General features: G+C 73.0%; 48 protein-coding genes, 1 tRNA gene and 1 pseudogene (2 of these 50 cut by a window edge). 26 read left to right on the top strand and 24 right to left on the bottom strand.

Annotated elements, in window-relative coordinates; genetic code table 11:
- The 4 genes from rfbB to ACFYTE_RS03430 form a co-directional block, all read right to left on the bottom strand.
- A protein-coding gene (gene rfbB, locus ACFYTE_RS03445; RefSeq protein WP_388704293.1) for a dTDP-glucose 4,6-dehydratase crosses the window boundary here: on the bottom strand, positions 1-636 show its 5' portion. 351 nt of this gene lie to the left of the window's left edge; 636 of the gene's 987 nt are visible here — the first part of the coding sequence; its start codon is at positions 634-636; its stop codon lies off the left edge, out of view.
- Positions 633-1,700 (bottom strand): glucose-1-phosphate thymidylyltransferase, encoded by a 1,068-nt coding sequence (locus tag ACFYTE_RS03440; RefSeq protein WP_388704290.1) that lies wholly within the window; start codon positions 1,698-1,700, stop codon positions 633-635. Before ACFYTE_RS03440 ends, rfbB begins: the two co-directional genes overlap by 4 nt.
- Positions 1,701-1,823: 123 nt before the next feature.
- Positions 1,824-2,396 (bottom strand): dTDP-4-dehydrorhamnose 3,5-epimerase family protein, encoded by a 573-nt coding sequence (locus ACFYTE_RS03435; protein WP_388704287.1) that lies wholly within the window; start codon positions 2,394-2,396, stop codon positions 1,824-1,826.
- Between the two features lie 47 nt (positions 2,397-2,443).
- Positions 2,444-3,730 (bottom strand): activator-dependent family glycosyltransferase, encoded by a 1,287-nt coding sequence (locus tag ACFYTE_RS03430; RefSeq protein WP_388704284.1) that lies wholly within the window; start codon positions 3,728-3,730, stop codon positions 2,444-2,446.
- A gap of 500 nt (positions 3,731-4,230) precedes the next feature.
- On the opposite strand from ACFYTE_RS03430, the gene ACFYTE_RS03425 reads away from it, so the two are divergent.
- The 7 genes from ACFYTE_RS03425 (at position 4,231) to ACFYTE_RS03395 (ending at position 13,741) form a co-directional block, all read left to right on the top strand.
- Complete coding sequence (locus ACFYTE_RS03425) at positions 4,231-5,418, top strand: sensor histidine kinase (protein WP_388704281.1); 1,188 nt, start codon at positions 4,231-4,233, stop codon at positions 5,416-5,418.
- An 80-nt stretch (positions 5,419-5,498) separates the two neighbouring features.
- The gene (locus ACFYTE_RS03420) at positions 5,499-6,107 is read left to right on the top strand and encodes a response regulator transcription factor (RefSeq protein WP_351737581.1); all 609 of its coding nucleotides are present in this window, start codon (positions 5,499-5,501) and stop codon (positions 6,105-6,107) included.
- Positions 6,108-6,579: 472 nt separating this feature from the next.
- Positions 6,580-8,427 carry a 2-oxoacid:acceptor oxidoreductase subunit alpha gene (locus tag ACFYTE_RS03415; RefSeq protein WP_388705152.1) on the top strand — a complete coding sequence of 616 codons (1,848 nt, stop codon included), beginning with the start codon at positions 6,580-6,582 and terminating at the stop codon, positions 8,425-8,427.
- Positions 8,417-9,472: a 2-oxoacid:ferredoxin oxidoreductase subunit beta gene (locus ACFYTE_RS03410; RefSeq protein WP_388704277.1), complete on the top strand. Its 1,056-nt coding sequence runs from the start codon at positions 8,417-8,419 to the stop codon at positions 9,470-9,472. Before ACFYTE_RS03415 ends, ACFYTE_RS03410 begins: the two co-directional genes overlap by 11 nt.
- Positions 9,469-9,795, top strand: coding sequence for a ferredoxin (fdxA, locus tag ACFYTE_RS03405; protein WP_388704274.1), 327 nt, complete (start codon positions 9,469-9,471; stop codon positions 9,793-9,795). Before ACFYTE_RS03410 ends, fdxA begins: the two co-directional genes overlap by 4 nt.
- Before the next feature lie 146 nt (positions 9,796-9,941).
- On the top strand, positions 9,942-10,949 hold the full coding sequence (locus ACFYTE_RS03400; protein ID WP_388704271.1) for an AfsA-related hotdog domain-containing protein: 1,008 nt from the start codon (positions 9,942-9,944) through the stop codon (positions 10,947-10,949).
- Positions 10,950-10,957: 8 nt separating this feature from the next.
- Complete coding sequence (locus ACFYTE_RS03395; protein ID WP_388704268.1) at positions 10,958-13,741, top strand: BTAD domain-containing putative transcriptional regulator; 2,784 nt, start codon at positions 10,958-10,960, stop codon at positions 13,739-13,741.
- A 25-nt stretch (positions 13,742-13,766) separates the two neighbouring features.
- On the opposite strand, the gene ACFYTE_RS03390 is transcribed toward ACFYTE_RS03395, so the two are convergent.
- From ACFYTE_RS03390 to ACFYTE_RS03345, 10 genes are all read right to left on the bottom strand, one after another.
- A complete protein-coding gene (locus ACFYTE_RS03390) occupies positions 13,767-14,642 on the bottom strand; it encodes a 4'-phosphopantetheinyl transferase family protein (protein ID WP_388704266.1) in 876 nt (291 codons plus the stop codon).
- Positions 14,548-15,408 carry a 2-oxo acid dehydrogenase subunit E2 gene (locus tag ACFYTE_RS03385; RefSeq protein ID WP_388704264.1) on the bottom strand — a complete coding sequence of 287 codons (861 nt, stop codon included), beginning with the start codon at positions 15,406-15,408 and terminating at the stop codon, positions 14,548-14,550. Before ACFYTE_RS03385 ends, ACFYTE_RS03390 begins: the two co-directional genes overlap by 95 nt.
- The gene (locus ACFYTE_RS03380) at positions 15,405-15,671 is read right to left on the bottom strand and encodes an acyl carrier protein (RefSeq protein WP_388704261.1); all 267 of its coding nucleotides are present in this window, start codon (positions 15,669-15,671) and stop codon (positions 15,405-15,407) included. Before ACFYTE_RS03380 ends, ACFYTE_RS03385 begins: the two co-directional genes overlap by 4 nt.
- Positions 15,668-16,699 carry a 3-oxoacyl-ACP synthase III family protein gene (locus ACFYTE_RS03375; protein ID WP_388704258.1) on the bottom strand — a complete coding sequence of 344 codons (1,032 nt, stop codon included), beginning with the start codon at positions 16,697-16,699 and terminating at the stop codon, positions 15,668-15,670. The genes ACFYTE_RS03380 and ACFYTE_RS03375 overlap by 4 nt, the downstream gene beginning before the upstream one ends.
- Positions 16,696-19,749 (bottom strand): type I polyketide synthase, encoded by a 3,054-nt coding sequence (locus ACFYTE_RS03370; protein WP_388704255.1) that lies wholly within the window; start codon positions 19,747-19,749, stop codon positions 16,696-16,698. The genes ACFYTE_RS03375 and ACFYTE_RS03370 overlap by 4 nt, the downstream gene beginning before the upstream one ends.
- Positions 19,749-20,033 carry an acyl carrier protein gene (locus ACFYTE_RS03365; protein WP_388704254.1) on the bottom strand — a complete coding sequence of 95 codons (285 nt, stop codon included), beginning with the start codon at positions 20,031-20,033 and terminating at the stop codon, positions 19,749-19,751. The genes ACFYTE_RS03370 and ACFYTE_RS03365 overlap by 1 nt, the downstream gene beginning before the upstream one ends.
- Positions 20,034-20,135: 102 nt before the next feature.
- Positions 20,136-21,926, bottom strand: a complete 1,791-nt coding sequence (locus ACFYTE_RS03360; protein ID WP_388704252.1) for an acyl-CoA dehydrogenase — start codon at positions 21,924-21,926, stop codon at positions 20,136-20,138.
- On the bottom strand, positions 21,920-23,851 hold the full coding sequence (locus ACFYTE_RS03355; RefSeq protein WP_388704250.1) for an acyl-CoA dehydrogenase family protein: 1,932 nt from the start codon (positions 23,849-23,851) through the stop codon (positions 21,920-21,922). The genes ACFYTE_RS03360 and ACFYTE_RS03355 overlap by 7 nt, the downstream gene beginning before the upstream one ends.
- 1 nt (position 23,852) lies before the next feature.
- The gene (locus tag ACFYTE_RS03350) at positions 23,853-25,661 is read right to left on the bottom strand and encodes a fatty acyl-AMP ligase (protein ID WP_388704248.1); all 1,809 of its coding nucleotides are present in this window, start codon (positions 25,659-25,661) and stop codon (positions 23,853-23,855) included.
- Positions 25,662-25,767: 106 nt separating this feature from the next.
- Positions 25,768-27,702 carry an HAD-IIIC family phosphatase gene (locus ACFYTE_RS03345; protein ID WP_388704247.1) on the bottom strand — a complete coding sequence of 645 codons (1,935 nt, stop codon included), beginning with the start codon at positions 27,700-27,702 and terminating at the stop codon, positions 25,768-25,770.
- A gap of 184 nt (positions 27,703-27,886) precedes the next feature.
- Here ACFYTE_RS03345 and ACFYTE_RS03340 point away from each other — a divergent pair, with 184 nt between their 5' ends.
- Entirely contained in the window at positions 27,887-29,149 is a 1,263-nt protein-coding gene (locus tag ACFYTE_RS03340) for an FAD-dependent oxidoreductase (RefSeq protein ID WP_388704244.1), read from the top strand.
- Positions 29,150-29,541: 392 nt separating this feature from the next.
- Here the strand turns inward: ACFYTE_RS03340 and ACFYTE_RS03335 are convergent, their stop codons facing one another.
- The 4 genes from ACFYTE_RS03335 to ACFYTE_RS03320 form a co-directional block, all read right to left on the bottom strand.
- Complete coding sequence (locus ACFYTE_RS03335; RefSeq protein ID WP_388704241.1) at positions 29,542-30,777, bottom strand: cytochrome P450; 1,236 nt, start codon at positions 30,775-30,777, stop codon at positions 29,542-29,544.
- A 151-nt stretch (positions 30,778-30,928) separates the two neighbouring features.
- Entirely contained in the window at positions 30,929-31,342 is a 414-nt protein-coding gene (locus ACFYTE_RS03330) for a DUF4260 family protein (protein WP_388704238.1), read from the bottom strand.
- Positions 31,343-31,572: 230 nt separating this feature from the next.
- Positions 31,573-32,346, bottom strand: coding sequence for a thioesterase II family protein (locus tag ACFYTE_RS03325; protein ID WP_388704236.1), 774 nt, complete (start codon positions 32,344-32,346; stop codon positions 31,573-31,575).
- A gap of 107 nt (positions 32,347-32,453) precedes the next feature.
- The gene (locus ACFYTE_RS03320; protein ID WP_388704233.1) at positions 32,454-33,254 is read right to left on the bottom strand and encodes a BTAD domain-containing putative transcriptional regulator; all 801 of its coding nucleotides are present in this window, start codon (positions 33,252-33,254) and stop codon (positions 32,454-32,456) included.
- A 229-nt stretch (positions 33,255-33,483) separates the two neighbouring features.
- On the opposite strand from ACFYTE_RS03320, the gene ACFYTE_RS03315 reads away from it, so the two are divergent.
- The gene (locus ACFYTE_RS03315) at positions 33,484-33,771 is read left to right on the top strand and encodes a hypothetical protein (protein WP_388704231.1); all 288 of its coding nucleotides are present in this window, start codon (positions 33,484-33,486) and stop codon (positions 33,769-33,771) included.
- 262 nt (positions 33,772-34,033) lie between these two features.
- Here the strand turns inward: ACFYTE_RS03315 and ACFYTE_RS03310 are convergent.
- Both ACFYTE_RS03310 and ACFYTE_RS03305 read right to left on the bottom strand, forming a co-directional pair.
- Positions 34,034-34,252: pseudogene (locus ACFYTE_RS03310) on the bottom strand (Lrp/AsnC family transcriptional regulator); the annotation flags it as partial.
- A gap of 306 nt (positions 34,253-34,558) precedes the next feature.
- Positions 34,559-34,632: transfer RNA gene (locus ACFYTE_RS03305), tRNA-Pro, on the bottom strand.
- A 113-nt stretch (positions 34,633-34,745) separates the two neighbouring features.
- On the opposite strand from ACFYTE_RS03305, the gene ACFYTE_RS03300 reads away from it, so the two are divergent.
- On the top strand, positions 34,746-35,279 hold the full coding sequence (locus ACFYTE_RS03300) for a DUF309 domain-containing protein (RefSeq protein ID WP_388704229.1): 534 nt from the start codon (positions 34,746-34,748) through the stop codon (positions 35,277-35,279).
- 184 nt (positions 35,280-35,463) lie between these two features.
- Positions 35,464-36,237 (top strand): precorrin-6A synthase (deacetylating), encoded by a 774-nt coding sequence (gene cobF / locus ACFYTE_RS03295; RefSeq protein ID WP_388704227.1) that lies wholly within the window; start codon positions 35,464-35,466, stop codon positions 36,235-36,237.
- 36 nt (positions 36,238-36,273) lie between these two features.
- Here the strand turns inward: cobF and ACFYTE_RS03290 are convergent, their stop codons facing one another.
- Positions 36,274-37,032, bottom strand: a complete 759-nt coding sequence (locus tag ACFYTE_RS03290; protein WP_388704225.1) for a cobalt-precorrin-6A reductase — start codon at positions 37,030-37,032, stop codon at positions 36,274-36,276.
- Positions 37,033-37,257: 225 nt separating this feature from the next.
- Here ACFYTE_RS03290 and ACFYTE_RS03285 point away from each other — a divergent pair, with 225 nt between their 5' ends.
- Positions 37,258-38,100, top strand: coding sequence for an HAD-IIA family hydrolase (locus ACFYTE_RS03285; protein ID WP_388704222.1), 843 nt, complete (start codon positions 37,258-37,260; stop codon positions 38,098-38,100).
- A gap of 9 nt (positions 38,101-38,109) precedes the next feature.
- Here the strand turns inward: ACFYTE_RS03285 and ACFYTE_RS03280 are convergent, their stop codons facing one another.
- Positions 38,110-38,883 carry a sulfite exporter TauE/SafE family protein gene (locus ACFYTE_RS03280; protein WP_388705149.1) on the bottom strand — a complete coding sequence of 258 codons (774 nt, stop codon included), beginning with the start codon at positions 38,881-38,883 and terminating at the stop codon, positions 38,110-38,112.
- A gap of 276 nt (positions 38,884-39,159) precedes the next feature.
- Between ACFYTE_RS03280 and ACFYTE_RS03275 the strand changes: the two genes are divergently transcribed.
- The 5 genes from ACFYTE_RS03275 to ACFYTE_RS03255 all read left to right on the top strand — a co-directional run bounded on the left by ACFYTE_RS03275 (position 39,160) and on the right by ACFYTE_RS03255 (position 44,041).
- A complete protein-coding gene (locus tag ACFYTE_RS03275; RefSeq protein WP_388704220.1) occupies positions 39,160-39,969 on the top strand; it encodes an alpha/beta hydrolase in 810 nt (269 codons plus the stop codon).
- Between the two features lie 100 nt (positions 39,970-40,069).
- The gene (locus ACFYTE_RS03270; protein ID WP_388704219.1) at positions 40,070-40,882 is read left to right on the top strand and encodes an SAM-dependent methyltransferase; all 813 of its coding nucleotides are present in this window, start codon (positions 40,070-40,072) and stop codon (positions 40,880-40,882) included.
- A gap of 38 nt (positions 40,883-40,920) precedes the next feature.
- Positions 40,921-42,324, top strand: a complete 1,404-nt coding sequence (locus tag ACFYTE_RS03265) for a glutamine synthetase (RefSeq protein WP_388704217.1) — start codon at positions 40,921-40,923, stop codon at positions 42,322-42,324.
- Between the two features lie 2 nt (positions 42,325-42,326).
- Complete coding sequence (locus tag ACFYTE_RS03260) at positions 42,327-43,472, top strand: amidohydrolase family protein (RefSeq protein ID WP_388704214.1); 1,146 nt, start codon at positions 42,327-42,329, stop codon at positions 43,470-43,472.
- A 41-nt stretch (positions 43,473-43,513) separates the two neighbouring features.
- Positions 43,514-44,041, top strand: coding sequence for an NUDIX hydrolase family protein (locus ACFYTE_RS03255; protein WP_388705146.1), 528 nt, complete (start codon positions 43,514-43,516; stop codon positions 44,039-44,041).
- Positions 44,042-44,073: 32 nt separating this feature from the next.
- Here the strand turns inward: ACFYTE_RS03255 and ACFYTE_RS03250 are convergent, their stop codons facing one another.
- Positions 44,074-45,888 (bottom strand): ABC transporter ATP-binding protein, encoded by a 1,815-nt coding sequence (locus ACFYTE_RS03250; protein ID WP_388704211.1) that lies wholly within the window; start codon positions 45,886-45,888, stop codon positions 44,074-44,076.
- A 188-nt stretch (positions 45,889-46,076) separates the two neighbouring features.
- Positions 46,077-47,189, bottom strand: coding sequence for a transaldolase family protein (locus ACFYTE_RS03245; protein WP_388704209.1), 1,113 nt, complete (start codon positions 47,187-47,189; stop codon positions 46,077-46,079).
- A 264-nt stretch (positions 47,190-47,453) separates the two neighbouring features.
- On the opposite strand from ACFYTE_RS03245, the gene asnB reads away from it, so the two are divergent.
- The 9 genes from asnB to ACFYTE_RS03200 form a co-directional block, all read left to right on the top strand.
- Entirely contained in the window at positions 47,454-49,307 is a 1,854-nt protein-coding gene (gene asnB, locus ACFYTE_RS03240) for an asparagine synthase (glutamine-hydrolyzing) (protein ID WP_388704205.1), read from the top strand.
- A 4-nt stretch (positions 49,308-49,311) separates the two neighbouring features.
- Positions 49,312-50,004, top strand: a complete 693-nt coding sequence (locus ACFYTE_RS03235) for a DsbA family protein (protein ID WP_388704203.1) — start codon at positions 49,312-49,314, stop codon at positions 50,002-50,004.
- 144 nt (positions 50,005-50,148) lie between these two features.
- Positions 50,149-51,411, top strand: coding sequence for a multidrug effflux MFS transporter (locus tag ACFYTE_RS03230; RefSeq protein ID WP_388704202.1), 1,263 nt, complete (start codon positions 50,149-50,151; stop codon positions 51,409-51,411).
- Positions 51,412-51,619: 208 nt separating this feature from the next.
- Positions 51,620-52,792, top strand: coding sequence for a 3-deoxy-7-phosphoheptulonate synthase (locus ACFYTE_RS03225; RefSeq protein WP_388704199.1), 1,173 nt, complete (start codon positions 51,620-51,622; stop codon positions 52,790-52,792).
- A gap of 25 nt (positions 52,793-52,817) precedes the next feature.
- A complete protein-coding gene (locus ACFYTE_RS03220) occupies positions 52,818-53,627 on the top strand; it encodes a 2,3-dihydro-2,3-dihydroxybenzoate dehydrogenase (protein ID WP_388704197.1) in 810 nt (269 codons plus the stop codon).
- On the top strand, positions 53,624-54,301 hold the full coding sequence (locus ACFYTE_RS03215; protein WP_388704194.1) for an isochorismatase family protein: 678 nt from the start codon (positions 53,624-53,626) through the stop codon (positions 54,299-54,301). The genes ACFYTE_RS03220 and ACFYTE_RS03215 overlap by 4 nt, the downstream gene beginning before the upstream one ends.
- Positions 54,298-56,172 carry an anthranilate synthase family protein gene (locus tag ACFYTE_RS03210; RefSeq protein ID WP_388704191.1) on the top strand — a complete coding sequence of 625 codons (1,875 nt, stop codon included), beginning with the start codon at positions 54,298-54,300 and terminating at the stop codon, positions 56,170-56,172. The genes ACFYTE_RS03215 and ACFYTE_RS03210 overlap by 4 nt, the downstream gene beginning before the upstream one ends.
- Positions 56,169-56,516, top strand: a complete 348-nt coding sequence (locus tag ACFYTE_RS03205) for a YdhR family protein (protein WP_388704188.1) — start codon at positions 56,169-56,171, stop codon at positions 56,514-56,516. Before ACFYTE_RS03210 ends, ACFYTE_RS03205 begins: the two co-directional genes overlap by 4 nt.
- Positions 56,513-57,033 carry the start of a 3-hydroxybenzoate 6-monooxygenase gene (locus tag ACFYTE_RS03200; RefSeq protein ID WP_388704185.1) on the top strand. It continues 670 nt past the right edge of the window, so only the first 521 of its 1,191 coding nucleotides appear in the window; it begins with the start codon at positions 56,513-56,515; the stop codon falls past the right edge of the window. The genes ACFYTE_RS03205 and ACFYTE_RS03200 overlap by 4 nt, the downstream gene beginning before the upstream one ends.

The following is a 57,033-nucleotide window of genomic DNA, read 5'->3' as shown; positions in this document are numbered from 1 at the left end:
GATGTTGCGTCCGTCGCCGTACAGCGGCACCTGCCGCCCCTCCAGGAGGTTGGTGACGAACAGCGGGATGAGTTTCTCCGGGTGCTGGTGGGGCCCGTAGTTGTTGGAGCAGCGGGTGAGGGAGAGGTTCACCCCGTGGGTGCGCCAGTAGGTGCGGGCGACCAGGTCGGAGCATGCCTTGGAGGCCGCGTAGGGGGTGTTGGGCAGCAGCGGCCGGTCCTCGCTCCAGGAGCCCTCGGCGATCGAGCCGTACACCTCGTCGGTGGAGACGTGCACGACCCGTTCGACGCCGCTGTCCAGCACGGCGTCGAGGAGCGTCTGGGTGCCCAGCACGTTGGTGCGGAAGAACTCTCCGGCGCCCTCAAGCGAGCGGTCCACGTGGGACTCCGCGGCGAAGTGCACCACGGCGTCGTGTCCGGGCAGCAGTTCGCGCAGCAGGCCCGGGTCGCAGACATCGCCCCGGACGAACTCAAGGCGCGGGTGCGAGGCCGGCAGGTTGGCGCGGTTGCCGGCGTAGGTGAGCTTGTCCAGGGCGGTGACCTGGGCGCCTTCCCAGCCCGCGTAGGTGTCCGCGAGGAGGTTGCGGACGAAGTTGGAGCCGATGAAACCGGCCGCGCCGGTGATGAGGATCCTCATGCCGCGACTTCCACTCGGGTGTGGTCTCCGACGACCAGGCGGTAACCGTCCGTGCTCTGCTCGCTGGTGCCGACGCAGGCGGAGCGGCCGATGACGGAACTGCGCAGGCCCTGGACGCCGGTGACCGACGCCCCGTCCAGGGCGATGGAGTACTCCAGGCGGCTTCCGCTGACGGTGCAGCCACGCCCGATGGAGGTGTGCGGGCCGATGTGGCTGTCCTCCACGACCGTGCCGACGCCGATGATCGCCGGTCCCTCGACGCGGGAGCGCACGATGCGCGCGCCCTCCTCCACGACGACCGGCCCCGCCAGCACGCTGGCGTCGTCGACCGCGCCGGCCATGTGGGGCCGCAGGCTCTCCAGGATGTGCCGGTTGCACTCCAGGACGTCCTCGACGTTCCCGGTGTCCTTCCAGTAGCCCTCGTACTGGCCGGCCCGTACGTCCGCGCCGGCCGACACCAGCCACTGGACGGCGTCGGTGATCTCCAGCTCGCCGCGGGCGCTGGGCTCGATGGCCCGCACCGCCTCGTGGATGGCGGCGGTGAAGAAGTACACGCCCATCAGGGCCAGGTCGCTGCGCGGCTGCTGCGGCTTCTCCACCAGGCGCAGCACCTCGCCGCCCGCCCCGAGTTCGGCCACGCCGAAGGCGCGCGGGTCCGGGACCTTGTACACCACGACATGGGCGGCCGGGCGGTGCGCGGCGAACTCCTCGGCGATGCCGGCGATGCCCTCGGGCAGCATGTTGTCGCCGAGGTACATCACGAAGTCGTCGTCGCCGAGGAAGTCGCGGGCGATGGCGACGGTGTGGGCGAGGCCGAGCGGTGCGTCCTGCTGGATGTAGGTCAGCCGGGCCCCGAACCGCGATCCGTCCCCGAGTGCCTGGCGGATCTCGGGGCCGCGGTCGCCGACGATGACCCCGATCTCGGTCACGCCCAGGTCGAGGATGTTCCTCAGGACGTATTCCAGGACGGGTGTGTTGGCGATGGGGATGAGCTGTTTGGGCATCGAGTAGCTGAAGGGCCGTAGGCGGGTGCCCGATCCGCCGGACAGCACCAGAGCCTTCATGGCAGGTCCTCTCGATTCATGTGGTGGTGCCTCTTCGGTCTGGTGCGCGTCTCGCGGCCGCTCGGCCGTGCACCTGTGGTCCCGGTGCGCCGGCGGCCGGCAGGACAAGGGGGCGATGCCGCGTCAGGCGGCGTGGTGGCCGGACAGCGTGCCCGCTGCCAGGGCCTCGGCCAGCGTGGGTGCCTTCGCGTCCTTGTCGGAGAGCAGCGGTGTCCCCGCGCAGTTCCAGGGCAGGTCCAGGTCGGGGTCGAGCGGGTTGATGTCGATCTGGGTGCCGGGGACGTAGGTGCTGGAGACGACGTAGCAGATGCAGGCGTCGTCGGTGAGCGCGAGGAAGCCGTGGCCGACGCCCTCCGGGACGTACACGGACCGGCCCGAGGCGGCGTCGAGTTCGTTCACCTGGTGCCGGCCGAAGGCGGGCGAGCCGACCCTGAGGTCGACGACGATGTCCCGCAGCGCGCCCCGGACGCAGGTGACGAACTTGGCCTGCCCCGGGGGGATGGTCACGCTGTGGATGCCGCGCAGGGTGTGCCGCCTGGACACCGAGTAGTTGATCTGCCGGGGCCGGAAGACGATTCCCGCGGACCGCTCCAGTTCGTCGGACCGCATCGACTCGTAGAACACGCCCCGGTCGTCGGATATCTGGTCCGGCTCGATCAGGAACGTGCCGGGGATGGTGGTTTCCTCGATGCGCACGGCTCGCTCGCCTTCCCGTCCTGGATTCGACTCGTGCGGTGCGGGCCTCAGCCGCGGTGTTCCGCGGTCAGCCGCTCCAGGACCGGGACCACGTCCTTGGGTGCCGGGGCGGCCAGCATGTCGTCGTACAGACCGCGGGCCCCGAGCCGGAAGGACGGCTCCTCAAGGAGCCGGACGAGGTCCTTGTGCAGGTCGGCGACGTCGATCGCCGCGGGTTCTGCGGCCAGTCCCGCGCCGCGGCGCACGACGTAGCGCGCGGTGACCATCTCGTCCCACATCGGCAGCGGCACGACGAGCTGGGGCACCTGGAAGGCCACGGCCGCGGCGAACGTTCCGCCGCCGCCGTGGTGGATGATCGCCGAGCTGGTGGGCAGCAGCTGGTTGAGCGGTACGTACTCGATGGCGCGGACGTTGTCCGGGAGGGTGCCCACGGCGCTGAGCTGCTCGCCGTTGAGTGTCGCGACGAGTTCCAGGTCCAGGCCGGACACGGAGTCGAAGAACTCCCGCATCGGGAAACCGCTGTGCTGACCGGCGAGCAGCCGCCGGCTCACCCCGAGGGTGAGCACCGCGCGGGGCCGCTCGGGCCGGGAGTGCAGCCACGGGGGCAGCGTGGCGGCCCCGTTGTAGGGGACCCGGCGGACCGGGACGTACGTCAGGTCCAGCGGGGTGCGCATCCGGGACTGGGTGAGGTCCAGGGTCCACTGCCCGACCAGTGTCTCCTCGGTGAAGTCGAGGCCGTAGCGCTGCAGCGCCGGGCCCAGCCACCGCATCCACGGGTCCTCGGTCAGCTCCGAGGACGGATCGGCCAGCTCCTGCCGCGTCCTGGCACGGATCAGGCCGATGTTGTCCATGCCGAACAGCAGCCGCGCGTGGGCGGCGCCGCAGGCGCGTGCGGCCACGGCCCCGGTCGGCGCCAGCGGGTCCCACAGCACCAGGTCCGGGCGCCAGTTGCGGGCGAACTCCACCAGGTCGTCGAGGACCGGCCGCCGCCCGCCCTCGGCCGGCTCGGGCGGGTAGTACGCGTGGAACATGCCCGCGAGGACGGCCCTGGTGGTGCGCCAGGCGTTCTCGTCGTCGGGGTCGAGGGCCAGGGTGGGCCGGTCGGGTCCCGCGGCGGCGATGAGCGGCGCCAGCGAGGCGGTGAGTTCCTCCTTGTCGCCCAGCGACACGGCGGTGAGGCCGGCCGCGGTGATGTTCGGGATCACCTTCGGGTCGACCACGCCCTCGGGGCTCGCCAGGACGACCTCGTGGCCGGCACTCTGCAACGCCCAGGCCAGCGGGATGGCCGGATACAGGTGTGCCGATGTCGGAAAGATGGTGAATAGAACGCGCATCGCTGACCTCTCCGAGACTGCCGGCCCGACGCCGACGCATGCTGTTCGCTCGAATCCTGCGAGGGCGCTCTAAAGAGCCGCTTGTGCACGGCGCGCGGCACGCGACCGCCGGGTGCCGGGCCGCACGCGGTTCGTCCCGGCGGGAGCGGACACGGCCCGGCACCCGGTGACCGAAATACTTCTTTCCGGATGCCGGAGTTCCGGATGTGCTTGCGTTCGGGCCGCTTTTTCGACTACTCGTACTCTTAGCGGGAAGCGACGGGTTCGCCCGCACGGGAGGGCACGGAAAAGGTGAATCCGTTTCAACTCTTCGCCATAAGGCCGTTGGTTCCGCAAAATTGAGCTGGTAAGACCCTGATTGCTGCACAGTCTTTACGACGGTGACTTATCATCCCCCGCAGGCAGGATGGCGCACATAGTTGCGAGAGGCCGTGCAGATGATGGACAGTCACGACCGTTCCGACAGTGCGGACGAGTCGAGGGGCAGCAGACCCGGGGCGGTGACCCCGCCCGGACCCGTCCATCACCTCCCCGCACCCCGGATCGCCCGCACCGTCCTCATCACCGCACTGCTGGGCTGCGCGCTCCTCACCGCGACCGGCATCCTGACCGCCGGCGGATCCCCGGCGGCCGAGGCGACGGGCCTGGTCCTGCTTCCGGCGCTGCTCACGCTGTACCTCCTGCACTGCACACCGTCCGGCAACCGGGCGTCCCTGAAGCACAGATGCCTGACCCTGGCCGTCCAGGCACTCCTGACCTATCTGCCGTTCGTGATCTTCGACGTCCTCTGGGAGACCATGGCCGGCTACCTCGCCGCCTCGCTCCTGCTCCTGCTGCCCCGCCGCGCGGCCTGGCCCCTGTACGCGGCCGTGGGGCTCAGCGTCCTCGTCCCGGCCCTCCTCCAGGGCCGGGACCTGCTCCACAGCGTCCATCTCGCCCACACCACCCTGCTCACCGGGCTCGTGCTGTACGGACTCGCCCGGCTCACCGGGCTCATCACACACCTGCACACCACCCGGGGCGAACTGGCCCGCCAGGCGGTCACCGGGGAACGGCTCCGCTTCGCCCGCGACCTGCACGACCTCCTCGGTTTCAGCCTCTCCGCCATCACGCTCAAGAGCGAACTCGTCCACCAGCTCATCGCGACCCAGCCCGCCCGCGCCATGAAGGAGATCGACGAGGTCCTGGCCATCGCCGGCCAGTCCCTCACCGACGTCCGCAAGGCCGCCAGCGGTTACCGCACCCTGTCGCTCCAGCAGGAGATCAAGGCGGCGCAGTCCATGCTGCACGCCGCCGGCATCCGGGTACGCACGGAAGGCGAACTCGGCACGCTCTCCCCGCACCTCGACACCGCGCTCGCCACCACCCTGCGTGAAGCGGTCACCAATCTGCTGCGGCACAGCAACGCCGCGTACTGCCGCATCAGTGCCGCCCAACACGACGGTGTCGTAAGGCTCCTGGTGGAAAACGACGGTGTCGATCACGCCTACCACAACCCGGCGCCGCACAGCGGCAACGGGCTCGGCAACCTGCGCACCCGTATGACCGCAATAGGCGGGCGCCTCGAATCGGGTACCGGAAAGGACGGCACATTCCGCCTCGTCGCGGAAGCGCCCGTCAGAAAACCGACGGAAACCTCCGCGGAACCGCGGGACATCATGGTCCCGCGCAACGGATCGGCCGCATGATCACGTGCCTTTGCGGCAACAGTACGGACCACGACACCTCGCCACGATCCGGCCTCTCACGGACCGCAGACGGGAGCTCAGTGATACGGATACTGCTCGCCGAGGACATGAACATGGTCCGCGGCGCACTGGTCGCTCTGCTGAATCTCCAGGACGATCTCGAAGTGGTCTGCGAGGTCGAACGCGGGGACCAGATCGTCGACATGGCGCTCAAACACCGGCCCGATGTGGCCATCATCGACATCGACCTGCCCGGTGTCGACGGTCTGTCGGCCGCCACCCGGCTACGGGAACGGCTCCCCCAGTGCCGCACCCTCATCCTGACCAGCCTCGGCCGCCCCGGCACCCTGCGCCGGGCCCTGGAGGCACGGGTCTCCGGCTATCTCCTCAAGGACGCCCCGTCCGGCGAACTCGCCCTGGCCGTACGGCGGGTGGCGGCCGGTCACCGGGCCGTGGACCCGGAACTGGCGCTGGCCGCCTGGGGCGAGTTCGAGAGCCCCCTCACCGACCGGGAGACCCAGGTGCTGCGGCTCGCGGCGGAGGGCGCGGAGGCCCGGGAGATCGCCTCCATGCTCCGGTTGTCGGCGGGGACGGTGCGCAACTACCTGACCACCATCGTCAGCAAACTGAACGCGCGTAACCGCGTCGACGCGATCCGCATCGCCCGGGACGCGGACTGGCTGCCGTGACGGCAGGGCCGTCCTGGCGGCCGCGGGCCCTCGCGGGGGCGGACGGCGGACCCTCGGCGCTCACCCGCGGGAGCCACGTCCACCGGACCGACCGCCCACGGCTGCGGCCGAGCCGACCCCCTTCCCACACACCGCCCCGGACCGCCCCACCGAAGCCGGCACCCACGGCGATCACCAGCCGTCCCACACCGCCCCGGACCGGGGACCCGGCACCCACGGCGTTCACCAGCCGTCCCACGCCGCCTCCCGCACCGGCCCCCGGGTGGATCCACCGCGACCGTGGGCCTGGTCACCGGGTCCCGCGGCAGCGTGGGCCGGCTTTGGTCGGTCACAAGGGGCGCTCACTACCGTGCGGCGGCAGGCAGCCAGCTGCGTCGACGGGAAGGAGCGGCCGGTGGCCGTTGACACGACGGATACGAGTGACACGAGCACCCCCGAGGAAACAGAAGGGGCGGCCGGACCGGCCCACGAGATCCGCCGCCTGGACCGGGTGATCATCCGGTTCGCGGGGGACTCCGGCGACGGGATGCAGCTCACCGGTGACCGCTTCACCTCACAGACGGCGTCCTTCGGCAACGACCTGGCGACGCTGCCGAGCTTCCCCGCCGAGATCCGGGCACCCGCCGGCACCCTGCCGGGCGTGTCCTCCTTCCAGTTGCAGTTCGCCGACCACGACATCCTCACTCCAGGCGACGCACCGGACGTGCTGGTGGCGATGAACCCGGCCGCCCTGCGGGCGAACCTCGGCGATCTGCCGCGCGGCGCCGAGATCATCGTCGACTCCGACGAGTTCACCGGGCGCGCGCTGACCAGAGCGGGCTGGGCCGCCTCCCCGCTGGAGGACGGCTCCCTGGACGCCTACGCGGTGCATCCGGTGCCGCTGACCACGCTGACGGTGGAGGCGCTGAAGGGCTTCGGGCTGACCCGCAAGGAGGCCGAGCGCAGCAAGAACATGTTCGCGCTCGGCCTGCTGTCGTGGATGTACCACCGGCCGACCGAGGGCACCGAGGCCTTCCTGCGGCGGAAGTTCGGCAGGCAGCCGCAGATCGCCGAGGCGAACGTCGCCGCGTTCCGGGCCGGCTGGAACTTCGGCGAGACCACGGAGGACTTCGCGGTCTCCTACGAGGTGGCGCCCGCCGCCGACGCGTTCCCCGCCGGCACGTACCGCAACATCTCCGGAAACCTGGCGCTGTCCTACGGGCTGATCGCCGCGTCCCGGCAGGCGGACCTGCCGCTCTACCTGGGGTCGTATCCGATCACCCCGGCCTCGGACATCCTGCACGAGCTGTCCCGGCACAAGAACTTCGGCGTACGGACCTTCCAGGCCGAGGACGAGATCGCCGCCATCGGCGCCGCGCTCGGGGCGGCCTTCGGCGGCTCCCTGGCGGTGACGACAACGAGCGGCCCCGGTGTGGCCCTGAAGTCGGAGACCATCGGGCTCGCCGTCTCGCTTGAGCTGCCGCTGCTGGTGATCGACATCCAGCGCGGCGGACCCTCCACCGGTCTGCCCACCAAGACCGAACAGGCCGACCTGCTCCAGGCCATGTACGGCCGCAACGGCGAGGCCCCCGTGCCCGTCGTCGCCCCGCGGACCCCCGCCGACTGCTTCGACGCCGCCCTTGACGCCGCCCGGATCGCGCTGACCTACCGCACCCCGGTCCTGCTGCTCTCCGACGGCTACCTCGCGGGCGGCTCCGAGCCCTGGCGCATCCCCGTACTCGACGAACTGCCCGATCTGCGCGTGCGGTTCGCCACCGGACCGAACCACGCGCTGGACGACGGCACCGAGGTGTTCCGGCCCTACAAACGCGACCCCGAGACGCTCGCCCGCCCCTGGGCCGTGCCCGGCACACCGGGGCTGGAACACCGCATCGGAGGCATCGAGAAGCAGGACGGCACGGGGAACATCTCCTACGACCCGGCCAACCACGACTTCATGGTCCGCACCCGCCAGGCCAAGATCGACAACATCGCCGTGCCCGATCTCACGGTCGACGACCCGCACCGCGCCCGCACGCTCGTCCTGGGCTGGGGATCCACCTACGGTCCCATCACCGCCGCAGTCCGCGGGCTGCGCGCGGCGGGCGAGCCGATCGCCCAGGCCCATCTGCGCCACCTCAACCCCTTCCCCGCCAACCTCGGGGCGGTGCTGGCGCGTTACGACAAGCTCGTCGTCCCCGAGATGAACCTCGGCCAGCTCGCCGCCCTGCTGCGGGCCAGGTACCTGGTCGACGCGGACTCGTACAGCCAGGTCGACGGAACGCCGTTCAAGGTCGAGCGGCTCGTCACCGTTCTCAAGGAGGCCGTCCATGCCCGTTGAGGCCCTGTCCCCGGTGCCGAAGGCGGACGTTCCGCTGTCGGCACGCGACTTCAAGTCCGACCAGGAGGTGCGCTGGTGCCCCGGCTGCGGCGACTACGCGATCCTGGCGGCCGTACAGGGCTTCATGCCCGAACTCGGCCTGGCCCGGGAGAACATCGTCTTCGTCTCCGGCATCGGCTGCTCCTCCCGGTTCCCGTACTACATGAACACCTACGGGATGCACTCCATCCACGGCCGCGCGCCCGCGATCGCCACCGGTCTTGCCACCTCGCGCCGCGACCTGTCCGTCTGGGTCGTCACCGGTGACGGCGACGCCCTGTCCATCGGCGGCAACCACCTCATCCAGGCGCTGCGCCGCAACGTCAACCTGAAGATCCTCCTCTTCAACAACCGCATCTACGGCCTCACCAAGGGCCAGTACTCCCCCACCTCCGAGGTCGGCAAGATCACCAAATCGACCCCGATGGGCTCGCTCGACGCGCCCTTCAACCCGGTGTCCCTGGCCATCGGCGCCGAGGCGTCGTTCGTGGCCCGCACCGTCGACTCCGACCGCGCCCACCTCACCGAGGTGCTGCGGCAGGCCGCCGCCCACCCCGGCACCGCCCTGGTCGAGATCTACCAGAACTGCAACATCTTCAACGACGGCGCCTTCGACGCCCTCAGGGACCGCAGGCGGGCCGAGGACGCCGTGATCCGCCTGGAGCACGGACGGCGGATCCGCTTCGGCGCCGACCGCGCCCAGGGCGTCGTACGCGACCCGGGCACCGGTGATCTGCGGGTGGTCACGGTCACCCCGGACAACGAGGCACAGGTCCTCGTCCACGACGCCCACGGCACCAACCCCACCGCGGCGTTCGCCCTGTCCCGCCTCACCGACCCCGACACCCTGCACCGCACGCCCATCGGCGTCTTCCGGTCCGTGGCCCGGCCGGTCTACGACGCCCTGATGTCCGAACAACTCGAAACCGCCGTCGAGCGGCACGGCAAGGGCGGCCTCGCCGCCCTCCTCGCCGGCACCGACACCTGGACCGTGGAGAGCCCGTGACGTACGTCATCGCCCAGCCCTGTGTGGACCTCAAGGACAAGGCCTGCGTCGAGGAGTGCCCCGTCGACTGCATCTACGAAGGCCCGCGCAAGATGTACATCAACCCTGACGAATGCGTGGACTGCGGCGCCTGCGAGCCCGTCTGCCCGGTCGAGGCGATCTTCTACGAGGACGCCCTGCCCGACGAGTGGTCCGGCTATCTCACCGCCGAACGGGAGGTCTTCGCGACGGCCGGAACCGGCGCGTCCGGCGGCGCGAGCGGGGCGGGCCCCCTGCCCGGGGACCACCCGGTCGTGGCGGGAGAACCGGTCCGGGCGGGCTGAACCGGCCAGGTCGCGGGGGCGTGGGCCCCGGGCTTCAGTGCGGCTTCCCCGGTCCTTCAGCGGAGTCCGGCAACGTGCACCCCGTCAAGCGCACGTGCCCAGCAAGCGTTCCGCAGAGCCGCCGGACACCGCCGCAGAGGAATCCCATGGACACCCACACCGCACCGTCCCCCTCCCTCCTCGGAGCACACCATCTGGTCCACAGGCCGGCCAGCCCCGAGGCCTTTCTGCTGAAGGCAACCGCGCCGGTACGGCAGAACTTCGCATTCTCTGCAGAACTGCCCGAAGAACACCCGCTGTTCGTCGACTGTGCGACGCGCTACCACGATCTGCTGTTCCCCGTGGAGTCGCTGCGCCAGACCATGCTGTTCGCGGCGCGCCGGTACTTCAGAGTGCCGCCCGGCTGGCATCCCGTGGTGGCCTCGGGCGGCGCCGCGATCACCCGTCTGGACGCCTGGCGCCGCGGCGGCCTGCCGGCCGGGATCGCCCTGGAACTCGGGATGACGCCGCTCGACGTCGTGGCCGGCGTGCCGCGCGGCCTGGAGTGCGAGGCCGCCGTCTCCATCGACGGCGAGCGCTGCGGCACCGCCTCGGCCCGGCTGGTCTTCCTCACCCAGGGCGTCTACCGCAGCCACCGCGACCTCGGACGGCGGCAGAGCGGGGAGTCCATGGCGGGCTGCGCCGAGGACCGGCGGTCCGCTGGCGTGCCGCTGCCCGAGCAGGTGGGGCACCGGGACGGCCGCAACGTCCTGGTCGGGCTGCCCGAACACACCGGGGCGGCCGGCCACGAGGAACTGGACTTCCCCGTCGACGCGAGGGCGGCGGCCGGGCTGCGGCTTGAGGCCGACGCACCGGACGAGGTGCCGCCGCTGCTGTTCCTGGAGGTGTCCCGTCAGGTGGGCCTGCTCGCCACCGCCGAACTGCGCGGCTTTGTGCCCTCGTACGCCGTGCTGTCCCGGTGGCAGGCCTCGTTCCGTGGCTTCGCCGAGCCGGGGCTGCCGCTGCGCTGCACGGTGCGCGAGGGCGCGCGCCGCACGGACGGGCGGGTGAACCGGGACGCGGCGGGCCGGCCGGTGGTCGAGCTGCGGCTCTCGTTCCTCCAGGGCAGCCGGGTCGTGGCCCGGATCTCCGCGTCCGTGCTGCAGGACTGCTGAGCCACGCGATGAGATACCGAGTACTCGGCCCCGTGCACATGACGCCTCGTACGCCGTCCGCGGCCAAGCCACGCGCGGTCCTCGCCACCCTGCTGGTGCAGCGCAACACGGTGGTCTCCACCCATACGCTGATCGATGAACTGTGGGGGGCGGGACCACCGCGCACGGCCACCACCACCCTTCAGGTGTATGTGTCCCAACTGCGCAAGGCCCTGCTGGACGTCACCGACGGCGCCGGAGCGGACGCAGGCACGGCGCAGCCCCTGCTGACCCGGCCGCCCGGCTATCTGATGCGGGTCGGCCCGGAGGAACTGGACCTGGCCGTCTTCGAGTCGCTGCGGGCCGAGGGCCGGGCCGCCTACGGCCAGGGCGCGTACGAGGCCGCGTCGCGGGCGCTCGGCCGCGCGCTCGGACTGTGGACGGGACCCGCGCTGTCGGGCATACCGCACGGCCCCTCGCTGGAGACCTCCGCGATCCGGCTGAACGAGTTGCGCGCGGAGGTGCTGGAACAGCGGATCTCCGCGGACCTGCGGCTCGGGCTGCACCAGGAACTGGTCGGTGAGCTGATGGCCCTGGCCCATGAACACCCGCTGCGCGAGACGCTGCACTGTCATCTGATGGTGGCGCTGTACCGGTCCGGCCGGCAGTCCGACGCCCTCCAGGTCTATCAGCAGGCGCGGCGCTCGCTCGTCGAAGAACTGGGGGTGGAGCCCGGACCGGTGCTGAGCAGGCTCCAGGAGCGGATCCTCGCCTCCGATCCCTCGCTGGCCCGGCACGGCGAGCCGGAGCGCCGGCTCGTCACGGTCGGCGGATCCGGCCACCCCCCGGCCGACACCCAGCCCGGCGCGGCGTCCGGCGGGCCGGCCGGCGGGTCCGCGGGCGGCGGCCGGGACGCGGGGCCCACGGTGTGGCTGCCGCCCGCCGTGGCGGACTTCACCGGACGCGAGGACCAACTGGCCGTCGGCGAGCGGCTGCTGAGGGACGATGCCGCCGGCCGCAACAGGGTGCTCGTGGTGTCGGGCCGGGCGGGCGCCGGAAAGACGGCGCTGGCCGTGCGACTGGCCCACGGCGCCGCCGAACCGTTCCCGGACGGGCGGATCCTGGTGACGTTGCGGGACGCCGGCGGGCGGGCCGTGGAACCGAGGACCGCCATGACCACCCTGCTGCGACGGCTGCGCGGGCCGCAGCCGACGGGCGTCGCAGGGGACGTGGGCACCACGCCGCTGCCGGCGTCCGAGGCGGAACTCGCGGAGCTGCTGCACCGGCGCACCGAGGGCCGCAGGATGCTGGTCGTCCTGGACGACGCCGTCTCGGAGGCGCAGGTGCGGCCGGTGCTGTCGGCGCTGCCCGACAGCACGGTGATCGTGACGAGCCGTCATGTGCTCGGCGCGCTGGAGAGCGTGCGGCAGCTGACCCTCGATGTGCTCTCCGCGGCCGAGGCCGAGGCCCTGCTCGCCGCGTGCGGCGGACAGCGGATGCGGGACGACGCCGAGGCGGCGGCGGAGATCGCCCGGCTGTGCGGACGCCTGCCGCTGGCCCTTCGGGTGGCCGCCGCCGGGCTCGCCGCCCGCCCGCACTGGACCGCCGCCGGGCTCGCCCGGCGGCTGCGTGACGAGCGGACCCGGCTGGCCGCGCTCGCCCTGGGCGACCTCGATGTGCGCAGCACCCTGCTGACCGCCTACCACGACGTGGACGAGGAAGCCCGGCACGCCTTCCGGCTGCTCGCCCTGGCCCCGCTGCCCGACTTCGCGCCCTGGGCCGCGACGGCGCTGCTCGGCACCGACCCGGCGCGGGCCGAACGGCTCACCGAGCGGCTGGTGCAGGCCCATCTGCTGGAGGCACGGCGGCGGCCGGGGCGGCTGGCCCCCGTTCGCTACGGCTTCCACGCGCTGCTGCGCTCGCTGGCCCTCGACGTCCTGGCCGAGGAGTCCCCGCAGGAGGGGGCCGCGGCCGTGGCACGGCTGTGCCGTGCCTATCTGACGGCGGCCCGGTACGCGGACGCACACCTGGCGCCCGGCCGGGACCGGCTCACCCACGACGCCGAACCGGTGGCCGGGATCTCGCCCGAGGAGATGGTCGGCCGCGCGCCGCTGCGGTGGTTCCAGGAGGAGTCCGCGGGCCTCGCGGAGGCCGTGCGGCAGGCCCATGCGGCCGGGCTGTGGAGTCTGTGCAGCGCCCTGGCCTCGGCCGCGTCCGGCTACTACGAGGCGGGCGCCCTGTGGGACGAGTGGGAGTCGACGCACGACCTCGCGCTGGACGCGGCCCGCACGGCCGGTGACGCGCACGCGGAGGCCGTGATCCTGCGCTCCCTCGGCGACCTGGCCTGGCAGCGCCACCAGACCGGGCAGGCCGTCGACCGGTACCGGCTCGCCGCGGACCTGTTCACCCGCCATGGTGACCGGGCGGCGGCGGGCCGCTGTCTGTCCGCCGAGGCGGACGCGCTCCTCGCGATGGGGCAGGTCGCCCGTGCCGGACGGGGCTACGCACGCGCCCTGTCGGTGAGCCGGCTGGTCGACGACGTGCGGGGCGCGGCCGAGTCGCTGCGCGGACTGGCCCTGGTGGCGCAGCGCGAGGGACGCCACGAGGAGGCGCTGGCCCGGCTCGACGCGTGCGAGGGCGCCGCGCGCCGCGCCGGCGACCACCGCTGGACGGAGTACGCGCGGCGCACGGCCCTGGCCCTGCGCCTGGCGCCCGGGTCCGGCCGGTCGGCCGTGGCGGCCTCGATCCCGCTCGAAGTCCGGCCCGGGGTCTGGCTGTTCGCTCCCGTGCGGCCGGCCCGGCGGGCCGCATGAGGGCCGCCCACCCGGTGCCGCGGGGCTATCCCCGGCGCCGGGCGGGCGGCTGCGGCTCCTCCTCGGCCTGCGCCGCCACCAGGGTGTCGACGATGCCCGGGTCGAGTGCCGTGGCCGCCGCCGTGTCCGCCGTGCGGCCGAAGCCGGCGTCGCCGACCGCGACGCCCAGGGTGTAGCGGCCGGCGAACGACAAGGTGTGGAAGGCCCAGGCGCCGACGGTGCCGGGGGTGCCGTCGGGGCGCAGCAGATCCGTGGGCGCCCGGTCCGGGCTGAAGCCGAAGTCGGTGAAGCGGAACAGCATGCCGAGGCCGATGGCCTTGCTGTACGCCTCCTTCAGGGTCCACAGGCGCAGCAGGGCGGGGTTGCGCTCCGCGAGGGGCAGGGCCTCGATCCGCTCCGTCTCGTACGGGGTGCACATGTGCCGGCCGATACCGGAGCCGTACAGGACGCGGTCGCCGCGCTCGGCGTCGACGCCGATGGCGCCGTCGGTGGCGAGGCCGACCAGCAGCAGGTCATCGGTGTGGCTGAGGCTGATGTGCAGGCCGTCGTAGCCGCGCAGGCAGGGGCGTCCGGTGAGGCCGTAGCCGAGTTCGACGCACTGGGGCCGCACGTCGAGTGCCGCCGCGGCGGCGAACTTCAGCAGGACGCGGGAGGCGGCGAACCGGGTACGGACCTTCGGGTGCGTCAGTTCCCGGTAGCGCTCCCAGTCGTGGCCGAGAAGCGCGCGCAGCCGCCGCGCGCCCGCCCCTTCCGGTCGCCAGTCGTCCTGGCGGGCGCCGAGCACCACGGCGCCGTGCCGGGCCAGGTCAGCGCGTACTCTGCTCCAGCCCGCCGAGGGGCCGCCGATCGCGATCGGCTCCGCGAGGGTCCGGCCCGGAATCCGCCGCCCAGGTGCCGTCATCGAAGGTCTCCATCGTGTGGTGGAGATCGGACAGCACGTCGGCCGCCGTCGCGCCGTCGATCACCCGGTGGTCGAAGGTGAGTCCGAGCCGCATCATCGGCGCGGGCACCACGACGCCGTCGCGGACCACCGCACGGTCCACGATGCGGCCGGCGCAGAGGGTCACGGCGGTGCCGCCGGCCGAGTGGAAGCCGTCGACGGTCCGGTGGCCGAGCGAGCTGACCGAGACGGTGCCGAACACGCCGGCCCGCCGGTGCGGGTCGCGCAGCGCCGCGGCGAAGGCGGCCCTGCCGAACGGGACCGGCAGCCGGCCCAGCATCCGTACGCCGTTGAACTCGGGGAGTTCGGCGGCCCGTTCGCCCCGGTAGCGGTCGATGCGTTCCTGGATCTCGCGCAGGTTCGCCGCCTCCAGACCGGGAACGAGCGCCGACAGGACGGTGCGCTCGCCCTCGACGGGCCGGTCCAGGGCGACCTTGGCGGTGACGCCGTCGAAGCGGACGATCCTCGGGCGGCGCAGCAGTGCGGGCCAGCCGGGGGCCATGACGGCGTTGGCGTCCGGGTGCCGGTCGAGGACCCGCCCGGCCGCGTACAGCAGATAGCTGACGACCGAGTAGCGCCGGCCGCCTTCCCGGGCGGCGGCGCGGTGCGCCTGGACGCGGGTCATGTCGACGTCGGTGTCCAGGTGCACGGGCCGCTGGGCCGCCGCCCACTCCAGGAAGTACAGGGTGTGGCGGCGGCGCCGTACGGCGGCGGCGGTGGTGCTCACCCGCCCACCGCCAGTTCGTGGATCTCCTTGAGGCTGCGGGCCGCAAGGACCCTGCCGACCGGGACCTTGCGGCCGATGGCGGCTTCCAGGGCGGTGACGAGCTTGAGGAGGTACAGCGAGTCCCAGTCGGGCAGTTCGTCGAAGTCGGCGGCCACCTGCTCGGCGGTGAGCGGCATGCCGATCTCGTCGTTGACGAGCCGGACGTAGTCGTCGAGGGTGAAGCCGCCCGTGGCGGGCGCGGGGGCGGTGCCGTCGATGCTCATATCTTCTCCAGTGCGAAGCCGGCCTTGATCCACTTGCTGGACTCGACGGCGACCGCGAGGGCCCGCTCGCCGCCGGACATCCGCTCCAGCAACTTCTCGATCTGCAGGAAGGGCAGGGCGTTTCCGTTGTTGCCGGTGTCCGCGACGCACGAGACGTCCTGCGCGGTCGGCACGTCCAGTTCCTCGGTGATGCGACGGGTCATCCGGCCGGACAGCTGGGGCGGCAGCAGATAGTCGAGCCGGTCGGCCTCCCAGTCGAGTTCGCCGAGCATCTCCCAGAGGATCTCGGCGGCCATGACGGGCACCGACTCCTCGATGGCCTTGTAGTCCTCGGTGAGGGCCTGCCGGTCGTCGTACCGGTCGGCGAGCCCGAACCACTCGATGATCTGCCCGGGTGCGCGGCCCAGACCGGTGAACCGGTTGAGGACGTGGCGCAGCGCGACGCCCTGTCCGCGCGGCTCGTCGGTGAGGACGGCCGCGCCCGCGCCGTCGCCGAACAGTACGTAGTTGACGAGGTCGCCGGGGGCTGCGCCGGACACGTCGCGCCCCAGGTCGAGGTGTTTGCTGCACACGTCGCCGCCGATGACGAGGCCGGTGCGGTACTGGCCGGAGGCGATCATCGCCTGGGCGACGCCGAGGGCCTGTACGGCGCCGGCGCAGCCGGACTGGAGCTGGAAGGTGGGCACCTGGTCCAGGCCGAGCTGGTCGGCGACGTGGTTGACGGTGGCGGGCATCAGGGTGTCGGGGGTGGCCGTGCCGAGCACGATGAACTCGATCTCGGACGGGTCGGTGCCGGGGGCGGCGAGTGCCCGCTCGGCGGCCTGCGCGCACAGGTCGGCGAGCGACCAGCGCACCACTGCGGTGCCCAGGTCGCGCGCGAAGTACCGCGTCCTGGTGCCGATGAAGACCTCGATCCACTCCTCGTTGATGCCGAGCACCTTGGCCAGGGTGGCGTTGTCCACCGGGTCTCCGGGCAGTGCGGTGCCGATGGCGGCGAGATAGCTTGTCGCGGTCGTCGGGTTGGTCATGCCGTCCTCTCCTCTTCCCTGAGCGCCTGGTTGTCCGCGCCGTCGCCGCGGTGCCCGGGACGGGCCGGGGTCGCGCCGAGTTCGCGCAGGAAGGCGACGAGGTCGCCGACGGAGGAGAGCCGGGGCAGCAGGTCCTGGACCGTCAGGGTGCCGATGCCGGCGAGCCGGGCCTCCAGCCGGTTCTTCAGTTCCATGATCATGACGGAGTCGAATCCCAGGTCCTCGTAGAGCCGGTCGTGGGGGCCGATCTCGGTGTCGGCGTACCCGCCGACCAGCCGGACGGCGTCGAGGACGGCGTCCGCGACCGGGTCGGCCGGGCCGGCGGGCCGGTCCAGGGCGAGGACGGGGGCGGTCTCCGGGTCCCGGTGCGGTACGAGGTCCGGGGCCGGCGGTCCGGCCTGCGGTTCCGCGCTCCGCACGGCATTCCTCGCCCAGTAGCGGGTCTGGGTGGAGAAGGCGTACGGCGGCAGCGGCTGCGCGACCCGTTCCTCCGCCGGGTACGCGACGTCCCAGTGCGGTGCGACGCCACCGCGGTACAGCTCGGCGAGCGCCTCGGCGAGGTCCCGGCCGGCGGACTCGGGGCCGCGCACCGGCAGCACATGGGCCGGGTCCGTGCCCGTGGCGGGCCCGTCGAGGCGGCGCACCATCCCGGAGAGCACCGGCTGGGGGCCGATCTCCACCAGGTGGGTCGGATCCGTGGCGAGCAGCGCGTCGGCCGCGTCGCCGAACAGCACGGTGGCGCCGATGTGTTCGACCCAGTACGGGGCGTCCATCGGCTCGCCGTCGAGCACTCGGCCGCGTACGGTCGAGTACACCGGGATCTCGGGCACCGTGCCGCCGACCTCGCCGGCGATCTGTGCGAAGCGGTCCAGCACCGGCCGCATCAGCGGCGAGTGGAAGGCGTGCGAGACCTGGAGTCTGCGGGTGCCGAACCCCTCGGCGGCGATCTCGGCGCCGATACGGTCCAGCGCCGCCAGGTCGCCGGAGAGCACCGTGGCGGTGGGGCCGTTGACGGCGGCGACGCCTACGAGGGGTTCCGACTCGATCCACTCCGCCAGGTCGGCACGGGCCGCCCGGACGGCCAGCATGCCGCCGCCCGCGGGCAGTTCCTGCATCAGGGCGCCGCGGGCGGCGACCAGCCGGGCGGCGCCGTCCAGCGGGAGCGCGCGGGCGAGGACGGCGGCGGCGAACTCGCCGACGCTGTGCCCGAGGAGCATGCCGGGGTGCACGCCGAGTTCCGTCAGGGTCCGGCCGAGGGCGTAGCCGACCGCGAACAGTGCGGGCTGAGTCCACCGGGTGCTGTGCACCGCCTCGTCGCCGGCGAGGACCAGATCGCGCACGGACCGCCCGGTGTGCGGTAGCAGCGCGGCGTCGGCCTCGTCGAGAAAGTGCCGGTACAGCGGCGACTGCGCGTGCAGTGCGGCGGTCATCCGCGGGTACTGCGAGCCCTGGCCGGTGAACAGGAAGGCGATGCGGGGCCGGCCGGCCGGACCGCCGCACAGCCGGGCGAGCAGATCGGGGTCGGCCGCCGACGCGCGCAGACGGGCGACGAGTTCACCGGTGTCGGTCGCGGCGGTCGCGAAGCGGTGCCGGTGGCCGGTCTTGACCCGGTTGCTCGACCGGGCGAGCGGGCCGAGCGGCACCCGGCGGGCCGCGGCCGCGTCCGCCTGGGCCAGCAGGTTGCGGCGCAGTGCTTCGGCGTTGGGCGCGGTGAGGGTGAAGACGGCGGCGCCGATACCGCCGGGGGCGGCGCCGTCCACGGGTTCGGGACGGGCGGCGTGCGCGGGTGCGGACTCCAGGACGGCATGGGCGTTGGTGCCGCCCATGCCGAAGCTGCTCAGCCCGGCGACGGTGGGTCCCGCGGTCAGCCGCAGCGGTGCCTTCAGCAGCCGCAGCCCGTGGTCGCGCAGCTTGAGCTGCTTGCTCTCCTTGGCCGCGTACCGGCTGGCGGGGACCACCCGGTGGTGCAGGGACAGGGCGACCTTGATCAGGCCCGCGATGCCGGCGGCGCCCTCGGTGTGGCCGAGGTTGCCCTTGACCGAGCCGAGCGCCATGGGCTTGCCGGCGCGGCCGGCGTGGTGGTGGCCGAGCGCCTTGACCTCCATCATGTCGCCGAGGGTGGTGCCGGTGCCGTGGGCCTCGGTGAAGACCACGTCGCGGGGCTCGATCCCCGCCCTGCGGTAGGCGGCGCCCAGCACCTCCTGCTGGGCCCACCGGTTGGGCGCGGTCAGCCCGTTGCTGCGGCCGTCCTGGTTGACGGCGCTGCCCCGGATGACGGCGTACACGCGCTGGCCGTCGGCGATCGCGTCCCGCAGCCTGCGCAGCACGACCGTGCCGACGCCCTCGCCGCGGCCGATGCCGTTCGCCTCGCTGCTGAACGGCTTGCAACGGCCGTCGGGGGCGGAGAGCCCGGCCTGGGTGTAGAAGATCGACAGGGCCGGGGTGAGGGCCACGTTGACGCCGGCGACGAGCGCGTGGTCGCACTCCTCGGCCAGCAGGGCGTTGACCGCGAGATGCGCGGCGACCAGCGAGGAGGAGCAGGCGGTGTCGACGGCGAGGCTCGGGCCCTTCAGGTCGAGGTGGTAGGAGATCCGGTTGGCGGTCATGCAGTAGCCGTTGCCGGAGCCGATCTGGGCGGTGACGTTGGCGTAGTCGGTCAGGTGCAGATGCGCCCACTCGTTGCCCATGATGCCGACGAACACCCCGGTGCGGGTGCCGGCGAGGTCTTGCGGCGCGGTCCCCGCGTCCTCGACCGCCCGCCACGCGGACTGCAGCAGCAGCCGCTGCTGGGGGTCCATGGCGGCGGCCTCGCGCGGGGAGATGGTGAAGAACTCGTTGTCGAAGGCGTCCGGGTCGGCGATGAAGCCGCCCTCGGTGGTGTTGGTGCGTCCGCCCTCCCCGGCCGGCGAGTGGAACTCCTTGGCGTCCCACCGCTGCCGGGGCACCTCCCCCACCCCGTCTGCGCCGCGCATCAGCAGGTCCCAGTAGGCGCCGGTGTCGGGCGCCCCCGGGAATCTGCAGTCGATGCCGACGATGGCCACGGGTTCCATCAAGCGCCGCCCTGCGCGGTGTCCGCGGCCAGCTCCTCCAGGAGGTGGCCTGCGAGCGCGTGCACGGTCGGGTAGTCCCAGGCGACCGTCGGCTCCATCACGACGTCGAAGTCGTCCTCGATGTCGCCGCACAGGCTGAGCGCGGCGACGGAGTCGAGGCCGTACTCCGCGAGCGGCACATCCGGGTCGATGTCGGCGGGCTGCCGCTTGAGGTAGAGGGCGATGCGCTCGGCCAACCACGTGGTCAAAGACTCGGTGGTGTGTCCGGTGGTCGGAACGGGCATGGTGCACTCCTCGGCGGGGTGAGCGGTGGTGGCGTGCTGTCGCGGTGCCGTCCGGCGGCCGTCGTGGACGGCCGGGGTCCGTGGCGGGCCGGCCGGCGTCGGTCAGCCGGTGAGCGGGGTGTCGTACAGGTCGTAGCTGGTGCGCGCGTGGAATCTGCGCAGCACCTCGTCGTGCATCCGGGCGTCCACGGACGCCGGGAGCGCGGCGGGCCGCCGGCCGAGCCGGCGGGCGAGCCGGTGCAGTGCGGCGGCGAGCCAGGCGGGGTCGGCGAGGAACGCGTCGCCGCCGTCGTGCACCGCCTGCTGCCGGACGCCGAGCGCCGCGCCGGCCGCGAGCAGCACGGCGTACCGGTCGGCGAGGGCGAACGCGGCGGGACCGGCGAGCGCCGTACGGTCCTCGGGTGCGAGCGTCCGGCCGGCCTCCTGGACCTGCCGCAGCTCCTCCACCAGCTGCCGTGCGAGCCCTTGGACGGCCCGCTCCTCGGGCGTCGCGCCGGGCGGCGTGTCGGCGGCGGCGACCAGGGTGGCGCCGAGCCCGTCCCGTCCGCCGGCCAGGGCGAGCCGGTCGAAGGGCAGGTCCGGCAGTCCGGCGCGCGGCCGGAAGAGGTCCGCGGGTGCCGGTTCGTCACGGAACCAGGAATGCCGGGCGAGCCGGGACAGCTGGGGGATGATCGTGGCCTGGCAGGCCGCGGAGCCGGCGTGGCCGAGGCTGAGCACGGGCAGGTCGCGGATGTGTTTCTGGAAGATGCCGTGCTCACCGTCACGGAGGTAGAAGCGGGCGCCGAGCACGATGGACAGCTCGTGCAGGGCGTCGGTGAGCAGCTTCGGGAGAAGGTACTTGGTGGCGGCGGCGAGGACGCTGGTCTGCTCGGGCAGCAGATGCACCGCCCGGGTCGCGGCCAGCGAGAGGCTGTCGCAGGTGAGCAGTTCGGTGAAGGCCCCGGACAAGGTGGCCCTGGCGTGCGGGATGTCCAGGACGGACCTGCGGTAGAGCCGGCGGCCCAGGGCGAAGCGTACGACGGTGCGCAGGGCCGTGTCGGCGGTGCCGACGGCCATGCCGGGGAGCGCGGCCCTGGTGATCTGGAAGGCACGCAGGGCCGTTTCGACTCCTGCTCCGCTCGCGCCGACCAGGGCCGAGGAGGGCACGGGTGTGTCGTCGAAGCGCAGTCCGGACAGGTGGCAGCCGCGTACGCCGACGGCGTCGTAGCGGGGCAGCACCCGCCAGGTGTCCGCATCGAGTCCCGTGCGCTCGACGAACAGCACGGAGTGGCTGCGGCTGCCCGGTGCGGGGCTGGTACGGCTGAACAGCACCCAGGCATCCGCCCGGTCGGCGTTGTTGATGACCTGCTTGGCGCCGTTCAGCAGGTATCCGCCGTTCGGCGCGGGGCGGGCCGCGAACTCGTTGCGTACGAAGTCGTTGCCGTGCGCGAGTTCGTGGTAGGCGACCGAGACCTTGCCGCCGCCGGTGAGGATCCGGGCGAGGCGGGCGCGTTGCGCGGCGTTGCCGGAGGTCCAGACGTTCACACCGGCCATGAAGGAGGTCACGCCGTAGCCGAGGCCGAGGGCGACGTCACGGCGGAACACCTGGCGCATGACGCGCACCAGGGTGTCCAGCCGCTCCAGGCGGCCGCCCTCGGCGCTCGGCACGAAGTCGGCGCCGAGGCGCAGTTCGTCCAGGGCGCGCTCGCCGGCCGCGGACAGTTCACCGGCCTCGTCGGCCTCGATCAGCCGGGCGTAGCACAGTTCGCCCGACCCGTCGGTGGGGTCGCCAAGGCGCCGGTCCAGTTCGGCGACGCGTGCCGCGGCCCGCGCTTCCTGTCCCGGTGACCCCTGACCGTCCCCGGCGGTGGCGGTCGCCGGGTGCGGCTCTTGAGCCTCGGTAGCGATCAGCATGACGTCCTCTCCCTCTCGCCGGCGGCCGCGTCGGGCGCCGCGGGCCGCCGCTCTGGGCTCCGCTGCGGCAGCAGCGAGAACAGCCGGCCCGAGGAGCGGGCCGCCCGCAGGGCGCCGAGCAGTTCTTCGTAGGTCTCCTGGCCGGCCGCCGCCGGTTCGCCGAGGCGGACCAGGAGCCGGTCGAGGGCGGTGTGCAGCCACAAGCCGTCGCACCACAGCGCCCCGGTGGAGGCGTCGCCGGACTCGCCGGGGCTGCCGGGACCTCCGGGGCCGCCGGATCCGCCGGGGTCGCCGGGGTCGCCGGGGTCGCCGGGGTCGCCGGGGTCGCCGGGGTCGCCGGGGAAACGGTCGGCGCTGTGCGTCCACAGGCCGAGGCAGGCCGCCCCGGCCCAGCACAGGGTGTAGCGGCGGGCGGTCTCGAAGGCGGCGGGCGGCACCTCGGTGAGCGCCCCCTGGTACGCCTCCATCTCGGTGTGCACCGCAGCGGTGACGGCGAGCAGCCGCCGCGCGGCCTCGGCGACCGGACCGAGCGCCGGGTTCGGCCCTGCGCGCCGGGCGACCTCCTCGACGGAGGCGGCGAGCCCCGCCATGAGTCCGCTGCCGTGCCGGGCGAGAAGCGACAGCTTCGTCGGGTCCAGCGGCGGCAGCGGTGCGCCGAGGTCGCAGGCGGTGGCGCCGCCCGCCGTGTCACCGGTGCCGCGCCGAAACCCGCGCACCAGCGAACGGAACTGGTTCACCAGGGAGTTGAGGTTGACCAGGGTGTTGCCGTCGAAGAGCCCGACGATGCGGTGGTCACGCTGGAGCTTGGCGAACCGGCCATCGGCGTGCACACCCTTGAGGAAGGCGCGGGCGCCGAGCAGCCCGGTCAGGTCGGCGATGATCTGGTCGGTGCCGGTGGGCAGCAGATACTTGGTGACGGCCGAGGTGACGCCGAGTTCCGCCGTCTGGCTCTGCACGGCGCGGGCGGCGACCAGGGCGACCGCCTCGTGCAGCAGGACGTCGGCGGCGGCACCGGTGAGCACGTGCCGGGCCTGCGGGAGGTCGATCAGCCGCCGCCCGTACAGCTCGCGTTCCTCGGCGAAGTCCAGGCCGAGCCGCAGCGCGTGGTCGCCGGCGCCCAGCGAGAGCGCCGCACACATGGTGCGGGTGAGCTGGAGGGCCTTCAGCACGATCTCCAGTCCGGCGCCCTCGGCGCCGACGAGCGCGCCGCGCGGCACCCGGGCGCCGTCGAAGGCGATGCCGGAGATGTCGGCGCCGCGGATGCCGTGGGTGCGGATCTTCGGGAGGTGGCGGTAGCTGTCCTCGTCGAGTTCGCGCTTGTCGACGAGGAGGACGCTGAAGCCGCGCGGGCCTCCCTCCGGGCGGGTCCGGGTCAGCAGCGACAGCACCGACCCCCGGGTGGCGTTGTTGATCAGCCACTTCTCGCCGCTGACCAGCCAGTGGTCCGCGCCGTCAGGCGCCGCGCTGTCGGGCGCCGTGCCGTCTGCCGCCGCGCTGTCGGTGCGCACCTCACCGGCGAGCAGGTCGCTGCCGTGGGCGCGTTCGGTGAGCCCGAGGGAGACCGGGACCCCGGCCATGATGTCGGCGCCGAGCCGGGTGCCCTGTTCCGCGGAGCCCGCCACCCAGACGCAGACCCCGCCGAGGTAGGTCTTGCCGTGTCCGATGGCGCAGGTCAGATCGCGGCGGGCGACGGCGCGGACGAGTTGGAGCACCTGCTCGTAGTCGCGCAGCCGACCGCCGTGCTCGACGGGTACGTACTGCTCGGGCAGGCCCCACTCCTCGAAACGGCGGCAGATGTCGGCGGGGAACTCCTCCTTTTCGTCGAGTTCCGCGCAGCGCGCGTAGGAGAAGACCTCGCCGGGGTCGTCGGGGTCGCCGAGGAAGCGGTCGAACTCCTCTGCGAGCCGGTAGGGCGGGTGTTCCACGTCAGACCACCGATTCCAGGGACGGGGCGGCGGTGGCGCAGGCGTCCGGGCCGGCCTCGGCAGGAGCGATCAGTTCGCGCACGGCCGGCTCCAGGGCCTCGTACAGCGCGGTGATCCGGCCCTCCAGGAACAGCTTGCGCATGAGGGTCCGCTGGATCTTGCCGCTGGTGGTCCTGCGTACGGTTCCGGGGCGGACCAGCAGGATGTTGCCGGCCGGGACGCTGAACTCCTTGCTGATGAAGCTCTGCACGGCGGAGGCGAGGGTGCGCAGATCGCCGGCGACCGCGCCGGGGCGGACCTCCTGGATCGCCACCAGGTGTTCGCGGTCGGTCTCGACGGCGAAGACGGCGCCCGCGCCGGTGCCGAGGGCCTTGTCCACGGACTGGACGGCGCGTTCGACGTCCTGCGGGTAGAGGTTGCGGCCCGCGAGGATGACCATCTCCTTGAGCCGGCCGGTGACATAGAGCTGTCCGTCCCGCAGGACGCCCATGTCGCCGGTGCGCAGCCAGCCGCCGCCGTCCTCGCCGGTGGCGTCGCGGATCGCCGCGTCGAAGATCTCCTGGTTGGTCTTCGGCCGCTTCCAGTAGCCGGAGGCGACGCTGTCACCCTTGAGCCAGATCTCGCCGACGCCTCCCGCGGGCCGCTCGACGCGGGTCTCCGGGTCGACGACGCGGACCTCGAAGTCCCGCACGATCCCGCTGCTGACGAGGGAACGGGTGGGGTGCTTTGCGCGCGGGCCGGCGAGTTCGCCGCGCTCCAGGGCCTCCGCGTCGACGTCGAGCACGCGGGGGGCGGCGCCGCGCGGGATACCGGAGACCAGCAGGGTCGTCTCGGCCATGCCGTAACAGGGGAAGAACGCCTCGGGCCTGAAACCCGCGGGCGCGAAGCGCTCGCTGAAGGCACGGACGGTCTCGGCCCGGACCGGTTCGGCGCCGTTGCAGGCGGTCGTCCAGGAGGACAGGTCGAGCGTCCGAAGCTGTGCGTCGGTGACCCTGCGCACGCACAGGTCGTACGCGAAGTTGGGGCCGCCGCCGGTGGTGATCTTGTAGTCGCCGACCATCTTCAGCCAGCGCACGGGGCGCTTGAGGAAGGTGAAGGGCGCCATCAGGACGGCGGGGATGCCGAGATAGAGCGGATGGAGGATGTGCCCGATCAGACCCATGTCGTGGTAGAAGGGCAGCCAGCCGCCGCACACGGTCCCCGGGCCGGTGCCGATCGACCGCTGGATCGCCGCCTCGTTGGCGAGCAGGTTGCGGTGCGAGACCACGACGCCCTTGGGGTCGCTGGTCGAGCCGGAGGTGTACTGGAGGAAGGCGCGGCTGTCCGGGGTGAGGGCGGGGGCGTGCCAGGCATCCGCGGCGCCCTGGGCCGGATCGTCGGTGGCCAGGCACGGCACGTCGGTCAAGCCCTCCGCGGCGAGCCAGGCGGAGATCTCGGGGGCGTGCGCCGAGTCGGTGAGCACGGCGCACGCCTCGGCGTCGCGGAGAATGCCGGACACCCGGGAGAAGTGCCGGCCCTGCTCGGTGGGCAGCGGTCCGGGCACGGCGACGGCACCGGCGTACAGGCAGGCGGTGAACGCCTTGATGAAGTCCAGGCCCGCCGGGTAGAGCAGCAGGACCTGGCGGTGCGCGGCCCCGCGCTCCTGGAGCCAGGAGGCGACCCGGCGTGCCTCCTGGTCGAGCCCCGCGAAGCTGAGGTGCTGCGGCACCGAGCCGCGGGCGTCGTCGGGCAGGAAGATGAAGGCATCCGCGGCGCTGCGGGCTTCGGTGCGTTCCAGAACCAGTTCCGTGAAGGTCCGGAAGTTCGTCAACGTCTTTCTCCGACCTCTGCGAGTTCCGCTGGCGTGGCGCCGGCACGGGTTGCTCTGACATCACGATCGTCGTCCGGGGCACTAAGGAGACGCTTGTGCGTTCAGGTCATCCGGTACCGGCCCGGAAGTCCGCGTCGAGAGTCACATGCCCGGGTACGTCCGGCAGTTCGGTCAGCGGATGCCTGAACTCGACGGTGCCGTCCGGCGATTCGGCGGCCCGCCCGAAGCCGAGCGACGGGTAGAAGTCGCGCACCTTGTGGTTCTTCGCGGTGGGCCGGTAGCCGGCGCGTACCTCGGCCGCGCCCGAGTCCGCCGCGTGCGCCAGCAGCGCGGCGACGGCGGCCTGCTCGATGCCGCGGGCGAACACCCGGCAGCTGAGCAGCATGTTGTCGATGCGCAGGGCCGCGTCCTCCCGGTGTGCGAACAGGGCGCCGACGACCCCGTTGTCGCCGAAGCGGTCGCGGGAGCGCACGGCCAGCACCAGATGGTCCGGCGAGTCGAGCCGTTCGCGGACGTCGGGAGCCTGGAGCCGGCGGGTGGTGAGGTTGAACTGGTTGGTGCGCAGGGTGATCTGGGCGATCCGGACCACCTCGTGGTCGCGTACCGGGGCCACCTCGACCCGCACGTCGAGGGCGCGCAGGTACTCCTCCATCGAGCCGGCGGCCCGCCGGAGGTCCTGCCGTTCCGCCTCCTGGCGGTACTGCACGGCGCGGCCCCGGTCCTCGGCGGTCAGTTCCCGCACGTCGAACCAGCCGTCGGCGAGCAGCCGGTCGATGTGCAGCGCCGGTTCCTCGTCCAGCGCGATCACGGCGACCTCGGGGAGCGTGGCGGCGACGAGTCCGCGTTCGAAGGGCGAGTCGTCGGCGAAGACGAAGCTGTCGGTGCCGAGATTGAGGCGGGCGGCGATGGCGCGGATGGCGCCGTCCTTGGGTTCCCAGTCGGCGCTGATCCGCACGAAGTCCGCCTCGCGCAGGGTCATGTCGGGATGGTCGCGGAGCACGTCGAGCACCGGCCCAAGGTCGTTCTTGCTGCACACCGCGAGCAGGACGCCCTGGCTGCCGATCTGCTTGACCACCCGCTGGAACCGGCCGAAGGCCGCGCCGCGGTAGGTGGTGGCGGCGGCGATGCCGTCGGGTCCGTCGTCGCCGAGGATGCCGTCCCAGAGGGTGTTGTCGAGGTCCAGGACGAGCACCTTCTTGGCCCTGCCGCGCAGGGTGCGCAGCAGATGGCCCGTGTGCCGCGCGTATCCGGCGAGCACCTGCTCGCCCAGGTGCACCTGGGCGTAGGCGGCGAGCCGCGGATCGCGGACCGGTCCGCCGTCGGCAATCAGCGGCTCCAGGTCGACGACGTGCAGCCGCGGGTGAGCGGCGGCCAGCCGCAGCAGGCCGATATTGAACTCCCGCCAGACGATGGACAGTTCGGTGCGGGAGCGGTGGTCGACCAGTTGCCGGGTGTGTTGGGACAGCAGCGGCAGGGTGTTGAGTACGAGCGTGCCGGTGCCGCGTTCGTCGTAGCGGGCGGTGAGCCGGTCGAGGAGTTCGAGTGTGCCGGCGGTGGCCTCGGCGACGTCCTCCACCCGCCAGGGCAGCGGCAGTTCGTCGAAGACGAGCTGGGCGTCGAGCAGGCACAGGGCGAGTTCGGTGCCGGGCGCGTACAGGTGGCTGCCGGTGTCCCGCAGGTCGCGCAGCCAGGCGTCGTGGTCGGCGGCGCTCAGCCGCAACGGGATGCCGTGGCGGGCGAGTTCCGCGGTGAGCGGTGCGGTCAGCGCGTCCAGGGTGCCGTGTCCGGTGACGGCGACGGTGGCGGGCACGACGCCCGGGTGCGCCTCCACGATGTCCTCGGGGGCGACCTTGGCGAGCAGCCGGCCCGCGCGGGACAGCTGGGCGAATCCGTCGTCCGGCTGCGCGAGTTCGGCGAGCAGTCCGGGCACCGCCGGGTACTCGGCGGCGAGGCGTCGCTCGCCGTACAGTGCGCGCAGCCGGTCGAGGGGGCTCGCGGGGCCGGTGCGCTCCGGGTCGGATGTCGTCACTGCTGTGCTCACGGTCGGTTCGCCTCTCTGCGGGGGCGGGCGGGCGCTTGGGAGCTTGTGCCCCGGCCCTAAAGACGGGCTTGCGCCCAGGGCGCGGTCGGGGTGCCGGCCGGGCCGTGCGCAGCGCCCGCAAGAGCTGCTTTAGGCGGGCTGCGGACCATCGGTGGAGGATGACTCCTTCGGAAAGGCAGCACCGATGACGACAACTGAGCTGACCGCAGACGTGTGTGTGGTCGGAGGAGGTCCGGCGGGGCTGACCCTGGCCGTGGAACTCGCCAGGCGTTCGGTCTCCGTCGTGGTTGTGGAGCAGAGCGGTCACTTCGACCGGTCGTTCCGGGGCGAGTCGGTCTCCCCCGACTCGGTGTGGCTGCTCGACAGGCTGGGCGTCCTCGGCCGGCTGGGCGGCGCCTGCCAGCAGATGCACAGGATGGAGATCGTCGACTCCGGCAGCACGGTGCTGCGCGCCGACTTCCGCCGCTTCCCGTACCCGCACCCCTATCCGGTGGAGCTGCCCCAGCCTGCGCTGCTCTCGGCCCTGGCGGCGCTCGGGCAGGAGGAGCACCCGGACCACTTCACCCTGGTGCGCCGGGCGACGGTCACCCGGCTGCTGCGCGCGGACGGCGAGCGCGGCCCGGTCACGGGGGTGACGGCGCGCACCCCGGAGGGCGAGCTGACGGTGCGCGCGGCGCTCACGGTGGCGGCGGACGGCCGGTTCAGCAAGGTCCGCGAGATGTCCGGGCTGTCGTACACGAAGCTGCCGCTGGACCGTGACGTGGTGTGGCTGAAGCTGCCGTTCCCCACCGAGTGGGACGACCGTACGTACCGGATCCGGATCCGCGGCGACCAGCACGGGCTGTTCATCCCGACCCACCCGGACAGTGTGCGCGTCGGCTTCAACATCCCGAAGGGCGGACTGAAGGAGCTGCGCGCCGAGGGTCTGCCCGCGCTGTACGAGCGGCTGGACCGGCTCGCTCCGGAGCTGGCCGGGTCGGTGCGCTCGGAGATCCGGTCCTGGTCCGACACCTCGATGCTGGACATCTTCACCACGGTGGTGCCGCGCTGGTCCATGCCGGGTCTGGTGCTGATCGGCGACGCGGCGCACACGCTGACGCCGATCCTCGGGCAGGGTGTCAATCACGCGATCATCGACGGGGTGACGCTGGCTCCGCTGCTGCGCGAGGCGTTCGACGCGGGCGGGGACGAGGGGGCGCTGCTGGCGGCGGGTGCCCGGTTCCAGCGGGCGCGGGAGGAGTCGGTCGCCATGTCGCGCGGTCTGCAACTGCGCCAGGAGCGGCTGTTCGCGTTGCACGGCGCCGGCGGTGTGGTACGCCGCTCGCTGTACCGGGTGGTCGACCGCAGCCAGCGGCTGAAGGAGCGGGTACTGGGAGGCGCGTACTTCCAGTTGCAGCGACCGGGACCGCATGTCGTGGAGGCGCAGTCCCCGACCGCCCGGGTCTGACCAACGGCTCGGCACCCCGGACCCGTTCCATACACGCCAAGGCCCCGGCCCGTACGAACCGCACGGACCGGGCCCTCAACCGGCCCCGCCACCACAACCGACCGCCCGCCGAGACCGGGCGGTCAACGCATCGGATCAACGAAGCGATCCACCACCCAGCCCCACGGCGCCCGGACCAACGGAGCCGAACGTCGGCTGAACGCCACCACACCCGGATCGGGCCGCCACCCGGTCCGCCACCCAGCCCGGGCCGGCGGACCGGGCACCGCCAACACCCAGCCCACCAACCGAACCGCCACCCACCCACCGCCGGCCGGGCGTCGGCGTGTCCGGGCCGGCGGGTCGGGCCGGCGGGTCGGGTCGGCGGGCTGGCGTCAGTCGGTGGTGGGGTGTCACCAGGTGACGGGGAGGCGGGTCAGGCCGTGGACCATCATTCCGGTCGTCAGCTCCAGGGCCTCGACGTCCTCCGCGAGCCGCAGACCGGGGAACCGGTCCAGCAGCGAGGCGATGACGATCTGCAGCTCAGCTCTGGCCAGCGCGGCGCCCACGCAGAAGTGCGGGCCGTGGCCGAACGCGACGTGGTGGACGGCCTCGGGCCGGGTGGGGTCGAACTCGTCGGCCTCGGCGCCCGGGAAGCGCGTGGGGTCCTGGTTGGCGGAGCACACCGCCGCCAGCACCGCGCTGCCCTTGGGGATGACGGTGCCGCCGATCTCCACGTCTTCCAGGGTGATCCGCAGCGGGCCGCCGTCACCGATCGGGTTGACGCGCAGCAGTTCCTCGACGGCGTGGTCGATCATCTCGGGGTGCTCGCGCAGCGTGGCCAGGTGCTCCGGGTGGCGCAGCAGGGTCAGCACGATCTTGCCGATCATGCTGACGGTGGTCTCGTGACCGGCGACGAGGATGGTCGCCGCCATGACGATCAGCTCGAACTCATTGAGGCTGCCCTCTTCGTCGTGGGCGGCGACGAGCGCCCCCATCAGGTCGTCCGTCGGCTCCTCCCGCTTGCGCTTGACGAGTGCCGCCAGGTACTCGATCATCTGCTGGCGCTGGGCGGCGGTCTCCTCCGGGGTGTGCGCGGTCAGCGAGACAAAGGCGTCGGACCACTCGCGGAAGCGGTCGCGGTCCTCGAAGGGGACACCGAGCAGTTCGCAGATCACCATCACCGGCAGCGGAAAGGCCAGCGCCGTGTTGAGGTCGACCGGCCCGCCCTGCTTCTCCATCGCGTCGAGGAGTCCGTCGGTGAGTTCCTGGATCCGCGGCCGCATGTTCTGCACACGGCGGGCGGTGAACTCCCGGGAGACGAGCCTGCGCAGCCGGGTGTGCTCGGGCGGGTCCGTGGTGAACAGGCTGCCCGGCACCGGAGGCGTGCTGGTCAGCTGGGGCGCCTCGGGTGCGATGGTGGCGGCCCGGCTGAACCTGGCGTCGGCGAGCACGGTGCGCACATCGTCGTAGCGGGTCACCACATAGCCCTCGTCGCCGCTGGGCAGCCGGACCTGGGCGACGGGGCACTTGGCCCGCAACTCCTCGTAGACCGGGGGTACTTCGACGGCCGAAGGGCGGTGGAACGGGTAGTCCATGAGGGGCCTGCCGGTCTGCGGCCCGCCGTGCGTCGTGTCCGTCGTTTCCATGCGTCTCCTCCGGCAACAGGTGCTCAGCGGTTACTTGGGTGCGGTGATGCAAGTGGCAAGTGGCCGCCGCGCGGCGCGAGGCGCGGTCGGGAACCCGGACGAGCCTCGCAGCGAGGGCTTGCGCGGCACCAAAGCGCCCCGCGGGCGTGGGTCAGCGCTGCCTGCCGTCCGCGCCGCGCAGGCCGAACCCGAGGGCCCGGTCGGCGGCGATGTGCACCAGCCAGGCCAGACCGAAGTTGAACAGCGGGACGGCGACGGCCGAGGAGTCCGGGATCAGACAGGTGAGCATGACGACGACGGCGACGACGGGCCGGTGCAGCAGGTTGTAGAGGGGAACGGCCCTGCGCGGCATCCGGCCGTGCTCGTGCGGGCCGGTGAGCCCGGCGAGGAAGGAGAGGTCGGGTACGACGACACCGGCGAGGGCGGCGACGATCACCCAGCCGCCGTACTTCGCCGTCTCGAACACCAGCCAGATCAGCAGCAGGGCGGCCAGCACGCCCCAGGCGATGCGGACCTGCGGCGAGGCGGGGCTCCTCGTGGCGCCTTCGGCGGCGTCGTGTGGCACGGGACGTGTTTCCTTTCGCGGGGGTTCGATGGTTCCGTACGGGCTCGGGCGGCACGGCGGTCGTGCGGAGGTGGTCGTGGGAGGGCCGGCGTGCCCGCCGTTCCCCGGTCTTCGGGGCGAACGGAACGCAAGCGGGCGGCGGGGACGCCGCCATGGCCCCGGTATGACGGGTAAATGACCGGTGCGTGAGATTCTCATGACCCGGCCGCCGCGCTCGCGGTGACCGTCCGTCACGCCGCGACCCGCTCCGTGGCGTACCGGCGCGTCAGGGAGGCGAGTTCGGCCAGGAAGGCTCCCTCGTCGGATCTGACGAAGAAGTGCCCGCCGGGCATGGTGCGCAGATCGCAGCCGCGCCCCGCGTGCCGCCTCCAGGCGGCCACCTCGGACACGCCGACCAGCCGGTCCCCGCGTCCCGCGAACAGGTGCAGCGGCACCCGTAGTTGCTCGGCGGGCGTGGCGCGGCTGCGCAGGCACAGCCGCAGGTCGTCGCGGGCCACCGGGAGCAGTGCGGAGAGGAATTCGGGGTGGTCGAGCAGTGTCTGCGGGATGCCGCCGAGTGCCGCCAGGCCGGCGACGAGTTCCGCGTCCCCGGCGTCCGGATCGGCGATCGGCGGGGCCGGCAGGTGCGGGGCGCGGTAGGCGCTCAGCACGAGTGCCCGGGGCAGGGCCGCGCCGCGCCGCTGCCGCCGCCGGGCGAGCGCGTACGCGATGAGCGCCCCCATGCTGTGTCCGTAGAGGATGTGGGGTGCGGACAGCTCCTCGTCGAGCTGCGCGTCCATGTCGTCGATGAGGGCGTCCAGATCGGTGAACCTGGGTTCGGCGAACCGTTCCTCGCGGCCGGGCAGTTGTACGGGCATCACCCGTACCCCGGCGTCGTGGGCGTCGAGGCCGCGCTGCCATCGCCGGTACGCCGAGGCTCCGCCGCCCGCGTACGGGAAGCAGAACAGCCGTGTCGCGGGGCCCGGTTCGTCGTCCGGGCGCTTCCGGGACAGATATCGCGTCATGGTGCTCCGTCTCGGTTCCGTCCAGGGGTGAGCGGGCCGGCCGGGTCCGTGCTGCGACGAGGGGTGGGCCGGGCCCGGCCGACGCGGCCCCACGGTGCCCCGGCCCGCTAAAAGGCCGCCAAACTCGGCACGGTGAGGTCGAGCCGGGGGTCGGCGGCCAGGATCGCCCGGTGCAGTTTCTGCAGGCGCAGTGAGGGTTCTATGCCCAGCTCCTGACTGGTCGACGCGCGTAGCTTTCGAAAGATCTCAAGCGCCTGCCACGAGCGTCCGCACCGGTAGAGCGCCAGCATCAGCAGCGCGTGCAGACTCTCCTGGAGCGGGAAACGCTCGGTGAGCGCGAGGAGTTCACCGATCACCTCGGCGTGCCGGCCGAGTCGCAGATCGGCGGTGATGCGTCCCTCCAGCGCGGAGCGCCGCGCCTCCTCAAGCCGCAGCAGTTCGACGCGGAGCGCCGGTCCGATGCGTACGTCGGCGAGGACCGGCCCGCGCCACATGGCGAGCGCCTCGCCCAGCAGCTTCGCGGCGGTCTCGTCGTCGCCGCCCTCCAGGGCCCGCAGGCCGCGGCCGCTGAGCTGCTGGAAGAGGTCGGCCTCCAGGACGGGCGCCGGCATGTTCAGCGCGTACCCGGCGTAGCTGCGGCTCAGCACCTCTTTCGGCGCGCATTCGTGCTCCGGTCCCAGGGCGTGCCCGATGGCCCGGCGCAATTGCTTGACGTAGGTCTGCACCACTCCCGCGGGCCCGCTGGGGGGTCTGGACTCCCACAGCTCCTCCGTCAGGGTCGCCACGTTGACGTCCCCTCCCGCGTTGACCGCCAGCAGCGCGAGCAGCTGCCGCGGCTTGGCCGCGCTCGGCACCACGGAGGTGCCGTCGATGCTCACCACGAGCGGCCCGAGAACCCCGATCTCCATGCCACTGCTCCTTCCGCCTGCCGGAACACTGACACGTTGTCGGCTACAACGACACTTAGCCGATCATGATTTCGGCCGGGAATCTGGCTGCCCCGGGGTATGAAATTTTCATGGTCGCGGTTTTGCGCGGCCTCCTTTAAGCGATGCTCCAGGGCGAGCGGTGACCCTGGGCGCCGACGGCTGCCGTCCCAGGGCGGCCACGGGACCGGCTGGGAAGGAGAGGAGCGGTATGAGGCTGAGGTTCTGGCTCGGCAGGGCCGGCGCCGGTGCGTTGAAGCTGCTCATCCAGCTCGGCGCCTTCTCCGTCGGACCGCTGCCCGGCGTCCACTACGCCGACCCCGGCCCGGACTCCGACCGCCCGGACCCCGACCGCCCGGGGCGTGACGCCGAGCCGCCGGCAGCCCCGTACACGCCCCCGGCCTGGCATCCGGAGCGGCGGTGCACGACACCGCCGAGCCGGCTGGAGCGGGAGCTGTGGGCCGGACTCGGCATCGACGTGAAACGGACCGGAGGCTAGCGACCGCCCACCGTGCCGCGCTGCCTCCGCGGGGCAGGGGGACGTAACGCCGCGAGGGCGCAGCGGGACCGGCCGGCCCTGGCAGGCGGCGTACCTACTCCACGGCCAGGGCCGCGCACCGGCGTGCCTGAGTGGCGAGCGCCGCCACCTCTGGTGTCCGTTCGAAGACAGGACGGTTCCAGTCTCCGGTGATCGCCACGTCGGTGCGCGGGTCGACCGGGCGTACATCTGCGAGAGCCTTGGTGATGCGTTGCGGCTCGGGGACGGCAGAACCCGCCCGGGTGCGGTCCAGCTGCAAGGTGCCGACGACGCGCAGCAGTCCGCGCTCGCGCAACGCCTTGTACCGTCGCCGGACGGTCGTCTCGTTCACGCCCACCCAGCGAGCCACCGCGTTCCAGCGGGCACGACCGTTGAGCTGGAGAGCCGCGATCACACGGCGGTCCAGCTCGTCAATGGTGTCCGTCAGAACTCGGTGGTCCATGACGCCGGACGCTAACCAGCAGTTTTCGGCCCGCCAATGAAGGAATACGGCGTGGACGGAGGTGAGGCGGAGGTGCTCCGGCGGCCGCGAGGGCCACGGTGAGGACAACGGCACTGATCCGATGCCACCGACGAGATCTCGCCACGGGTGACGGATTTCACCGCCCCCGCGTCCGAAAATGTTCAGCACGGCTTCACCGGAACACGGCCCTCCGAAGGGGCTCCGGTCCCCAACCGGTCCCCAAAAACGATCAAAGGGCGGTTTCGGATTGCTCCGAAACCGCCCCTGATCTGCGACTTCAAAAAGTCGGGACGACAGGATTTGAACCTGCGACCCCTTGACCCCCAGTCAAGTGCGCTACCAAGCTGCGCCACGTCCCGGTGCGCTCGCGGGTGTGACCCGTGTGAGCGCGCGTGGAGCACTTTACCCCAATCACCGGGTCGCGCCGAAAGCGGCGCCGGGTGCGGCCGGGCCGGTGGGGGACAATCGGCGTATGGGAAGCACGGGCGCATCATCGGGAGGCCCGGCCGGCACCCGGGACCGGGACAGCGCGGGCCGGGCCCGCAACGCACGGCCCCGGGACGGTCTTGGGCGGCCCCTGCCGTACGGCACGGACGGCGTGGCGCGCCAGCCCGAAGGGATCGTGCGCACACCGTCGCAGACGGTCACCGAGGCGCAGGAACTGCTGGACGCGGGCAGGCCCTTCCATGCGCACGAGGTCTTCGAGGACGCCTGGAAGTCCGGGCCCGGGGACGAGCGCACGCTGTGGCGGGGCCTGGCCCAGCTGGCGGTGGGGCTCACCCATGCGGCCCGGGGCAATGCCACCGGCGGGCCGCGGCTGCTGCGGCGGGGCGCGGCTGCGGTCGAGGAGTGGGCGGCACACAGCGGGCGGCAGCAGCCGTACGGGCTGGACGTCGCCGGGCTCGCGAGCTGGGCGCGCGACCTGGCGGGCGCGGTGGAGCGGGACGCGGAGCCCGTCGACGCCGCCGCGCGGGCGCCCCGGCTGCGCGGGCGGCAGGCGTCCTGAGCAGGTCCGGTGAAGTCCGCTGCGGTTCGACAGCGCTCTGAAGGGGCGCGGGGAACTGCGCGACCGGCCACGACGGTGCCGCAGACGACCGACGGCACATCGCAGCATGTCCAGCGGAGCGCTCGGCGCCCGGTGGGACAGGGTGCGGGCACGGTCGGGGGCATGCATGGGGCAGACTCGGGGGGTGCGAAGGATTCTTGTCATCGGTATCGGCGCGGGCGACCCGGAGCAGCTGACCCTGCAGGCGGTCCGGGCGCTGCGCGGCACGGACGTGTTCTTCCTCCTCGACAAGGGCGAGGTGAAGAGCGATCTGACCCGGGTGCGCCGGGAGATGCTGGACGCGCATCTGCCGCCGGGGACGTACCGGCTGGTGGAGGCGCGCGACCCGGAGCGGGATCGGGGCGCGGGCGGCGCGGCGTACTCGCCGGCCGTCGGTGAGTGGCGCAGCGCACGTGCCGACGTCTACGAGCGGCTGATCGCCGAGGAGTTGGGCGAGGACGAGACCGGGGCGTTCCTGGTGTGGGGGGATCCCGCGCTGTACGACAGCACGCTGGGGATCCTGGAGGAGGTGCTGGCCCGGGGCGCCGTGGCCTTCGCCCACGAGGTCGTGCCGGGCATCAGCAGTGTCTCGGCGCTCGTCGCCCGGCACCGCACCGGCCTGAACCGGGTGGCCCGGCCCGTGCAGATCACCACCGGGCGGCGGCTGGCCGAGGGCTTCCCCGAGGGCGTGGACGACGTGGTGGTGATGCTCGACGCCCAGCAGGCGTTCCGGCGGTACGCCGGCGAGGACATCGACATCTACTGGGGTGCCTATCTGGGCACTGCGGACGAGATCCTGGACTCCGGTCCGCTCGCGGAGGCCGGTCCGCGCATCGAGCGGCTGCGCGCCGAGGCCCGTGCCCGCAAGGGCTGGATCATGGACACGTATCTGCTGCGCCGCCATCCGCGCGACCGCTGACGACCCCGTACCGCGGGATCCGGTGTTGCGGCCGGCTCAGGGCGTCGGGCGTGGCGGGGTGCGGCCCAGCCGTTCCAGTACGGCCGCGACGTCGGGCACCGCGGTCACTCCGGCCGGCAGCGGCGGCCTGCGTACGACGACCACGGGCAGGCCGAGCGTGCGGGCGGCCGTCAGCTTGGCGGCCGTGGCCGCTCCCCCGCTGTCCTTGGTGACCAGCACGTCGATCCGGTGCCGGCGCAGCAGCGCCGTCTCGTCGGCCGCCGTGAACGGGCCCCGCGCGAGGAGGACTTCGGCGTGCGGCGGCAGCGGCGGCTCGGGCGGCTCAACGGACCGTACGACGAGGTGCACGCCGGCGAGGTGGGCGAAGGCGGCCAGACCGAGGCGGCCGGTGGTCACAAAGGCCCGGCGGCCGAGGCCGGGCAGCGTGTCCGCGGCGGCGGCCAGGGAGGCCACCAGGTGCCAGCGGTCGCCGTCGCCGGGCTGCCAGCCCGGGCGGCGCAGCACCACCAGCGGCACCCCGGTCGCCGCCGCGGCCCGCGCCGCGTTGGCGGTGATCCGGGCGGCGAAGGGGTGCGTGGCGTCGACGACGGCGGTCACCCGCCGCTCGGCGAGCCATGCGGCCAGCCCCTCGGCCCCGCCGAACCCTCCGGTGCGGACGTCCCCGGCCACCGGCGCCGGCCGGGTCACCCGCCCGGCCAGTGACACGGTGACCCGGACACCGGGGACGGACGCGAGTTCACCGGCGAGCAGGCGCGCCTCTGCGGTACCACCGAGGATCAGGACGTGTGGGGACATGGGGTGAGCGTACGGGGTCGCGGGTCGCCGCCGCCCCGACGTACAGGACCGCGGATCACCACCGCCCCGACGTACGGGGCGGGTCGCAGCCGTCCGGGCGTGCGATCCGGGCATCCAGGCGTACGGCGCCGACCCCCGGGCGTGCGGCGCGGGCATCCAGGCCGTGGGGCAGGCGTCCGGGCCCTGGGTGTGGTCGGGATGTGGTGATCGGGGTACCTGGCCGGTATGGAGACCGGTTCGACGTCCGTGCGTGCCGTGCTGATCGACATCGACGGGGTGCTCACCGTCTCGTGGCGGGCCCTGCCCGGCGCGGTGGCGGCGCTGCGGGAGATCCGCGCGGCCGGGCTCGGCGTCGCGCTCGTCACCAACACGACGTCCCGGACGCGGGCCTCGATCGCCACGGCCCTGGGCGAGGCCAGTTTCGCGGCGGGCGCCGAGGACGTGCTCACCGCGCCCGCCGTCACCGCGAAGCATCTCGCCGAGCACTTCCCCGGGGCCCGCTGCGCCCTTCTGAACAGCGGGGACGTCCGGGAGGACCTGGAGGGCGTGCGGCTCGTCGACGAGAACGACGAGAACGACGAGAACGACGCGAACGACGAGAACGACGAGAACACGAGCCCGGACGTGGTGGTCGTGGGCGGCGCAGGACCGGAGTTCGGCTACGCGGCGCTCAACCGGGTCTTCGGGCACCTCCAGCGGGGTGCGCGGCTGGTGGCGATGCACCGCAATCTGTTCTGGCGCACGGACCGCGGTCTCCAGCTGGACACGGGTGCTTTCCTGCTGGGCCTGGAGCGGGCGGCGCGCACCGAGGCGGTGGTGACCGGCAAGCCGTCGCCGGCGTTCTTCGCGGCGGCGCTGGCCCGGCTGGGGGTGGGCGCGGACCGGACGCTGATGGTGGGCGACGACATCGAGTCGGACGTGCTGGCGGCGCAGCGGGCCGGGATCAGCGGGGTGCTGGTCCGCACGGGCAAGTACCTGCCCGAATCGCTCGCCGCGGCGAGCGGCACCCCGGACCACGTGCTGGACTCGTTCGCCGACCTGCCCGCGCTCCTCGGACTGCGCGGATAGCGGTCGGCGTCAGCGCAGCAGCAGTTGCACGCCGCCCACGACCGTCGCCGCGATCACCAGGCGCTCGAACAGTCGCTGGTTGATCCTGCCCACGGCCCAGGTGCCGAGGAACGCGCCGGGCACGACGAACACGACGAGCGCGGCGTCGAGGAGCAGCGAGTGGCCGTCGATCAGTCCGAGGCCGACGCTGAAGGGGACCTTGGACACGTTCACGATCAGGAAGAAGAACGCCGACGTGCCGAGGAAGCCCAGCTTCCGAAAGCCCGCCGACAGCAGGTACATCGACATCACCGGGCCGCCCGCGTTGGCGACCATGGTGGTGAAGCCGCCGAGGACGCCGTACGAGCGGGCCTTGACGCGGCCCGCCCGGCCGGTGTCCGGCTCGGGCGCCTCCTCGGTGCCGGACCGGCGCCGCCGCCAGAGCGTGACGGCGGCCATCAGCAGCAGGATCGCGCCGATCGAGGTCCGTACGATCCCGTCGTCGGCCCACATCAGGAACAGCGTGCCGAGGACCACACCGGCCGCGACGGCGGGGAACAGCCGCCACAGCGTGGGCCAGTGGGCGTGCCGCCGGTAGGTGGCGACGGCGAGCAGATCGCCCGCGATCAGCACCGGGAGCAGTACGCCGGTGGAGGCGCGGGCGGGCAGCACCGCCGCGAAGACGGCGAGGCTGACCGTGTTGGCGCCGCTCACCGCGGTCTTGGAGAAGCCGACCAGGAGCGCCGCGAAGGCCAGGGCGGCGAACTCCCAGCCTGATATGTGCCAGAGCGTCATCGTGTTCATGCGGTCACCGATGTTATGCCCACGCATCCGGGCCGGGTCGAGCGCGGGTACGTCGGCGACCAGCCGGCGGATGACGGCCGCCGCGAGGCCGTCGGGCCGCACGGAGGCCTGGGCTCCGCGCAGCCTGCCGATGGGGGTGCGGCGGGCGGCCGCGAAGTGGACGGGGCGCGTGGCTGGGCTCCCGACCGTCGACGCTGGTGACCGGCGGACTCTGGCCCGGCGCCCGGGCCGCTGGGAAGATCTCCCCGTACCCGCACCGAGGCACCCGGAGGTCCCATGGCCCACGCCCGCGAGCATGTCCTGACCGGCGTCCGGGGCGCGATCAGCGCACGCGAGTGGCCGCACCCGGCGCCGCGCCGCCTCGTCCTCCTGGTACACGGTTACGGCGAACACATCGGCCGCTACGAACGGCTCGCCGACGTCCTGTCCGTGCACGGCGCGGCCGTGTACGGGCCCGACCATGCGGGCCACGGCAGATCGGCGGGCGAGCGCGTGCTGATCGAGGACTTCGAGGACGCGGTCACCGATCTGCACGCCGTGGCGGACCTCGCCAGCGCCGCGCATCCCGGGCTGCCGCTGGTCGTGCTCGGCCACTCCATGGGCGGTCTGATCGCCGCCCGCTACGTGCAGCGCCACCCCGCCGAGCCCGCCGCGCTCGTGCTGTCCGGACCGGTGATCGGCGCCTGGGAGCTGCCCGGGCGGCTGCTGGCCCTCGACGAGATCCCGGACACCCCGGTCAGCCCGGCGGCACTCTCCCGCGATCCCGCCGTGGGCGCCGCGTACGCCGCCGATCCGCTGGTGTGGCACGGCCCGATGAAGCGGCCGACGCTGAGCGCGTTCGCCCGCACCCTGGAGACCGTGGCCGCGGGCGGTGCCGTCGGCCGGCTCCCCGTGCTGTGGCTGCACGGCGCCGAGGACCGGCTGGTCCCGCCGGCCGGCAGCCGGCCCGGCGTGGCACGGCTGAGCGGCGGCACGGCGACCGAGCGGATCTACGCCGGGGCCCGGCACGAGGTCTTCAACGAGACGAACCGGACCGAGGTCTTCACGGACCTCCTCGGCTTCCTGGACACCGCGCTGCCGGCCTGAGCCGTACCGGGAACCGCCTCGGGCGTCCTATTCCCGGGACAGTCCCGATCATCGGGCGGCAGAATGACGGCGAACCACCCCGGATAAGAAGGGCAATGACGTGAGCGAGGGGCACCCCCCTGCGGACGGGCCGGTGAGGCTGAACACCTCCGTGGCCCACAACGCGCGGGTCTGGAACTACTGGATCGGCGGCAAGGACAACTACGAGGTCGACCAGCAGGTCGGCGAGCATGTCGCCGGGCTGTTCCCGGTGATCCGGGCGGTCGCGCGCGCGGACCGGGAGTTCCTGGGGCGGGCGGTCCGGTTCCTGGCCGAGGAGCGCGGGGTGCGGCAGTTCCTCGACATCGGCACCGGGCTGCCGACCGTGAACAACACCCATGAGATAGCGCAGCGGATCGTGCCCGAGTCACGGATCGTGTACGTCGACAACGACCCGATCGTGCTGGCGCACGCCCGCACCCTGCTCACCAGCAGCGCCGGGGGCGTCACCGACTACATCGACGCCGATGTGCGCGACCCGGAAGCGATCCTGCGGCGGGCCGCCGAGACCCTGGACCTGTCGCGGCCGGTCGCGGTGATGATGCTGGGCATCCTGAACTTCGTGCTCGACGCGGACGAGGCGCGCGACATCGTGCGCCGGGTCATGGCGGCGGTGCCCTCCGGCAGCTTCCTCGCGCTGACCCACCCCACCTTCGACGCCGAGTTCGGCGGCGCGGGCAACGTGGCCGCCATGGAGTTCTGGAACGAGAACGCCACACCGCCCATCATCGCCCGCGCGAAGAACGAGGTCGCCGCCTTCCTCGACGGACTCGACCTGCTCGAACCGGGCCTGGTGCCGTGCTCGCAGTGGCGCGCCGGACCCGACTCCCCCGCGGCGGTGCCCCAGTTCGGCGCGGTGGCCGTGAAACCCTGACCCACGGACCGGACCGCCGAGCCCGTCATGGAGGACGTATGACCACGCTGGCCGACCCCGTGCCCGGTGGGCGTCCCGGCGACGTGGAGCGGGCCGTGGCCCGCGCCGCCGAGCTGACCGGCCGGGGCGTCCACGGGATCGTGCTGGCCTACGTCGACACGGCGGGCGTGGGCCGGGTCAAGACGATCCCGACGGCGCGGCTCGGCGACGCGGCGGCCTGGGGCGTCGGCATGTCACCGGTCTTCGACACGTTCCTGGCCGACGACTCGATCGTCACCACCGACGTCCTCGGTTCCCCCGACGGCGATCTGCGGCTGTACCCGGACCTGGACCACCTGGTGGAGCTGGCCGGCCAGCCCGGCTGGGCCTGGGCGCCGGTGGACCGGATCACCCAGGAGGGCGAGCCGCATCCCGGGTGCGGCCGCACCTTCCTGCGCCGGGTCGTCGCGGACGCCGAGGCCCGGCTCGGCGTCACCGTCCGGGCGGCCGTCGAGATCGAGTGGAGTGTCGCCCTGGACTCGGCGCCCGAGGGTGCGTTCGTGCCCGCGGTGTCCGGCCCGGCCTACAGCGCCACCCGGCAGGTCGAGCTGAGCGACTGCACCGCCGATCTGCTGGCCGCGCTCGCCGCGCAGGGCGTGGCCGTCGACCAGGTCCATCCGGAGTACGCGGCCGGGCAGTTCGAGGTGTCGGTCGGCGCGCTCGACCCGGTGGCGGCGGCCGACCGGAGTGTACTCGTGCGGCAGACCGTCCGGGCGGTGGCGCGGCGGCACGGACTGCGGGTGTCGTTCGCCCCGGCCGTGCTCGCCACCGGCGTCGGCAACGGCGGTCATCTGCATCTGTCCTGCTGGCGAGGCGGGGTGAACCTGCACGCGGGTGGCACGGGCCGGTACGGCATGACGGGCGCCGCGGAGTCGTTCACGGCCGGGGTGCTGGCCCGGCTGCCCGCGCTGACCGCGGTGACCGCGCCGAGCCCGGCCAGCTATCTGCGGCTGCGGCCCGCCCAGTGGGCGGGCGTGTTCACCTGCTGGGGCCGGGAGACCCGGGAGGCGGCGCTGCGGGTCGTCACCGGCATGGCGGGCCGCCGGGAGCGGGAGGCCAATCTGGAGGTGAAACCGGTCGATCTGGCCGCCAACCCGTATCTCGCGCTCGGCTGTGTCATCGCCGCCGGTCTCGACGGCCTCGCCGCCGCGGCCCCGCTGCCCGAGGAGATCACCGGGGACCCGGCCCGGTTCGACGCCGACGAGGCCGCCGCCCGGGGCGTGCGACGGCTGCCGACCACGCTCACGGCGGCGGCCGAGGCGTTCTGCGCCGACCGGGTGCTGCGCGCCGCGCTGGGGCCGGTCCTGGCCGACGCGGTGACCGCGGTCCGCCTCGGGGAGGCCCGCCGCGTCGACGGCCTCGACGACGCGCAGGTGGCGGCGGCCTACCGCTGGCGGTACTGACGATGGGCGCGGTCCAGGAAGCCCTCGCCGGACTGCCGTTGGTGGACCACCACTGCCACGGCGCGGTCACCGCCCAGCTCGCCCCGGCCGAGTTCGAGTCGCTGCTCACCGAGGGCGAGGCCCGGCCCGGCAGCGGGATCTCCCCCTTCGACACCCCGGTCGGCACGGCCGTGCGCCGCCACTGCGCCCCCCTGCTCGACCTGCCCCGGCACGCGCCCGCCGCCGACTATCTGGCCCGGCGCACCGCCCTGGGCTGGGCGGAGGTCAACCGGCGCTTCCTGTCCGCGGCGGCGGCCGGGGCGTTCTGCGTCGACACCGGGTACGCCCCGCGTCCCCTCACCTCCCCCGCCGAGCTGGCCCGGGCCGCGGGCGCGACGGCGTACGAGGTGGTGCGGCTGGAGGCGGTCGCCGAGACGGTGGCCCGTGAGGGTGTCGAACCGGGCGAGTACGCACGCGTGTTCCGCGCCGCCGCCGAGCGTGCGGTGCGCCGGCCGGGCGTGGTCGCGGTGAAGTCGGTGGCCGCCTACCGCACCGGCTTCGCCCTGGATCCGGCCCGGCCCGCGGACGCGGAGGTGACCGCCGCGGCCCGGCGCTGGCTCGCGGCGGGCGGCCCGCTCACCGACCCGGTGCTGGTACGGCAGCTGCTGTGGACCGCGGTCGACCTGGGGCTGCCGCTGCAGTTGCACACCGGGTTCGGCGACGCCGACCTGCGGCTGCACCGGGCCGACCCCGCCCTGCTGACGGACTGGCTGCGCCTGACCCGGGGCACGGTGCCCGTGCTGCTGCTGCACTGCTGGCCCTACCAGCGCAACGCCGCTTATCTGGCGGCGGTGTTCGAGCAGGTGTACCTGGACGTCGGACTGGCCCTGCACCACGCGGGACCGGCCCGGTCCCGGGCGATCCTGGAGGAGGCACTGGAGATCACTCCGTTCCGCAAACTGCTGTACAGCTCCGACGCGTACGCTCTGGCCGAGCTCCACCACCTCGGCGCGCTGTGCTTCCGGCAGGGGCTCGCCGCGCTGCTCCAGGACCGGGTGGACGCGGACGAGCTGAGCCTGCCCGACGCCCTGCGGATCGCCGCCTGGACGGGCCGGGACAACGCCCGCCGCCTGTACGGACTGCCCTCACCCGACCCCGCCCGCGACTGAGCGCGCACCACACCGGAAAGTATGATCAAGCCATGTCTGACATGACCGAAACCACGCCCGGCTGGCTGACCAGCGACGAGCTGGAGATGGCGCGTGCCCGCATGCCGATCCTGTACGTCGAGGCCGTGCCCGTGCGCGTGGACGACAGCGGCGAAGTCATCAGTGTCGGTCTGCTGCTGCGCATCGGGCCGGACGGCACGGTCAGCCGCACCCTGGTCTCCGGCCGGGTCCTGCACCACGAGCGGGTGCGCGACGCCCTGCTGCGAAATCTGGAGAAGGACCTCGGGCCGGTGGCACTGCCGCGGGTGCCGGCCTCGCTCCAGCCGTTCACGGTCGCCGAGTACTTTCCGACGGCGGGGATCACCCCGTACCACGACCCGCGGCAGCACGCGGTGTCCCTCGCCTACGTCGTCCCGGTGACCGGGGACTGCCGGCCCCGGCAGGACGCGCTGGACCTGGTGTGGTTCACGCCGCAGGAGGCCGCGTCCGAGGCGGTGCACAGCGAGATGCCCGGCGGGCACGGGGCGCTGCTGAAGCAGGCCCTCGCCCATGTCGGCCAGGTGTCCTGACCTCCTGCGGTCCGTGGTTCGTCCCGTGGTCCTCAGTGCGGGTCGGCCTGGGGCGGGACGGCGTCGAGGAAGCCGCCCGACTGGTGCTGCCACAGCTTGGCGTACGCGCCGTCCGACGTGAGCAGTTCCTGGTGGGTGCCCTGCTCGACGATCCGCCCGCGGTCGAGCACGATCAGCCGGTCCATGGAGGCGACCGTGCTCAGCCGGTGCGCCACGACCAGCGCCGTCCGCCCTTCCATGAGCCGCCACAGCGCCTCCTGGACGAGGATCTCGCTCTCCGAGTCGAGGGCGCTGGTCGCCTCGTCCAGCAGCAGGATCGGCGCGTCCCGCAGGATCGCCCGCGCGAGGGCGACCCGCTGGCGCTGACCGCCGGACAGCTTGACGCCGCGCTCGCCCACCATGGTCCGGAAGCCGTCGGACAGCGCGTCGGCGAACTCCGTGACGTGCGCCGCCTCGGCGGCGCGGCGGATCTCGGCGTCGGTGGCGCCGGGCCTGGCGAAGGCGATGTTGTCCCGCAGCGAGCGGTGGAACATCGCCGGGTCCTGCGGCACGTAGGCGATCAGGCTGCGCAGGTCCGCCTGGCGCAGCCGGTTGATCTCCCGGCCGCCGATCAGGATCCGGCCGGAGTCGATGTCCGTCATCCGCAGCAGCAGCCGGGTGAGCGTGGTCTTGCCACCGCCGGACCGGCCGACGAGCCCGACCTTCGTCCCGCTGGGCACGGTCAGGTCCAGGCCCTTGAACAGCGGCTCGGCGCCCGCGTGGGCGAAGCTCACCCGCTCGAACCGGATGTCGGTGGGGCGGGTCGGCAGCGGCTGCGGCGACCGGGGGTCGAGCACGGTCGGCGACGTCCGCAGCAGTTCGGTGAACTGCGCCGCCTCCGTCATGGAACTCTCCAGGCGGCGGTAGATCTGATTGAACTCGAACATGATCCGGGTCGCGTTGGTGTAGTACGTGAAGGCGACGACGACGGCCTCCACTCCGTGCTCGCCACCGCCGAGCGCGACCGCGAGCAGCAGGCCGAGCGCGTTGGTGAGCACGGACATCGGTGCGACGAGGGTGTCGATGCGCAGATTGCCGTAGTCCCACGACCGCAGGGTGAGCCGGCGGGACACGGCGACGCGGGAGCGGTGCTCGGCGGCCTCCCGTTCCTCGGCGGCGAACGCCCGGACGGTGTCCATGTTCATCAGGCTGTCGGCGACGTGTCCGGACACCCGGGCGATGGCCTCCTCGCGTTCGTCGACGAGGGCCTGGCGGCGGCGGATCAGGGGCACCACACACACCGCGGTGAGCGCGATCATCGTCAACAGGCCGACGACGAGCAGCGGTTCGTAGCGCCACAGGACGACCGAGCCGAACGCCAGCGGTACGAAGCTGCCGACGACGTTGAAGGTGAGTGTGTCGACGAACTCCTCGAAGCGGGAGGCGAAGCTCAGCACCCGTTTGGTCAGCGATCCGGCGAAGTTGTCGTGGAAGAACGCGGCGTCCTTGGCGAACAGTTCGTCCATGCCGACGACGTACAGGTGCTCGATGCCGAGGGCGTCGAGACGGTTGAGGCAGTGCAGTCCGATCCGCCACAGCGTCTCCGCGAGCAGCAGTACGCCGGCGAAGCCGAGGACGTACGGCAGCACCGAGCCGACGGCGGTTTCGGGGTCGTCCGCGAGGTCGGCGACGAGCTTGGCGACGATCAGCGGCGCGATGTAGGCGATGCCGATGTTGCCCAGCGCCGGCAGCAGCATCGCGGGCGCCGTGAGCCGTCGCAGTCGGGCCAACTCCCGTCCGTAGTAACGAAGTGCGAGGAGCACCGAGCCCCTGCGCCGAGGATTCCCACGCGATTCAGGCGTCTGCATCCCAACCCTGTGGTGTCGTAGGGCGGCCCGCGCCCGCACATGACCGACGACGGCCACCTGCGGTACGGGCGAACAGGACGGGCAGTGTCCCGCGGGCGCTCGCACGCAGTCCACGTGTTTTCCCACCCGACGACCCGAACCGGCCGACGACGGAGCCCATGTGACGACCCGGCTCAAGTGGACCCGGCTCAGGTGGGGTTCGGCTCCGCTGGGGCCGGGCTCGTGGAACCGGTCCCGCGTGCCGAGTCCCGCCACAGAGCGCGCCCCTGCTCCTCCCGGTCGGCCAGCCACGCCGTCTCCAGTTCCCTCGCCAGTTCCTCGTAGGACAGGCCGAAGGCGTACAGCGCCTCCAGGTCCTGGCGCGCGGTGATGTGGCGGCCGGACAGGGCATCGCCGATCAGGGTGGAGCCGGCGTTGGTGGGGAGCGCGGGGCGGCTGAGGGCGTGCACCACTCCCCAGGCGACGAGGTGGTCGGCGTAGCGGACCGGTCCGGCCGGTTCCAGATCCGTCCACACGAGGTGCGGCAGCCGCGCACCCTGCGCGGCGAGCCGCTGCCAGCGCGGCGCGCTCATCGCCTGCTCGTGCAGGTGGTACACGACACGGGCGTGGGCGCGGGCCGCCTCACCCGTCGGGTAGCGGGCGGCGGCGAGCCCCTGCTCGCGCAGCCGACGGTCCACCAGGGCGTCGACAGGGGCGATGGGCAGCGACACCGCCGAGCAGATGCGGTGCAGCGCGCGGCCCGCCCGCCGTGCCTGCTCAAGTCCCGCGCACAGCGCTGCGAAGACCTGCTCGTACCGCATGGCGCTGAACACCGGTGTGACGTCGACGCCGATGCCGTCGGCGACCAGGGCGCTGACCGTCTCCAGACTGCCGGGCGTGCCCGGGATCTTCAGCAGCAGATTGGAACGGTCGACGGCCCACCACAGGGCCCGCGCCTCCTGAGCCGCGGAACGGCCGGGCCCGGCCGGCGGCAGATCGGCCGAGACCAGGCCCGTCCCGCTGCGGCTGGCCTCGTACAGCGGGAGCAGTGCGTCGCAGGCGGCGCGGGTCGCGTCCGCCGACAGCCGGCGCCAGGCCCGCGCCGGGTCGGCCCCGCCCTCGCGGAGTTCGGCGAGGCGGGCCCGGCCGCCCCCCGCGAGGACGTCGTCGACCGTCCAGGTCACTCCCCCCAGGTCCCAGGCCGCCACGAGGCCGGGCAACTCGCCCTCCGGATCGGGATGATGGAACCCCCGTAGCCAGACGGAAACCCCCTCGGCGCGCAACCGCTTGAGGTGACGGCCGGTCGTGTCACCGGCGTTCATCGAGTGGCCCCTCTTCTCTTGCCTTCCGCGCGAACACCGGGGAGCCGCCTCGCGTTGGCGCTCCGTACATCTCGCGGATCGTGAGGAGCCAGGTTAGGCGGGCCACGGCCGATCGGTGCAGGGGCGGCCCGCCACTTCGTCAGGTCCGCGGCCCCTGGGCCCGGTCGCGGTGCGGGACCTGACGAGGTAACCGCGGCCCTGTGGTTCGGGGTCGGCGCCCCGCACATGCTGCCCACGGACCCTAGTGAAAGGAACCGATTGACGATGTGCGGTCTCGCGGGATGGGTGAGTCTGCGACGTGATCTGACCCGGCACACCGGCATCGCGTCCGCCATGACGCACACCTTGGAGTGCCGGGGCCCCGACGAACACGGGCTGTGGGCCTCCGCACACGCACTGCTCGGGCACCAACGCCTCAGCATCATCGACCTGGAGGGCGGCAAGCAGCCGATGGCCGCCGCGCCGGGCGCACCGGACGCACCGGTCGTCACATACACCGGTGAGATCTACAACTTCCGCGAACTGCGCGGTGAGCTGGAACGCCTCGGGCACCGGTTCCGCACCGCGAGCGACACCGAGGTGCTGCTCCGCTGCTACCTGGAGTGGGGCGAGGACTTCACACAGCGGCTGAACGGCATGTACGCCTTCGCCCTGTGGGACCCGCGCACCGAACGGCTCCTCCTGGTCCGCGACCGGATGGGTGTCAAGCCTCTCTACTACTTCCTCACCGACGACGGCATCCTCTTCGGCTCCGAGCCCAAGGCGATCCTCAGCCACCCGGAGGCCGAGGCCGTCGTGGACGCCGACGGGTTGCGCGAGATGTTCAGCATCGTCAAGACGCCCGGGCACGCCGTGTTCCGCGGCATGCGCGAGGTACGTCCGGCGACCGTCGTGCGGTTCGACGAGAACGGGCTGAGCGAGCACGAGTACTGGCGGCTCACGGCGCGCGAGCACACGGACGACCTGCCCACGACGATCGACCGGGTGCGCGAGCTGCTGGAGGACATCGTCGAACGGCAGCTCGTCGCCGACGTCACCGTGGGCACGTTGCTCTCCGGTGGCCTGGACTCCAGCGCCGTCACCGCGCTCGCCGCCCGCGCCCTGGCCGCCCAGGGCGAACCGCAGCCGCTGCGCGCCTTCTCCGTCGACTTCACCGGACACAGCGAGCGCTTCGAGGCCAACGTTCAGTGGGAGGACCCCGACACCCCGTTCGCGATCGAGGTCGCCCGGCACGTCGGCGCCGAGCATGTCGTCGTCGAACTCGACAGCGACGACGTGCTCGACCCCGAGGTACGGGCCAAGGTGCTGCGCGCGCAGGACCTGCCGGTGTCCACCGGCGACATGGAGTACTCGCTGTATCTGCTGTGCCGCGCCCTCAGGGAGCGGATGACCGTCGCCCTGTCCGGGGAGGCGGCGGACGAACTGTTCGGCGGATACACCTGGTTCCACGACAAGGCGGCCGTCGAGGCCGACACCTTCCCCTGGCACCACCCCTTCGAGCAGGCGGGCGGCATCGGCGCCCTGCGCGACGCCGGCATCTGGGACCGGCTCGGGCTGGGCGAGTACATCAAGCAGCGGTACGCCGAGGCCCTGGCCGAAGTGCCGCGGCTGGACGGTGAGCAGGGCCTGGAGGCCCGGATGCGGGAGGTCGGCTACCTCAACATCACCCGCTGGGAGAACTTTCTGCTCGACCGCAAGGACCGCATGAGCATGGCCGTCAGCCTGGAGGTACGGGTCCCCTTCACCGACCACCGGCTCGTCGACTACGTCTTCAACGTCCCCTGGGCCATGAAGACCCACGACGGCCGTGAGAAGAGCCTGCTGCGCGCCGCGATGCGCGGGATACTCCCGGACTCCGTCCTGGACCGCAAGAAGAATCCCTACCCCTCGACCCAGGACGTGAGCTACGAACTCGCTCTGCGCCGCATGGTGGAGGGCCTGCTCGCCGAGGGCTCCCCGGTGCTCCGGCTGGTCTCGGCCGACGCCGTCCGCAAGCTCCTCGACCGGCCCGTCGGCGCCTATGCGATGGGCGGGCCGTGGAGCGCCCGCGCGGTACTGGAGCGGCTTTTGGAGTTCGACGCCTGGGTCACCCGGTACGGCGTGCGGGTGGAGCTCTGAGCCCGTGACCGTACTCACCGTCTGGTCGGACATCGGCTGTCCCTGGGCCGGGCTGGCGCTGCACACCGTGCGGGCCGCCGCCCGGTCCCGAGGCCACGAGCTGCTGATCGACCACCGGGCCTTCCCGCTGGAGCTGTTCAACGCCGAGCCGACGCCGCGGCACATCGTGGAACCGGAGGTCGTCGTCATCGGGGCCGCGCGGCCCGAACTCGGCTGGCGTCTGTGGGCCGGCCGCGACGCCGCCTATCCGTCCACCACGCTGCCCGCGCTGGAGGCCGTCCAGGCGGCGAAGGATCCGGCGATCGGCGGGCTGCGCGGCTCGGACGCGCTGGACGCCGCGCTGCGGCACGCCTTCTACGCCGAGAGCCGCTGCATCAGCGTCGTCCCGGTGATCCTCGATGTCGCGGCCCGGTGTCCTCAGGTCGACGCGGACGCGCTGGCCGAGGCGCTGGCCCGCGGGTCCGGCCGCGTCGAGGTCTTCGCGCAGTGGCGTGCCGCGCGGGACACCGGCGTGCGGGGCAGCCCGCATCTGTTCGGACCGTACGGCTGGGCCGCGCACAACCCGGGCGTCCGGCTCACCTGGACCGGTGACCCGCAGGCCGGCGGTCTGCCCCGCCTGGAGTCGTTCGACCCCGGCTGGGCCGACACGTTCCTCGACACAGCCGAAACGCAGCCCGACCCCCCACCGCCCCACTGACCCAAGGCAACCCAAACCACAGCCCCACACCCCGACAACCCCACACCACCCCACACCCACCCCACCTGTATCCCCCGTACTTCCGTGTACCCGTCCGGAGCCCGGTGCCTCGGGCGCGTGGGCTCCTCGCCCCCGGAGCCTCGTATGCCCCCGTCGCCGTCATCGCCCCCGCGCCCGCCCCGTGCCGTCCGGCGGGCGCGGGCCTCCGCCGCGCTCACCGCGGTCCTCGCACTGCTGTCGTTCGTCATGCCGCTCGCCACCGACATGTACCTCCCGGCGTTTCCGCGGATGGCGGCCGACCTGGGCACCGATGCCTCCGGGGTGCAGCTCACGCTGACCGCCTTCATGGTGGGACTGGCCCTCGGGCAGCTGGTGTTCGGGCCGTTGTCCGACCGGTTCGGCAGGCGGCGGCCGATTCTGGTCGGCACCGGGGTCTGCGCCTGCGCCACCGCCCTGTGCGCCGTCGCGCCCACGCTGGAGTGGATGATCCTGCTGCGCTGGCTGACGGGCGTCGGCGGCGCGGCCGGACTCGTCGTCGGGCGCGCGGTGGTCGCCGACCTCGCCCGGGGCGAGCAGGCCGCACGGCTGTTCGGCATCCTCATGGCGCTGGGCGGCGTGGCCCCCATCGTGGCGCCGCTCGCGGGCGGGGCCGTGGTCACCGCGACCGGGTGGCGTGCCGTGTTCTGGGTCCTCGCGGCGGCCTCCCTGGTGACCTTCGCCGCCGCCTACGCGATCGTCCCCGAGAGCCTGCCGCCCGCGCGACGCACCCCCGTCGGGGCGGCCGCGGTGGCCCGGTCGGTGCGTTCCGTCCTGGCCGACCGCGCCTACCTGGGCTTCACCGGAGCCTTCGCGTTCGGCAGCGCCGCGCTGTTCTGCTACATCGCCGGTTCGCCCTTCCTGCTGCAGAACGTGCTCGGGCTGAGCGTCGGGCAGTCCTCGGCGGCCTTCGCGGCGGGCGCCTTGACGGCCACCCTGTCCAGCGCCCTGAGCGCCCGCCTCGTCGGCAGCTTCAGCCCGTGGTCCCTGCTGCTGGCCGGGCTGGTCCTGCTGGCCGTCGCCGCGGCGACGGCGCTCGCCGTCACGGCCCTGGACCGGCTCGGCCGGATCGAGGCCTTCACCCTGCTGGGGCTCGCCTTCCTCGGGCTCGGCCTGGTCTTCGCCAACGGCACGACCCTCGCGGTCGGCGCGGTGCCCCACGCGGCCGGCGCGGGCTCCGCCGTGCTCGGCACCGCGCAGAGCGCGCTCGGCGCCCTGGCCGCCCCGCTCATGGGGCTCGGCGGTGACCGCACCGCGCTGCCGATGTTCCTCGGGATGACCGGGTCCGCCGCGCTCGCCCTGCTGTGCCTGGCGAGCGCGCGGCCCCGTCCGGCAGCCGCGCCGCACAGGGATTTTCTGGGGAATTCTTGATGTGATTCTGGAGGCGATCTATAGGGAAACCAAAGGATCAAGCGCGCCTCGAAAGGGAATTTCAGCAGGCCGCTCCACTGCCCGTGAAGTGCGTCGATGGCCCACCTCTCCTTCCCGGCGGATGACTTGACGGAGTCCGAAGCGATTCCTTTCCGGTGCTATTTCAAGCCCCGGAGAATTCACGGCACCCGTCCAGAAGGAGGTTTCAGTGGACCACTATCTCGCGCTCCTGCGCCGACTGCCCGCCTCCCAGCAGCCGGAATGGGAGGACGACGAAACACTGCACCAGGTACGGGACGATCTCGCGGCCCGGCCCCCGCTGGTGCGGGCGCGGGATGTCCACCGGCTGCGCTCCCTGCTGGCGCGGGCCGCCTCCGGAGCCGTCCAGATCATCCAGGCGGGAGACTGCGCCGAGGACCCCGAGGAGTGCACGCGCGGATACGTCGCACGCAAGGCGGCGCTGCTCGACCTGCTGGCCGGCACCCTCAAATCGCTGTCCCACAAGCCGGTGCTGCGCGTCGGGAGGATCGCCGGCCAGTTCGCCAAGCCCCGCTCGCAGCCGACGGAGACCGTGGCCGGGCGCGCCCTCGCGGTCTACCGCGGGCACCTCGTCAACAGCCCCGAGCCGGACCCGCTGCTGCGCACACCCGACCCGCGCCGGCTGCTGACCGGTTACGACGCGGCGAGCAGTGTGCTGCGCCACCTCGGCTGGCAGCAGCCCACACCGGGTCATGACGTGGACGCCGCGGTGTGGACCAGTCACGAGGCGCTCGTCCTCGACTACGAACTGCCGCTGCTGCGCGAGGACGGTGACGGTTCCCCGTATCTGGCGTCCACGCACTGGCCCTGGATCGGCGAGCGCACCCGGCAGGTGGACGGCGCACACGTCGCCCTGCACTCCGCCGTCGTGAACCCGGTCGCCTGCAAGGTGGGCCCCGGCATCACCCCCGAGGAACTGCTCGCCCTGTGCGACCGGCTCGACCCGCACCGCGATCCGGGCCGACTGACGCTGATCGCCCGCATGGGCGCCGCCGCCGTGAGCACCCGGCTGCCCCGGCTGGTCCGCGCCGTCCGGCAGGCCGGCCACCCCGTCCTGTGGCTGTGCGACCCGATGCACGGCAACACCGTCACCGGCCCGGACGGTCTGAAGACCCGATTCCTGGAAACGGTCGTCCACGAGGTGGAGGCGTTCTACGAAGCGGTCTACGAGGCCGGCGGCACCGCGACCGGGCTGCATCTGGAGACCACGCCCGACGATGTCGCCGAGTGCCTGTCCCACGAGGCGCCCGAGGAGCGGGACACCGGCAAGTACACCAGCTTCTGCGACCCGCGGCTCAACCCCGCCCAGGCCATCGCCGTGGCCGCGGCCTGGCGCGGCTGACGGCACGGACCCCCAACGAGATGTCATGGGAGGCAAGTTGAACCCGAAAACGGACCTGCCCCGGGCCACGGCCCTGGTCACCGGCGCGGCCGGCGGCATCGGCAGTGCGATCGTACGGGCCCTGGGTGAGCACGGCGTCACCGTCGCCGCCGTGGACCGGGCCGAGGCCCGGCCAGGCGTCCTCGCGGAGAAGGCCCGCGCCGACGGGCTCGACGTCCACGCGTTCGCCGCCGACGTCAGCGACGAACGGGCGGTCGAGGCGCTGCTCGACGACGTCGAGCGCCGGCTCGGCGGCGTCGGCAGCCTGGTGAACGCGGCCGGAGTCCTCAGGCCCGGACGCGCCCACACCCTCAGCCACGAGGACTGGGCCGGCACCTTCGCCGTCAACGCGACCGGTGTCTTCCTGGTCTCCCGCGCCGTGGTGCGCCGCATGCTCGACGCGCGCCGCCGGGGAGCCGTGGTCACGGTCGCGTCCAACGCCGCCGCGACGCCCCGCACGGACATGGCGGCGTACGCGGCGTCGAAGGCGGCCGCGACCATGTTCACCAAGTGCCTCGGCCTCGAAGTGGCCCGGCACGGCATCCGCTGCAACGTCGTCGCGCCCGGCTCCACCGAGACCCCCATGCTCGCCTCGCTGTGGCGCGAGCCGTCCGGGCGCACCGGCACCCTGGAGGGCGTTGCCGACGAGTACCGGGTGGGCATCCCGCTCGGCCGGATCGCCCGTCCCGGCGATGTCGCCGACGCCGTCGTCTATCTGCTGTCCGACCGGGCGCGGCACATCACGCTGCAGTCCCTCACCGTCGACGGCGGCGCCGCTCTGGGGGTGTCCGCATGACCCGGGCGCTGCCCGCCCCCGGCATCCCCGAGATCGAGGGCTACCCGCTGCCGGGCCCCGGCGAACTGCCCGCCAACACGGCGCGCTGGACGCCCGATCCGCGGCGCGCCGCGCTGCTCGTCCACGACATGCAGCGCTTCTTCCTGCGCCCCTTCCCGGAATCGGTGCGCACACCGCTGATCGCCAACACCGCGTTGGTGCGGCGCGCCGCGGCCGACACCGGGATGCCCGTCGCCTACACGGCTCAGCCGGGCGGCATGACACCGCGTCAGCGCGGTCTCCTCAAGGACTTCTGGGGGCCGGGCATGACCCCGTCGGTGGAGGACCGCGGGGTCGTCGACGACCTCGCGCCGTCCCGGGCCGACCACACCTTCACCAAATGGCGCTACAGCGCCTTCGTCAACACCCGGCTGCTCGACTGGATGCGGCAGGAGCGGCGCGACCAGCTCGTCATCTGCGGCGTGTACGCCCATGTGGGCGTCCTGATGACGGCGTGCGAGGCGTTCTCGCACGACATCCAGCCGTTCGTCGTGGCCGACGCGGTCGCCGACTTCGACGCGGACGAGCACCGCATGGCCCTGCGGTACGCGGCCCGGCGGTGCGCCGTCGTCATCGGGGCCGAGCACTTCGACGCCGAGGTGCGTACGGCCGCCGGGCGGGGGGAGCGGGCATGACCGATGCCCTTTTGGAGCGTGTGCTCGGCGGGGCCGTGGCCGCCTATGCGCTGCTGTACCGGCCCGAGGCCACGGGGACCGGCGTCGTGGAGGTGCTGGCGGGTGACACCGTGACCCTGGACGCCCTGTCCGACCTCTCGGACCTGCCCGCTCCCGCGGCCGGCCCGGACGACGCCGCGGCACGCCATGACGTGCTGGCCCTCGTGCCGTACCGGCAGCTCGCCGAACGCGGCTACGCGGCACCCGACGACGGCACTCCGCTCACCGCCCTCGTCGTACGCGAGCAGGCCCGCGTGGCGCTCGCCGATGTGCTCGCCCGCGTCCCCGCCGCCCCCGCCGCCCTGCGCGGTGGCCGCTTCGAACCGGACGACGAGACCTACGCGGCGGCCGTCCGGCGCGTCGTCGAGGACGAGATCGGCACCGGCGAGGGCGCCAACTTCGTCCTGAAGCGTTCCTTCGTGGCCCAGGTCGACGGCCACGACGCGCACACCGCCGTCCGCTTCTTCCGCCGGCTGCTCGGCCAGGAGAGCGGAGCGTACTGGACGTTCCTGGTGCACACCGGGGAACGCACCCTCGTCGGTGCCTCCCCGGAGCGGCACCTCAGCCTGGACGCCGGGCGGGCGGTGATGAACCCGATCAGCGGAACCTACCGCTACCCGCCCACCGGCCCGGTCCTCGACGAGGTCATGGAGTTCCTGCGGGACACCAAGGAGACCGACGAGCTGTACATGGTCGTCGACGAGGAACTGAAGATGATGGGCCGCATCTGCGAGGGCGGCGGCCGGGTCGTGGGCCCACGGCTGAAGGAGATGGCGCGGCTCGCCCACACCGAGTACTTCATCGAGGGCCGCTGCACCCGCGAGATCCCCGACGTCCTGCACGAGACCCTGTTCGCCCCGACGGTCACCGGCAGCCCGCTGGAGAACGCCGCGCGTGTCATCGCGCGGTACGAACCGGGCGGGCGCGGCTACTACGCGGGGCTCGCCGCGCTCATCGGACGTGACGAGCGGGGCGAGCCGGCCCTGGACTCCGCCATCCTCATCCGCACCGCGGACGTGGACGGGGACGGCAGGGTCGAGATCGGGGTCGGGGCCACCCTGGTCCGCCACTCCGATCCCGCCGCCGAGGTCGCCGAGACCCGGGCCAAGGCGGCCGGGCTGCTCGACGCGCTCGCCGGCCGCGGCGGCAGGCTCGCCGACCACCCCGAGGTGCGTGCCGAACTCGCTCGCCGCAACGCCCGTATCGCCGGTTTCTGGCTGGCCTCCGGCGCGGACGACACGCCGGCCGGTCTCGGCGGGCGTACCGCACTGGTGGTCGACGCCGAGGACACCTTCACCGCCATGCTCGCCCATCAGCTGCGCGCGCTCGGCATGGCGGTCACCGTCCGCCGCTACGACGAGCCGCACGTCCTCGGCGCTCACGACCTCGTCGTCATGGGCCCGGGGCCGGGCGATCCCACGGACACCGGTCAGCCGAAGATCGCGTATCTGCGCGGGAGCCTCCATGAACTCCTGGACCGCCGGCTGCCGTTCCTCGGGGTCTGTCTCAGCCACCAGGTGCTGGCCTCGCTGCTCGGGCTCGACGTGCGCCGCCGGCCCCGCCCCAGCCAGGGCGAGCAGCGGTGCATCGATCTGTTCGGCGAGCGGGTCCGGGTCGGCTTCTACAACACCTTCGCCGCGCACGGCACCGACGACAAGGTGGACGTGGGCGGCGTCGGCGCGGTGGAGGTCTGCCGGGACCCGGACAGCGGTGAGGTGCACGCCCTGCGCGGACCGGGCTTCGCATCGCTTCAGTTCCACCCCGAGTCACTGCTCACCCAGAACGGCCCGCGCATCGTGGGCTCGCTGATCAAGGAGGTGCTCAGGTCGTGAAGGCCGTCGTTGCCTGGTGGGATCTCGCGCCGTCCGGACGCGACGCGGCGTCGCTGCGGACGTTCCTGCGCGAGGAGGCCGTCGCCCGGTTCGCTCAGGTCGCGGGCCTGCGGCTGAAGGTGTGGATGTCCGATGCGCCGACCGGCCGCTGGGGCGCGATCTTCCTGTGGGAGTCCGCCGAGGCCGCGGCGCAGCAGCTGCCGGCGCGCGCCGCCGAGATCATCGGCTATCCGCCGACGGAGGTGCATGTCTTCGACGTGGAGGCGGCCACCGAGGGCCGGCACGGCACGCCGGATCTCGCGGGGCTCGGCCTCGCCTACGCGCAGAGGAGCCCGGTCGCGTGACGGACCTCATCGTCGTGGGCGGCGGCATCGGAGGGCTAGCCGCCGCCCTGGCCGCGGCCCGGACCGGATGCCGGGTCACCGTACTGGAACGCCAGGACGTCTTCGGCGAGTTGGGGGCCGGCATCCAGCTCGGCCCGAACGCCTTCCACGCCCTGGACCGGCTCGGTGTCGGCGACGCCGTCCGTGACCGTGCCGTGCGCATCGACGCGCTGCGTCTGATGGACGGCACCACGGACGAGACGATCGCCGCCATGCCGCTGACCGGCGCGTATGTGACCCGCTTCGGCAACCCGTACGCCGTCGTGCACCGCGCCGACCTGCACCGGCCGCTGCTGGAGGCCTGCCGGGAGGCCGGGGTCGGCCTGCGGGTGGCAAGCGGCCTGGTGCGCTACGAACAGAACGCGGCGGACGTCACCGCCGTCCTGGCCGGTGGTCAGCGGGTCCGGGGCCACGCCCTGATCGGCGCCGACGGCATCCGCTCCACCGTGCGCGCCCAGCTCGTCGGCGACGGCGAACC

Source organism: Streptomyces sp. NPDC004629 (genome assembly GCF_042873595.1).
In the GTDB taxonomy this organism is placed as follows: Bacteria; Actinomycetota; Actinomycetes; order Streptomycetales; family Streptomycetaceae; genus Streptomyces.
The sequence above is the reverse complement of the archived record's forward strand: the minus strand, read 5'-3'. Positions and strand labels throughout refer to the sequence as shown.

What these genes read in the sequence shown, in the direction of transcription:
- ACFYTE_RS03440 (WP_388704290.1), bottom strand. Translation starts at nt 1,700, where the DNA reads ATGAAGGCTCTGGTGCTGTCCGGCGGATCGGGCACCCGCCTACGGCCC.
- ACFYTE_RS03430 (WP_388704284.1), bottom strand. Translation starts at nt 3,730, where the DNA reads ATGCGCGTTCTATTCACCATCTTTCCGACATCGGCACACCTGTATCCG.
- ACFYTE_RS03410 (WP_388704277.1), top strand. Translation starts at nt 8,417, where the DNA reads ATGCCCGTTGAGGCCCTGTCCCCGGTGCCGAAGGCGGACGTTCCGCTG.
- ACFYTE_RS03400 (WP_388704271.1), top strand. Translation starts at nt 9,942, where the DNA reads ATGGACACCCACACCGCACCGTCCCCCTCCCTCCTCGGAGCACACCAT.
- ACFYTE_RS03395 (WP_388704268.1), top strand. Translation starts at nt 10,958, where the DNA reads ATGAGATACCGAGTACTCGGCCCCGTGCACATGACGCCTCGTACGCCG.
- ACFYTE_RS03390 (WP_388704266.1), bottom strand. Translation starts at nt 14,642, where the DNA reads ATGACGGCACCTGGGCGGCGGATTCCGGGCCGGACCCTCGCGGAGCCG.
- ACFYTE_RS03380 (WP_388704261.1), bottom strand. Translation starts at nt 15,671, where the DNA reads ATGAGCATCGACGGCACCGCCCCCGCGCCCGCCACGGGCGGCTTCACC.
- ACFYTE_RS03375 (WP_388704258.1), bottom strand. Translation starts at nt 16,699, where the DNA reads ATGACCAACCCGACGACCGCGACAAGCTATCTCGCCGCCATCGGCACC.
- ACFYTE_RS03370 (WP_388704255.1), bottom strand. Translation starts at nt 19,749, where the DNA reads ATGGAACCCGTGGCCATCGTCGGCATCGACTGCAGATTCCCGGGGGCG.
- ACFYTE_RS03365 (WP_388704254.1), bottom strand. Translation starts at nt 20,033, where the DNA reads ATGCCCGTTCCGACCACCGGACACACCACCGAGTCTTTGACCACGTGG.
- ACFYTE_RS03360 (WP_388704252.1), bottom strand. Translation starts at nt 21,926, where the DNA reads ATGCTGATCGCTACCGAGGCTCAAGAGCCGCACCCGGCGACCGCCACC.
- ACFYTE_RS03340 (WP_388704244.1), top strand. Translation starts at nt 27,887, where the DNA reads ATGACGACAACTGAGCTGACCGCAGACGTGTGTGTGGTCGGAGGAGGT.
- ACFYTE_RS03335 (WP_388704241.1), bottom strand. Translation starts at nt 30,777, where the DNA reads ATGGAAACGACGGACACGACGCACGGCGGGCCGCAGACCGGCAGGCCC.
- ACFYTE_RS03325 (WP_388704236.1), bottom strand. Translation starts at nt 32,346, where the DNA reads ATGACGCGATATCTGTCCCGGAAGCGCCCGGACGACGAACCGGGCCCC.
- ACFYTE_RS03320 (WP_388704233.1), bottom strand. Translation starts at nt 33,254, where the DNA reads ATGGAGATCGGGGTTCTCGGGCCGCTCGTGGTGAGCATCGACGGCACC.
- ACFYTE_RS03315 (WP_388704231.1), top strand. Translation starts at nt 33,484, where the DNA reads ATGAGGCTGAGGTTCTGGCTCGGCAGGGCCGGCGCCGGTGCGTTGAAG.
- ACFYTE_RS03300 (WP_388704229.1), top strand. Translation starts at nt 34,746, where the DNA reads ATGGGAAGCACGGGCGCATCATCGGGAGGCCCGGCCGGCACCCGGGAC.
- ACFYTE_RS03290 (WP_388704225.1), bottom strand. Translation starts at nt 37,032, where the DNA reads ATGTCCCCACACGTCCTGATCCTCGGTGGTACCGCAGAGGCGCGCCTG.
- ACFYTE_RS03285 (WP_388704222.1), top strand. Translation starts at nt 37,258, where the DNA reads ATGGAGACCGGTTCGACGTCCGTGCGTGCCGTGCTGATCGACATCGAC.
- ACFYTE_RS03280 (WP_388705149.1), bottom strand. Translation starts at nt 38,883, where the DNA reads ATGAACACGATGACGCTCTGGCACATATCAGGCTGGGAGTTCGCCGCC.
- ACFYTE_RS03275 (WP_388704220.1), top strand. Translation starts at nt 39,160, where the DNA reads ATGGCCCACGCCCGCGAGCATGTCCTGACCGGCGTCCGGGGCGCGATC.
- ACFYTE_RS03265 (WP_388704217.1), top strand. Translation starts at nt 40,921, where the DNA reads ATGACCACGCTGGCCGACCCCGTGCCCGGTGGGCGTCCCGGCGACGTG.
- ACFYTE_RS03260 (WP_388704214.1), top strand. Translation starts at nt 42,327, where the DNA reads ATGGGCGCGGTCCAGGAAGCCCTCGCCGGACTGCCGTTGGTGGACCAC.
- ACFYTE_RS03255 (WP_388705146.1), top strand. Translation starts at nt 43,514, where the DNA reads ATGACCGAAACCACGCCCGGCTGGCTGACCAGCGACGAGCTGGAGATG.
- ACFYTE_RS03250 (WP_388704211.1), bottom strand. Translation starts at nt 45,888, where the DNA reads ATGCAGACGCCTGAATCGCGTGGGAATCCTCGGCGCAGGGGCTCGGTG.
- ACFYTE_RS03245 (WP_388704209.1), bottom strand. Translation starts at nt 47,189, where the DNA reads ATGAACGCCGGTGACACGACCGGCCGTCACCTCAAGCGGTTGCGCGCC.
- asnB (WP_388704205.1), top strand. Translation starts at nt 47,454, where the DNA reads ATGTGCGGTCTCGCGGGATGGGTGAGTCTGCGACGTGATCTGACCCGG.
- ACFYTE_RS03230 (WP_388704202.1), top strand. Translation starts at nt 50,149, where the DNA reads ATGCCCCCGTCGCCGTCATCGCCCCCGCGCCCGCCCCGTGCCGTCCGG.
- ACFYTE_RS03220 (WP_388704197.1), top strand. Translation starts at nt 52,818, where the DNA reads ATGGGAGGCAAGTTGAACCCGAAAACGGACCTGCCCCGGGCCACGGCC.
- ACFYTE_RS03215 (WP_388704194.1), top strand. Translation starts at nt 53,624, where the DNA reads ATGACCCGGGCGCTGCCCGCCCCCGGCATCCCCGAGATCGAGGGCTAC.
- ACFYTE_RS03210 (WP_388704191.1), top strand. Translation starts at nt 54,298, where the DNA reads ATGACCGATGCCCTTTTGGAGCGTGTGCTCGGCGGGGCCGTGGCCGCC.